The organism is Devosia sp. XGJD_8 (assembly GCF_046614475.1).
In the GTDB taxonomy this organism is placed as follows: Bacteria; Pseudomonadota; Alphaproteobacteria; order Rhizobiales; family Devosiaceae; genus Devosia.
In genome coordinates this window covers 2524287-2578130 of record NZ_JBKJHF010000001.1, presented here as the reverse complement: position 1 = coordinate 2578130, position 53844 = coordinate 2524287, and the positions used below count along the sequence as shown (strand labels likewise).

At 63.1% G+C, this 53844-nt stretch carries 62 protein-coding genes and 1 pseudogene (2 of these 63 running past the window's edge); 23 read left to right on the top strand and 40 right to left on the bottom strand.

Annotated features, from left to right (window positions below; genetic code table 11):
* On the top strand, positions 1-1005 hold the 3' portion of the coding sequence (gene alaS, locus ACLI1C_RS12360; protein ID WP_411398319.1) for an alanine--tRNA ligase. The gene continues 1644 nt to the left of window position 1, outside the view; only the last 1005 of its 2649 coding nucleotides appear in the window; its start codon lies beyond the left edge, outside the window; its stop codon occupies positions 1003-1005.
* A gap of 57 nt (positions 1006-1062) precedes the next feature.
* Here the strand turns inward: alaS and ACLI1C_RS12355 are convergent, their stop codons facing one another.
* The gene (locus ACLI1C_RS12355) at positions 1063-1947 is read right to left on the bottom strand and encodes a DMT family transporter (protein ID WP_411397217.1); all 885 of its coding nucleotides are present in this window, start codon (positions 1945-1947) and stop codon (positions 1063-1065) included.
* An 83-nt stretch (positions 1948-2030) separates the two neighbouring features.
* Positions 2031-2963, bottom strand: a complete 933-nt coding sequence (locus tag ACLI1C_RS12350) for a DMT family transporter (RefSeq protein ID WP_411397215.1) — start codon at positions 2961-2963, stop codon at positions 2031-2033.
* 245 nt (positions 2964-3208) lie between these two features.
* Between ACLI1C_RS12350 and ACLI1C_RS12345 the strand changes: the two genes are divergently transcribed.
* On the top strand, positions 3209-4183 hold the full coding sequence (locus tag ACLI1C_RS12345; RefSeq protein ID WP_411397214.1) for a FecR domain-containing protein: 975 nt from the start codon (positions 3209-3211) through the stop codon (positions 4181-4183).
* A gap of 13 nt (positions 4184-4196) precedes the next feature.
* On the opposite strand, the gene ACLI1C_RS12340 is transcribed toward ACLI1C_RS12345, so the two are convergent.
* Positions 4197-6512, bottom strand: a complete 2316-nt coding sequence (locus ACLI1C_RS12340) for a putative bifunctional diguanylate cyclase/phosphodiesterase (RefSeq protein ID WP_411397212.1) — start codon at positions 6510-6512, stop codon at positions 4197-4199.
* Between the two features lie 205 nt (positions 6513-6717).
* On the opposite strand from ACLI1C_RS12340, the gene ACLI1C_RS12335 reads away from it, so the two are divergent.
* Positions 6718-8412, top strand: coding sequence for a vWA domain-containing protein (locus tag ACLI1C_RS12335; RefSeq protein ID WP_411397211.1), 1695 nt, complete (start codon positions 6718-6720; stop codon positions 8410-8412).
* 57 nt (positions 8413-8469) lie between these two features.
* Here ACLI1C_RS12335 and ACLI1C_RS12330 read toward each other — a convergent pair whose 3' ends face one another.
* The 4 genes from ACLI1C_RS12330 to ACLI1C_RS12315 form a co-directional block, all read right to left on the bottom strand.
* Entirely contained in the window at positions 8470-9204 is a 735-nt protein-coding gene (locus ACLI1C_RS12330; protein ID WP_411397210.1) for a GIN domain-containing protein, read from the bottom strand.
* A gap of 187 nt (positions 9205-9391) precedes the next feature.
* The gene (locus tag ACLI1C_RS12325; RefSeq protein ID WP_411397208.1) at positions 9392-10603 is read right to left on the bottom strand and encodes an NADP-dependent isocitrate dehydrogenase; all 1212 of its coding nucleotides are present in this window, start codon (positions 10601-10603) and stop codon (positions 9392-9394) included.
* A 121-nt stretch (positions 10604-10724) separates the two neighbouring features.
* Entirely contained in the window at positions 10725-11060 is a 336-nt protein-coding gene (locus ACLI1C_RS12320) for a TfoX/Sxy family protein (protein WP_411397206.1), read from the bottom strand.
* Positions 11057-11500: a GFA family protein gene (locus ACLI1C_RS12315; protein ID WP_411397205.1), complete on the bottom strand. Its 444-nt coding sequence runs from the start codon at positions 11498-11500 to the stop codon at positions 11057-11059. The genes ACLI1C_RS12320 and ACLI1C_RS12315 overlap by 4 nt, the downstream gene beginning before the upstream one ends.
* 130 nt (positions 11501-11630) lie before the next feature.
* On the opposite strand from ACLI1C_RS12315, the gene ACLI1C_RS12310 reads away from it, so the two are divergent.
* From ACLI1C_RS12310 to ACLI1C_RS12285, 6 genes are all read left to right on the top strand, one after another.
* On the top strand, positions 11631-12212 hold the full coding sequence (locus ACLI1C_RS12310) for a GNAT family N-acetyltransferase (RefSeq protein ID WP_411397203.1): 582 nt from the start codon (positions 11631-11633) through the stop codon (positions 12210-12212).
* Positions 12213-12325: 113 nt separating this feature from the next.
* Entirely contained in the window at positions 12326-12946 is a 621-nt protein-coding gene (locus ACLI1C_RS12305; RefSeq protein ID WP_411397201.1) for a GNAT family N-acetyltransferase, read from the top strand.
* Positions 12947-13003: 57 nt separating this feature from the next.
* On the top strand, positions 13004-13804 hold the full coding sequence (locus ACLI1C_RS12300; protein WP_411397199.1) for an RNA methyltransferase: 801 nt from the start codon (positions 13004-13006) through the stop codon (positions 13802-13804).
* A gap of 106 nt (positions 13805-13910) precedes the next feature.
* Positions 13911-15179, top strand: coding sequence for an MFS transporter (locus tag ACLI1C_RS12295; RefSeq protein WP_411397197.1), 1269 nt, complete (start codon positions 13911-13913; stop codon positions 15177-15179).
* A gap of 206 nt (positions 15180-15385) precedes the next feature.
* Positions 15386-16003, top strand: a complete 618-nt coding sequence (rpsD, locus tag ACLI1C_RS12290; RefSeq protein WP_411397196.1) for a 30S ribosomal protein S4 — start codon at positions 15386-15388, stop codon at positions 16001-16003.
* 223 nt (positions 16004-16226) lie between these two features.
* Positions 16227-16649 carry a VOC family protein gene (locus tag ACLI1C_RS12285; RefSeq protein ID WP_411397195.1) on the top strand — a complete coding sequence of 141 codons (423 nt, stop codon included), beginning with the start codon at positions 16227-16229 and terminating at the stop codon, positions 16647-16649.
* Between the two features lie 195 nt (positions 16650-16844).
* Here ACLI1C_RS12285 and ACLI1C_RS12280 read toward each other — a convergent pair whose 3' ends face one another.
* Positions 16845-18242: an SbmA/BacA-like family transporter gene (locus tag ACLI1C_RS12280; protein WP_411397194.1), complete on the bottom strand. Its 1398-nt coding sequence runs from the start codon at positions 18240-18242 to the stop codon at positions 16845-16847.
* A 166-nt stretch (positions 18243-18408) separates the two neighbouring features.
* On the opposite strand from ACLI1C_RS12280, the gene ttcA reads away from it, so the two are divergent.
* Together ttcA and ACLI1C_RS12270 are read left to right on the top strand one after the other, a co-directional pair.
* Positions 18409-19278: a tRNA 2-thiocytidine(32) synthetase TtcA gene (gene ttcA, locus ACLI1C_RS12275; RefSeq protein WP_411397193.1), complete on the top strand. Its 870-nt coding sequence runs from the start codon at positions 18409-18411 to the stop codon at positions 19276-19278.
* A gap of 11 nt (positions 19279-19289) precedes the next feature.
* On the top strand, positions 19290-20093 hold the full coding sequence (locus ACLI1C_RS12270; protein WP_411398318.1) for an inositol monophosphatase family protein: 804 nt from the start codon (positions 19290-19292) through the stop codon (positions 20091-20093).
* Positions 20094-20268: 175 nt separating this feature from the next.
* Here the strand turns inward: ACLI1C_RS12270 and ACLI1C_RS12265 are convergent, their stop codons facing one another.
* A complete protein-coding gene (locus ACLI1C_RS12265; protein WP_411397191.1) occupies positions 20269-21471 on the bottom strand; it encodes a pyridoxal-phosphate-dependent aminotransferase family protein in 1203 nt (400 codons plus the stop codon).
* Positions 21472-21844: 373 nt separating this feature from the next.
* On the opposite strand from ACLI1C_RS12265, the gene ACLI1C_RS12260 reads away from it, so the two are divergent.
* The 3 genes from ACLI1C_RS12260 to ACLI1C_RS12250 are packed head-to-tail and all read left to right on the top strand — an operon-like array spanning position 21845 to position 23157.
* Positions 21845-22159: an ArsR/SmtB family transcription factor gene (locus ACLI1C_RS12260; protein WP_411397189.1), complete on the top strand. Its 315-nt coding sequence runs from the start codon at positions 21845-21847 to the stop codon at positions 22157-22159.
* Positions 22156-22497: an SRPBCC family protein gene (locus tag ACLI1C_RS12255; protein WP_411397188.1), complete on the top strand. Its 342-nt coding sequence runs from the start codon at positions 22156-22158 to the stop codon at positions 22495-22497. Before ACLI1C_RS12260 ends, ACLI1C_RS12255 begins: the two co-directional genes overlap by 4 nt.
* Positions 22498-22533: 36 nt before the next feature.
* Positions 22534-23157 (top strand): ATP-dependent Clp protease proteolytic subunit, encoded by a 624-nt coding sequence (locus tag ACLI1C_RS12250; protein ID WP_411397186.1) that lies wholly within the window; start codon positions 22534-22536, stop codon positions 23155-23157.
* A gap of 1 nt (position 23158) precedes the next feature.
* Here ACLI1C_RS12250 and ACLI1C_RS12245 read toward each other — a convergent pair whose 3' ends face one another.
* The 13 genes from ACLI1C_RS12245 to purC form a co-directional block, all read right to left on the bottom strand.
* On the bottom strand, positions 23159-24418 hold the full coding sequence (locus tag ACLI1C_RS12245; RefSeq protein ID WP_411397184.1) for a multidrug effflux MFS transporter: 1260 nt from the start codon (positions 24416-24418) through the stop codon (positions 23159-23161).
* Positions 24419-24542: 124 nt separating this feature from the next.
* Positions 24543-25760, bottom strand: a complete 1218-nt coding sequence (locus ACLI1C_RS12240) for an MFS transporter (protein WP_411397182.1) — start codon at positions 25758-25760, stop codon at positions 24543-24545.
* Between the two features lie 149 nt (positions 25761-25909).
* Complete coding sequence (gene grxD / locus ACLI1C_RS12235; protein WP_332688104.1) at positions 25910-26245, bottom strand: Grx4 family monothiol glutaredoxin; 336 nt, start codon at positions 26243-26245, stop codon at positions 25910-25912.
* Positions 26246-26344: 99 nt separating this feature from the next.
* Positions 26345-26971, bottom strand: a complete 627-nt coding sequence (locus tag ACLI1C_RS12230) for an HAD family hydrolase (protein ID WP_411397180.1) — start codon at positions 26969-26971, stop codon at positions 26345-26347.
* Entirely contained in the window at positions 26968-27363 is a 396-nt protein-coding gene (locus tag ACLI1C_RS12225) for an HIT family protein (protein WP_411397178.1), read from the bottom strand. The genes ACLI1C_RS12230 and ACLI1C_RS12225 overlap by 4 nt, the downstream gene beginning before the upstream one ends.
* Positions 27360-27680 (bottom strand): DUF6665 family protein, encoded by a 321-nt coding sequence (locus ACLI1C_RS12220; RefSeq protein ID WP_411397176.1) that lies wholly within the window; start codon positions 27678-27680, stop codon positions 27360-27362. The genes ACLI1C_RS12225 and ACLI1C_RS12220 overlap by 4 nt, the downstream gene beginning before the upstream one ends.
* A 7-nt stretch (positions 27681-27687) precedes the next feature.
* Positions 27688-27921 carry a BolA family protein gene (locus ACLI1C_RS12215; RefSeq protein ID WP_411397175.1) on the bottom strand — a complete coding sequence of 78 codons (234 nt, stop codon included), beginning with the start codon at positions 27919-27921 and terminating at the stop codon, positions 27688-27690.
* Between the two features lie 85 nt (positions 27922-28006).
* The gene (locus tag ACLI1C_RS12210) at positions 28007-28573 is read right to left on the bottom strand and encodes a hypothetical protein (protein ID WP_411397173.1); all 567 of its coding nucleotides are present in this window, start codon (positions 28571-28573) and stop codon (positions 28007-28009) included.
* A gap of 78 nt (positions 28574-28651) precedes the next feature.
* Positions 28652-30886, bottom strand: a complete 2235-nt coding sequence (gene purL / locus ACLI1C_RS12205; RefSeq protein WP_411397171.1) for a phosphoribosylformylglycinamidine synthase subunit PurL — start codon at positions 30884-30886, stop codon at positions 28652-28654.
* A 46-nt stretch (positions 30887-30932) separates the two neighbouring features.
* The gene (gene purQ / locus ACLI1C_RS12200) at positions 30933-31601 is read right to left on the bottom strand and encodes a phosphoribosylformylglycinamidine synthase subunit PurQ (protein WP_411397170.1); all 669 of its coding nucleotides are present in this window, start codon (positions 31599-31601) and stop codon (positions 30933-30935) included.
* Positions 31602-31701: 100 nt separating this feature from the next.
* Entirely contained in the window at positions 31702-32784 is a 1083-nt protein-coding gene (locus ACLI1C_RS12195; RefSeq protein ID WP_411397168.1) for an acyltransferase family protein, read from the bottom strand.
* Between the two features lie 331 nt (positions 32785-33115).
* Complete coding sequence (gene purS / locus ACLI1C_RS12190) at positions 33116-33358, bottom strand: phosphoribosylformylglycinamidine synthase subunit PurS (RefSeq protein WP_411397167.1); 243 nt, start codon at positions 33356-33358, stop codon at positions 33116-33118.
* Between the two features lie 19 nt (positions 33359-33377).
* On the bottom strand, positions 33378-34142 hold the full coding sequence (gene purC / locus ACLI1C_RS12185) for a phosphoribosylaminoimidazolesuccinocarboxamide synthase (RefSeq protein ID WP_332687566.1): 765 nt from the start codon (positions 34140-34142) through the stop codon (positions 33378-33380).
* A 223-nt stretch (positions 34143-34365) separates the two neighbouring features.
* Here purC and ACLI1C_RS12180 point away from each other — a divergent pair, with 223 nt between their 5' ends.
* The gene (locus ACLI1C_RS12180) at positions 34366-34689 is read left to right on the top strand and encodes a DUF1476 domain-containing protein (protein WP_411397164.1); all 324 of its coding nucleotides are present in this window, start codon (positions 34366-34368) and stop codon (positions 34687-34689) included.
* A 61-nt stretch (positions 34690-34750) separates the two neighbouring features.
* On the opposite strand, the gene ACLI1C_RS12175 is transcribed toward ACLI1C_RS12180, so the two are convergent.
* From ACLI1C_RS12175 to rpe, 5 genes are read right to left on the bottom strand one after another with little or no spacing between them, the layout of a single operon-like run.
* A complete protein-coding gene (locus tag ACLI1C_RS12175; RefSeq protein ID WP_411397162.1) occupies positions 34751-35161 on the bottom strand; it encodes a GNAT family N-acetyltransferase in 411 nt (136 codons plus the stop codon).
* Positions 35158-35709, bottom strand: coding sequence for an RBBP9/YdeN family alpha/beta hydrolase (locus tag ACLI1C_RS12170; RefSeq protein WP_411397161.1), 552 nt, complete (start codon positions 35707-35709; stop codon positions 35158-35160). The genes ACLI1C_RS12175 and ACLI1C_RS12170 overlap by 4 nt, the downstream gene beginning before the upstream one ends.
* Entirely contained in the window at positions 35706-36119 is a 414-nt protein-coding gene (locus tag ACLI1C_RS12165; RefSeq protein ID WP_411397160.1) for a GNAT family N-acetyltransferase, read from the bottom strand. Before ACLI1C_RS12165 ends, ACLI1C_RS12170 begins: the two co-directional genes overlap by 4 nt.
* Positions 36119-37453, bottom strand: coding sequence for an adenylosuccinate lyase (gene purB, locus ACLI1C_RS12160; protein WP_411397158.1), 1335 nt, complete (start codon positions 37451-37453; stop codon positions 36119-36121). Before purB ends, ACLI1C_RS12165 begins: the two co-directional genes overlap by 1 nt.
* 30 nt (positions 37454-37483) lie before the next feature.
* On the bottom strand, positions 37484-38164 hold the full coding sequence (rpe, locus tag ACLI1C_RS12155) for a ribulose-phosphate 3-epimerase (protein ID WP_411397156.1): 681 nt from the start codon (positions 38162-38164) through the stop codon (positions 37484-37486).
* Between the two features lie 217 nt (positions 38165-38381).
* Here rpe and ACLI1C_RS12150 point away from each other — a divergent pair, with 217 nt between their 5' ends.
* Positions 38382-39095: a cytochrome c biogenesis CcdA family protein gene (locus tag ACLI1C_RS12150; RefSeq protein WP_411398316.1), complete on the top strand. Its 714-nt coding sequence runs from the start codon at positions 38382-38384 to the stop codon at positions 39093-39095.
* Positions 39096-39108: 13 nt separating this feature from the next.
* Here the strand turns inward: ACLI1C_RS12150 and ACLI1C_RS12145 are convergent.
* Both ACLI1C_RS12145 and ACLI1C_RS12140 read right to left on the bottom strand, forming a co-directional pair.
* Positions 39109-39408, bottom strand: a pseudogene (locus ACLI1C_RS12145) (JAB domain-containing protein); the annotation flags it as partial.
* 81 nt (positions 39409-39489) lie between these two features.
* Positions 39490-40692 carry an integrase gene (locus ACLI1C_RS12140; protein WP_411397154.1) on the bottom strand — a complete coding sequence of 401 codons (1203 nt, stop codon included), beginning with the start codon at positions 40690-40692 and terminating at the stop codon, positions 39490-39492.
* A 349-nt stretch (positions 40693-41041) separates the two neighbouring features.
* Between ACLI1C_RS12140 and ACLI1C_RS12135 the strand changes: the two genes are divergently transcribed.
* Positions 41042-41335 (top strand): helix-turn-helix transcriptional regulator, encoded by a 294-nt coding sequence (locus ACLI1C_RS12135; protein ID WP_411397153.1) that lies wholly within the window; start codon positions 41042-41044, stop codon positions 41333-41335.
* 717 nt (positions 41336-42052) lie between these two features.
* Here ACLI1C_RS12135 and ACLI1C_RS12130 read toward each other — a convergent pair.
* A complete protein-coding gene (locus tag ACLI1C_RS12130) occupies positions 42053-42445 on the bottom strand; it encodes a hypothetical protein (RefSeq protein ID WP_411397151.1) in 393 nt (130 codons plus the stop codon).
* A 242-nt stretch (positions 42446-42687) separates the two neighbouring features.
* Here ACLI1C_RS12130 and ACLI1C_RS12125 point away from each other — a divergent pair, with 242 nt between their 5' ends.
* From ACLI1C_RS12125 to ACLI1C_RS12100, 6 genes are all read left to right on the top strand, one after another.
* Positions 42688-42897, top strand: a complete 210-nt coding sequence (locus tag ACLI1C_RS12125) for a hypothetical protein (protein WP_411397150.1) — start codon at positions 42688-42690, stop codon at positions 42895-42897.
* A gap of 648 nt (positions 42898-43545) precedes the next feature.
* Complete coding sequence (locus ACLI1C_RS12120; protein ID WP_411397149.1) at positions 43546-44427, top strand: SEC-C metal-binding domain-containing protein; 882 nt, start codon at positions 43546-43548, stop codon at positions 44425-44427.
* 99 nt (positions 44428-44526) lie between these two features.
* Complete coding sequence (locus tag ACLI1C_RS12115) at positions 44527-45003, top strand: CC0125/CC1285 family lipoprotein (RefSeq protein ID WP_411397147.1); 477 nt, start codon at positions 44527-44529, stop codon at positions 45001-45003.
* A gap of 2 nt (positions 45004-45005) precedes the next feature.
* Positions 45006-45272: an excalibur calcium-binding domain-containing protein gene (locus tag ACLI1C_RS12110; protein WP_411397145.1), complete on the top strand. Its 267-nt coding sequence runs from the start codon at positions 45006-45008 to the stop codon at positions 45270-45272.
* Between the two features lie 167 nt (positions 45273-45439).
* Positions 45440-45949, top strand: a complete 510-nt coding sequence (locus ACLI1C_RS12105) for a hypothetical protein (RefSeq protein ID WP_411397143.1) — start codon at positions 45440-45442, stop codon at positions 45947-45949.
* 421 nt (positions 45950-46370) lie between these two features.
* Complete coding sequence (locus ACLI1C_RS12100; RefSeq protein ID WP_411397142.1) at positions 46371-47231, top strand: hypothetical protein; 861 nt, start codon at positions 46371-46373, stop codon at positions 47229-47231.
* On the opposite strand, the gene ACLI1C_RS12095 is transcribed toward ACLI1C_RS12100, so the two are convergent.
* From ACLI1C_RS12095 to ACLI1C_RS12050, 10 genes are all read right to left on the bottom strand, one after another.
* Positions 47228-47473 (bottom strand): hypothetical protein, encoded by a 246-nt coding sequence (locus tag ACLI1C_RS12095; RefSeq protein WP_411397141.1) that lies wholly within the window; start codon positions 47471-47473, stop codon positions 47228-47230. The two genes, ACLI1C_RS12100 and ACLI1C_RS12095, sit on opposite strands and share 4 nt — an antisense overlap.
* 237 nt (positions 47474-47710) lie before the next feature.
* Positions 47711-48298, bottom strand: a complete 588-nt coding sequence (locus tag ACLI1C_RS12090) for a hypothetical protein (protein ID WP_411397140.1) — start codon at positions 48296-48298, stop codon at positions 47711-47713.
* 265 nt (positions 48299-48563) lie between these two features.
* Positions 48564-49127, bottom strand: coding sequence for an HK97 family phage prohead protease (locus tag ACLI1C_RS12085; protein WP_411397139.1), 564 nt, complete (start codon positions 49125-49127; stop codon positions 48564-48566).
* Entirely contained in the window at positions 49114-49311 is a 198-nt protein-coding gene (locus tag ACLI1C_RS12080; RefSeq protein ID WP_411397137.1) for a hypothetical protein, read from the bottom strand. Before ACLI1C_RS12080 ends, ACLI1C_RS12085 begins: the two co-directional genes overlap by 14 nt.
* Entirely contained in the window at positions 49304-49951 is a 648-nt protein-coding gene (locus ACLI1C_RS12075) for a hypothetical protein (protein ID WP_411397136.1), read from the bottom strand. The genes ACLI1C_RS12080 and ACLI1C_RS12075 overlap by 8 nt, the downstream gene beginning before the upstream one ends.
* Positions 49944-50507 carry a hypothetical protein gene (locus tag ACLI1C_RS12070; RefSeq protein WP_411397134.1) on the bottom strand — a complete coding sequence of 188 codons (564 nt, stop codon included), beginning with the start codon at positions 50505-50507 and terminating at the stop codon, positions 49944-49946. Before ACLI1C_RS12070 ends, ACLI1C_RS12075 begins: the two co-directional genes overlap by 8 nt.
* A 229-nt stretch (positions 50508-50736) precedes the next feature.
* Positions 50737-51537 (bottom strand): hypothetical protein, encoded by an 801-nt coding sequence (locus ACLI1C_RS12065; RefSeq protein WP_411397132.1) that lies wholly within the window; start codon positions 51535-51537, stop codon positions 50737-50739.
* A 312-nt stretch (positions 51538-51849) separates the two neighbouring features.
* A complete protein-coding gene (locus ACLI1C_RS12060; protein WP_411397130.1) occupies positions 51850-53268 on the bottom strand; it encodes a hypothetical protein in 1419 nt (472 codons plus the stop codon).
* A gap of 55 nt (positions 53269-53323) precedes the next feature.
* The gene (locus tag ACLI1C_RS12055) at positions 53324-53602 is read right to left on the bottom strand and encodes a hypothetical protein (protein ID WP_411397128.1); all 279 of its coding nucleotides are present in this window, start codon (positions 53600-53602) and stop codon (positions 53324-53326) included.
* On the bottom strand, positions 53599-53844 hold the 3' portion of the coding sequence (locus ACLI1C_RS12050) for a hypothetical protein (RefSeq protein ID WP_411397127.1). The gene runs 1014 nt beyond the window's last position; the window shows 246 of its 1260 coding nt (coding positions 1015-1260); its start codon lies beyond the right edge, outside the window — the gene reads right to left on this strand; the stop codon is at positions 53599-53601. The genes ACLI1C_RS12055 and ACLI1C_RS12050 overlap by 4 nt, the downstream gene beginning before the upstream one ends.

Genomic DNA, 53844 nt, shown 5'->3' with positions numbered 1-53844 from the left:
CTTGTCGTCGATCACGAGCGCCGCTCGTCGATCCGCGCCAACCATTCGGCGACCCATCTGCTGCATGAGGCGCTGCGCATCGTGCTGGGCGACCATGTCGCCCAGAAGGGCTCGATGGTGTCGCCCGATCGCCTGCGCTTCGATTTCGTCCACACCAAGCCGGTCAGTGACCAGGAAATGGCCGAGGTCGAGGACATTGCCAATGCCATCATCCTGCAGAACACCCCGGTGGAAACGCGGCTGATGGGCGTCGAGGAAGCCAAGGAATCGGGCGCTCGCGCGCTGTTCGGCGAAAAGTATGGCGACGAAGTCCGCGTCGTGGCCATGGGCGAGCCCACTGGCAATGGCCTGGGCTGGTCGGTGGAGCTGTGCGGCGGCACCCATGTGCGCCGCACCGGCGATATTGGCCTGGTCTCCATCGTGGCGGAAAGCGCCGTCGGCGCCGGTGTGCGCCGCATCGAGGCACTGACCGGCAAGTCGGCGCGGCATCGCGGCAATACCAATGTGGCCATCGTCAATGCCGCGGCGGGCCTGTTGCGCGCGGGCAGCCATGAAGTGCTCGATCGCATCGGCGCGCTGCAGGACAATCTCAAGAAGATCGAGCGCGAACTCACCGATGCCCGCAAGAAGCTGGCTCTGGGCGGGGGCAGCGGCGCCGGCGCCACCGCGGCGGCCGACGAGGCCGTCAACGGCGTGACCTATGTGGGCCGCACCGTCGAGGGCATTGCCGCCAAGGACGTCAAGGGCCTGGTCGACAGCGAGAAGAAGCGCATCGGCTCGGGTGTGGTCACCGTCGTGCTCAAGGGCGATGACGGCAAGGGCACGGTAGCCATCGGCGTCACGCAGGACCTGACTTCGCGCTATGCGGCGGGCGAGCTGATCAAGCTGGCCACGGCTGCCTTGGGCGGGCAGGGCGGCGGCGGCCGCCCCGACATGGCACAGGGCGGCGGGCCGGACGGCTCCAGGGCCGCCGAAGCCATCGCCGCGGTCCGCGCCGCGCTCTAGGCGATCGCCACAACAGCAAATCCCCGCCTCGGCGGGGATTTTTGTTTTGCAGGCTGGCTACAGCCCGGTGCGGTAGAAGAACAGCCGCGGCTTCCAGACGATCTTCATCTTTTCCGTCAGCACATTGGCTAGGCCCGCTGCGAGCACGATGACCAGGCCGGCAATGGCCAGCAGGTCCGGCACCTCGCCATAAAAGGCCGCGCCGAGCACGATGGCCCAGATGAGCTGGCTATACTGCACGGGCGCGACCAGATTGGCCGGCGTCACCTTGGTCGCCTGAATGATCAGCAGGCCGCCGACGCCGCCGAACAGGCCGATAATGAGGAAGATTCCCAGCTGCTCCCAGGTGGGCCAGACAAAGGTAGGCAGCATCAGCACGAAGTTGACGGCGAGCGAATAGAGCGCCAGCACGCCCACAATGCTCACGCGGCGCTCGGTCGGGGCGATGTGGCGCAGGATGACCGTGGTCGTCGCGCCGAAGAAGATGGCGGCAAAGGCCGCCAGATGGCCCATCTCGAGCGTGCGCATGCCTGGCCGCACCACCAGCAGCACGCCGAGAAACCCAACGAAGAGCAGCAGCCAGCGCAGTTTGCGGACGTGCTCCTTGAGCAACAGGACCGACAGCGCCGTCACGACAATCGGTGTCATGAAGGCGATGGCATAGACCTCGGCAAAGGCAATGTGGGTAAAGGCATACATGATGCAGGCCGTGCCGCAGATGGCGGTGACGCAGCGCAGCTGCAGCAGCCATTTGTGGCGCAGCTGAAACATCTCGCCCCAGCGCTCGTGGCGATTGGTGACGATCAGCGGGATCACCGAAAAGGCGGTGGTGAAGAAGGCCAGTTCGAACACCGAGATGCCGGTGCCGATCCCCTTGATCAATGCGTCGGCCATGGAAAAGCTGGCATAGGCCAGAAAGGCTAGAAAGACGCCGACCGGCATCGAAAGACCTGAAATATGAGGAAGACTCGGAAAAGCTGCCGTTACCATACAAGCGCCGATTGTCGGCGTCGACCATGACGAAGCTAGATTTCCGGGCCCTGCACTTCGGTAATGTCGGTGGGCGAGCTGGGCCGGCGGGCGCGGTATTCGGCGAAGCGCCCGGCAATGCGGGTGCGGGCGCCGTCGATGAACACATTGACCAGCCCCGACAGCACCACCACGGCCAGGCCGATATAGGCGACGAAATCGGGATATTCGAAGTAGAAGAATGCGCCCAGGCCGATGGCCCAGACGATCTGCACATACTGGATCGGCGCCACCTGGCTGGCCGGGGCATTGCGCGTGGCGGCGATCAGCAGGATATGCCCCATGCCCACCATGCTGCCGGAGGCGGCCAGCAGGCCGAATTGCTGCGCAGTCGGCATGATGAAGCTGGGCGCCATCAGCACGGCATTGATGATGATGACATAGAGCGCGGGCAGCACGATCAGGCTCACCCGCTTCTCGGTCGGCGCGATGACGCGGAGGATGGTGGTGGTGGAGGCGCCGAACACGGCACAGAGCAGGGCGGTCAGGTGCCCCAGTTCCAGCTCCCGGAAGCCGGGCCGCACCACCAGCATGACGCCGAGGAAACCCAGCGCCAGCATGGCCCAGCGGATGGCATCGACCTTTTCCTTGAGGAACAGCACCGACATGACGGTGATGAACAGCGGCATCATGAAGACCAGCGAATAGGTCTCGGCAAAGGGGATGGTGGTGAAGGACACGGTCACCAGGATCGCCGAGGCCACGCCGGTAAACGAGCGCAGATGCACGAGGAAGGGATGCTTGAGCCGGAAGCTGTCGCGCCAGCGCTCACCCTTCGGCTTGGCGAAGGCGGCCGGGATCAGGCCAAAGACGGCAATGAAGAAGCCGATTTCGAAAACGGATAGGTCCTGCCCGAAGCCCTTGATGATGGCATCGCCACAGGAATAGACCGAGTAGGCGACAACCGCATAAATCACGCCGACCGGCATGGCGAATCCAATGAAATCGAGTTGTGGGCAATGGCGCGACCATAGGTTGGCGCCGCGATTTGGTCGACACAAATAGCACGGTGCCCACCGCCCGCAGTGGAATTGCGAAAAATGGCGTCCCGCCGGTAGGGCCACGTTAGCCACTCGGGCAGGCCAGCGATCACAAATTGCGCCCGGCCCCGGGACGTTAACCCGGCAACAAGCGCCTGCGCCGCTAACTTGCCTCCAAACCAGGAGGTTTCCGAATGAACTTATCAGCGAGAACGCTGGCTGCAGCAGTAGTGGCATGGCTGGCCCTGGCGACCATGGCCACGGCCGACGACTGGATGGTGGACCGGCTGCGTGGACAGGCCATGGTGCAGGTCGATGGGCAGTGGCGGGATCTCGCGCGCGGCGACATTGTCGATGACTCCAGCCCGATCAAATCCCTCGATGGCAGCCGCGTGACCTTAGTTCGCGGCGTGGAGCGCATCGAGCTGAGCGGGGCAACCGAGATACGGATTTTCGACCGGGTCGGCGAGAAGATGACGACGGTCATGCAGGCCTATGGCGAGGTGACGATCGAGGCGGAGCGGCGCAACGTCCAGCATTTCTCGGTGCAGACGCCTTACCTGGCGGCCATCGTCAAGGGAACGCGGTTCACTGTCGTTTCCGATGACAGGCAATCCAATGTGGAAGTCTCGCGCGGCCTGGTACAGGTCCAGGACTACGTGCACGAGGTGGCAACCGATATCGCGCCCGGACAGACGGCAGTGGTGGCCGATGATGTCGCCCTGCAGGTGACCGGCCGCGGCGCCAAGGCCCCGATGGTGACGTTCGATGGCGTGCTCGTCTCCGATCCGGCGCCGGGTGAGCCGGGCAATGCCAGCAACAACGGTAATGGCCGTGGTGGTGCGGGCAACAGCGAGAACACGCCGGCTGCCAGCAAGAGCAATGGCACTGGTGGCGCGGGCAATAACGGCAAGGGTTCTGACGGCAACAACGGCAACGGTAACGGCGTCAGCGGCAATGGCGGCAGCGGCAACAATGGCAATGGCAATGGCGGGGGCGCCGCGAGCAATAACGGTAATGGTGGCGGTGGCAAGAGCGAAGATACCCCGGCCGGCAACAGCGGCAACCATGGCGGCAGCGGGAATGGCGGCGGTGCCGCTCACAACAATGGCAATGGGAGCGGTGGCGCCGGAAACAGCGAGAATCCGCCGGCTGCCGGGCGCCAATAGCGACCGGGTGTCGCTAGGAAGTACCCTGCTGGCCGGCTAGTCTTGCCCGCAGCTCCATCTGGCTTATCGGCCTTCCGAGCAGATAACCCTGCCCGAAATTGCAGCCCCAGCCGAGGAGCTGGCTTGCCTGCTCCTCGGTTTCGATCCCCTCGGCCACGGCAACCTTGCCCAGTCGCGTGCAGAGCTCGACGACAGTATGCAGCAGCGCATCGTCGGCGGGCTGCCGGCCCAGGCGCCGGACGAAGCTCTGGTCGATCTTGATCTTGTCGAAGGGCAGGGTGCTGAGATAGCTCAGCGCCGAATAGCCGGTTCCGAAATCGTCGAGCGACAGTTGCACACCGATCTGCTTGAGCCTGCTCAGCAGGGCCTGGGCGTCGTCGAGATGTTCGACCAGGGCGCCCTCGGTGATTTCCACATCCAGGCGATCGGGCGCCAGGCCGGATACGTCGAGCGCATGCGAGACATCACCCAGAATGTCGCTGAGGCGCAGCTGGGCAGGCGACACGTTGACGGCGACGCGGACCGGCATGGGCCAGCTTGCGCATTCGCGGCAGGCGGCAACCAGGGCCCAGCGTCCCAGCTCGACAATGTAGCCGGTCTCCTCGGCGAGGGGGATGAAGTCTGCCGGTGAAATGGCGCCGTGCTGGGGGTGATCCCAGCGCATCAGGGCCTCGGCCCCTATGATGGTGCGACTGCGCAGATCGATCTGCGGCTGATAGACGAGGCTGAGCTGGTTGGCAGCGATGGCTTCGCGCATCTCGAGGTCGATCTGGCGCCGCCGATCGATGGCCTGGCTCTGGGCGGGGTCGAAGCCGTTGCGCTCCAGCCCGCCCGCTTCGCCATGCAGGAGCGCAATGCGGGCGTTGCGCAGCAGGGACCGTTCGACATTGTCGCCGGTGGCATGCGCCATTGCGATGTCTATCGTGATGCCATGCCCCGCCACGCGCTGGGTTCCCGAGATGGCACGGCGAATGTCGTTGCACTTTGCCGCGGTTGCGGTGTCGTCCAGCGCCGTGTCGAAGCAGAGGGCAAAGACGTCCTGCGCTACATAGGCGAGCAGGGTGTGCGGCATGGCGGCCAGGCGCGTGCCGGTGTTGCGGAGCACCGCATCGGAAATGTCGGTGCCGAGCGTGCCGCGGACGTGGTCGAGGCGCCGGAGCTTGATCAGGATGATGGTGCCGACCGGGCCCAGACGCGGCAGGGCCTCGACTAGCCCGGTGCGCGATAGCGTCCCCGTCGTCTCGTCATGCGTTGCCAGGTATGCAAGGCGCCGTTGCGCCGCACGCCGCTGACGAATCTGGTCGCCCACTTCGTTGGAGAGGGCTGCGGCAAAAAGCACCGGCAGCCCCGCATGGAGCACTGCGGTGTCGATCATCATCGCGTTGCCCAGATAGGCGATGAGGCTGATGCCTTCCCAGGCCAGCATCGTCGCCAGGACGAGGCCGCCAATGCCCCAGATCGGGATCCGGCCCCCGAATGCGGCCAGCATCAAGGCGCACATGCCCAGGACAAGGGCCGAGGGCAGAAAGCCGAGCTCGCGCAGGGGGCGGTCGAGGATCAGGGTCTCGACGGCCAGTGCCTGGACGATCGGACCGGGTATGGTCCCGAAGCGCGGGACCTGAAAGAAGTCCCGCAATTCCACGGCGGTGGCGCCCACAATGACATTGCGGTCGCGGAAGGCGTCGGCAGCCACCCGACCTTCAATCACGTCGATGAAGGAGAAGCGCGCCAGGGCATTGGCGTTTATGCCATAGTCGATCCCGACATGGTCCACCTGCTCCACAACACGCCCCGAAAGCACATGGGCCAGCGCGGGAATGAAGCTGCCGTCGCTGGACAGTCCCGACAGGAACTGCCGCGCCAGCCCCAGCTCGTCGAGCAGGATATTCACGCTGGCTGCGCCGGCATGCTCCAGGAAGGCGGGCAGTGGCTCGGCGAGGACAGGGCCCTCAGGGGTCTGCTGCTGAAAGGCGCCCAGCCATGCATAGCCTCCGGCCCGGGCAAGGGCGTCGGCAAAAGGCTGGTCCTGGTCGGGCGTGCTGGCGCTGGAAAAATCGATGTCGAAGGCCATTTCGGCAGCGTCCATTGCCACAAGCCGATCCAGCAGCCGGGCATAGAGCGCCCGCGGCCACGGCCAGACCCCGATTTCGGCGAGGCTCTTGCTGTCGATCTCGACCAGAACGGTACGTCCGGAAGGCTCCAGTCCAGCCAGGCTGAAGCGGATATCCTGCAGGAGCTTGTCCTGCGATGCCAGGCCGCCGGCGGCGGTCATCGCGATCAGGCCCGCCAGAAGCGCAGCGATGAGTCCCAATCGAAACCAGCGATTCACCGTGAAGCCTCCGAACCGTGTTCAACCGACAGCATTAGGCTGCTTCGGTAAAGAGCGGATGAGCGGCCGCACCGGCTCGGGCGGATCATTCTCAACATGGGCTGAATAGAGCATTCATGCAGGTGTCATCCGCATGATGATTTGAATTGCGCGCGGTTGTGCAGTCCCCGATAAATTGGACTGACTTTGCTGGAGGGCAATATTCATGCGCATCATTCGTAATCTTGTGCTCGGCGCCATTGCGGCGCTGGGCCTGGCATTCCCGGCTGTGGCGGCCGAGCGCGCCATCATCGTGCTCGATGGGTCCGGTTCGATGTGGGCGCAGATCGAGGGCAAGGCGCGCATCACCATTGCACGCGAAACGCTAAGCTCGGTGCTGGCGACGCTGCCCGATGAACTCGAGCTTGGCTTCATGACCTATGGTCACCGCGAAAAGGGCAATTGCGCCGATATCGAAATGCTGGTCCAGCCCGCCACGGGCACCGGCGCGGCCATTGCCGCTGCGGCCGATGGCATCAATCCCAAGGGCATGACGCCAATTTCCGACGCGGTGCGGCTTGCCGCTGAGGACCTCGCCTTCACCGAACAGAAGGCCACGGTGATCCTGATCACCGATGGGCTGGAGACCTGCGAGGTCGACCCGTGTGCGTTGGCATCGGACCTTGAGGCCCAGGGCATCGACTTCACCACCCATGTGCTGGGCTTCGGCCTCTCGGACGAGGAGGGCCAGCAGGTGGCGTGCCTCGCCGAGAATACCGGCGGCAAGTATCTGTCGGCCAATGACGGCGCTGCGCTGGTCGATGCCCTGACGGCCACCGTTGCCGAAGTCGCCCAGGCCGCGCCTGAGCCCGAACCAGAGCCGGCCCCCGAGCCGGAGCCCGCAGCGCTCGACTATACCGTGGCGCCGACTGCCGCGCTTTCGGAGGGCGGCCCGGACATGACCGATGAGGGCAATGACCTGGTCTGGAGCTTCCACACCGTGGGCGCCGATGGCGCAGCGGGCGAATGGATCCGCACCGAATACCATGCCGGCGCGCAGATCGACATGGAGCCGGGCGACTATATCATGCGGGCCGAATGGGGCGCCGCCAGCGTCGACCAGCCGGTGACCGTGGTCGCCGGCGAAGTGATCGCGCCGCATTTCGTGCTCAATGCCGGCAAGCTCATCGTGCGGCCCTATCCGTCCGAGGGCCAGCCGGTGGATGACGGGGCCTCCGTCAATGTCGCCTATCCCGGCGGCGCGGACACGACCGGCTATGGCGAGAGCACCTTCCGCCTGCCGGCCGGCGAACAGACGCTGACCGTACGTCTGGGCGAGGGCGAGCATGTCGAGACCTTCACCCTTGCCGCCGGCGAGACCATCGAGAAGGACATCGTGCTCGGCGTGGGCCTCGCCGTGATCAATGCGAGCTATGTCGAGGGCCTGCCGGTCGAAGACGGCGGCATGGCCGTCAATATCGCCAAGGCGCAAAAGGCACTGGATGGCTCGCGCGAAGAGGTCAGCTATGGCTATGGACCGGGCAATGAGTTCGAGCTGCCGCCTGGCGACTATGTCGTCCGCATCAGCATGGACGAGGCCATGGTCGAGGTGCCGTTTACCGTCGAGGCCGGCCAGCGCATCGATGTGGAAGGCGTGCTCGGTGCCGGCGTGGTCGCCCTCACCATGCCGGGGGCAGACAGCTTCAAGCTCTTCGATGCCAAAGCTGATATCCAGGGCAACCGCACCGAGCGCGGCTATGGCTATGACGCGGACCACCAGACGACGCTGGCCGCCGGCGACTATCTCGTGCGCGTCCGCTATGACGACGACAGCGAGACGGAAACCGCCTTCACGGTGGTGGCGGGCGAGCGTCTGGAGCTGACGGTCGAAAAGGGCGAGGGCAAGTCCAAGACCAAATAGGCGAACGGCCGGTCACACAATGATCGAGGGCGCCCGTTGGGGCGCCCTTTTCATTTGTCAGTCGTCGAAACGCACGTCGCCGCCGCTCGATTCGTCCACGTCCCGGCTGGCCGGGTTGCCCGATACGTCGATGTCGCCGCCGCTCGAGGCTTCGGCGCGCAGGCTGGCCGTGGCGTGAACCGAAAGGCTGGCTCCGCTCGATGCGGCAGCGGTCACCGTCTCGGCGACAAGGTCCTCGGCGTCGATGCCGGCCCCGCTCGAGGCATCGGCATCAACCGTCTCGGCCGTGCCGGACAGCTCGATATCCGCGCCGCTGGAGGAGGCGATGGTCACCGCGCCCAGCACGGCGTCGGTCACCGAAATGTCGGCGCCGCTCGATGCATCGAGATCGAGCTCGCCCGCCGTGATGCCGGTCAGCTCGACATCGGCGCCCGAACTGGCGCTGGCCCCGGCCAAAGCGGGCAGGGTGATATCGATGGTGACGGCATTGCCGCTGTTGAGCAGCATGCCGACTAGGCCCCCGCTGATGATGAAATCGAGAAAGCTCTGCTCGAAGCGGGCCCGCAGCACGCCGTCCTCGACGGTCAGCCTGAGATTGTCGAGCGCGTCCTGGCTGCGCGATTGCGCATTGACGCTGAAGTCCTGGCCCAGCGCGACCCTGGCGTCGAGGCCGGTGGCAATGTCGACGCGGTCAAAGCCGGTGAGGTCGAAATCCTTGCTCTGGGCAAAGGCGGTGGTGCTCAGCAGCAGCCCGGCTGTGGCAGCCAGCGCGATCGCGGTGGTGTGGCGCATGTTCGGTTCCCTCCGTCACTCGTCCCTTGGAACACTGGATATGGGCGGCGCCCCGCCATGCTCAAGCGGCGTCGCCCCGCCAAATTTCTCCCCGCAAGGGTTGATAGTTACATGCATGATACCTAGGGGTGGAAAACAAAAAGGCCGGGTCGCTAGACCCGGCCTTCTCATTCAGATGCGAAATGGCTTATGCCATGGCCTTCTGCAGGTTCTGGTCGATGGCATCGAGGAAGCCCAGGGTGGAGAGCCACGGCTGGTCGGGGCCGACGAGCAGGCTGAGATCCTTGGTCATCTTGCCTTCTTCGATCGTGTCGACGGTGACCTTTTCGAGCGTCAGCGCGAACTTGGCCAGCGCCTCGTTGTCGTCGAGCTTGGCGCGGTGGGCGAGGCCACGGGTCCAGGCGAAGATCGAGGCAGTGGAATTGGTCGAGGTTTCCTTGCCCTGCTGGTGCTGGCGGTAGTGACGGGTCACCGTGCCGTGGGCGGCTTCGGCTTCGACGATCTTGCCGTCGGGCGTGGCCAGGACCGAGGTCATCAGGCCCAGCGAGCCGAAGCCCTGCGCCACGATGTCGGACTGCACGTCGCCGTCGTAGTTCTTGCAGGCCCAGACGTAACCGCCGGACCACTTGAGGGCCGAGGCGACCATGTCGTCGATCAGGCGGTGCTCGTACCAGATCTTCTTGGCTTCGAACTGTTCCTTGAACTCGGCGTCGTAGATCTCCTGGAAGATATCCTTGAAGCGGCCGTCATAGGCCTTGAGGATGGTGTTCTTGGTGGAGAGGTAGCAGGGCACGCCGCGGGCCAGCGCGTAGTTGAGACTCGAATAGGCAAAGTCGCGGATGGAATCGTCGAGGTTGTACATGGCCATCGCCACGCCGGCGCCGGGCGCCTGGTAGACTTCGTGCTCGATGACCTTGCCGTCTTCGCCGGTGAACTTGATGGTCAGCGTGCCCTTGCCGGGGAACAGGAAGTCGGTGGCGCGGTACTGGTCGCCAAAGGCATGGCGGCCGACGATGATCGGCTGGGTCCAGCCGGGCACCAGGCGCGGCACGTTCTTGCAGATGATCGGCTCGCGGAAGATCACGCCGCCCAGGATGTTGCGGATCGTGCCGTTGGGCGACTTCCACATCTTCTTGAGCTTGAATTCCTCGACGCGCTGCTCATCGGGCGTGATGGTGGCGCATTTGATGCCGACGCCATGCTTCTGGATGGCATGGGCGGCGTCGACCGTGATCTGGTCATTGGTGGCGTCGCGGCTTTCGACGCTGAGGTCGTAATATTCGATGGGCAGGTCGAGATAGGGGTGGATGAGCTTGTCCTTGATCGCCTGCCAGATGATCCGGGTCATCTCGTCGCCGTCGAGATCGACGACCGGGTTGGCGACTTTGATCTTGCTCATCGGAAATATCTCCCTGAAATCCGCATATTGGCCCACTCGGCCAGCTTCGGCTGCCCCTATAGCATCGGCAGGCAAAAGCGCAAAGTCCGGCTCGGCATGGGGCCTTGCCGGGAGCAGCAGGTCACTTGGCGGGAAGGGTCTCGACGAAGCAGCGGGCCAGCGCGATCCAGTCGAGCAGCGTCTCCTCGTCCTCCAGCACGTCGCCGGTGACTTCCACGAAGCCGGTCATGGTGCGGGCGCCCATGGTCATCGGCCGCGCGCCGGGGCGCTCGAGGCCGGCTTCATAGCCGTCCTTGCCGACCCGGACGAGCAGGCCGCCATCCTTCATCGGGCAGACCAGCATATTGCCATGCAGCATGAAGCAGCGGCCGCCGAACATCTTCTGCTCGCCAATGCCGGGCAGGGGCGCCAGCAGCGCGCGGATGCGGTCGGACAGTTCTTCCGAAGCCAGGCTCATTTTCTGCTGGCATCCCGATAGGCGTCGTGGCGGGGGAGGTGGTCGGCAATCAGGTCCCACTGCTGCTGGCTGCGGGCAAAGATCAGCTGATTGGGCGAGAACCAGTCATTGTGGCCGGCAAAGAGGCCCACCGGCAGGATGCGCAGTTCCGCGGCCCGCGAGCTTTGCGCCAGCAGCGTCGTGCCGCAACCGGGGCAGAAGTGACGGGTGAAGATCGCCCCCGAATCGGCTGGCCGTGCATAGCTTTTCGTTTCGCCGGTCACCGAGACCGCGCCGGCCGGCAGCAGCGCCACGCTGGAATGCCCGCTGCCGGAAACGCGCTGGCAGTTTTCGCAGGCGCATTGAAACATCGACACCACGCGGCCCTTTGCGGCGAGCATGACGGCGCCGCAATCGCAATGCGTGGTGAGATCGATGTCCGGGTGGTCTGAACTGGCCATGCCGCAAGGCTGGCATGGCGAGGCACCGGCGACAAGTGGGCGGATCAGCCGTGGGCCCGGACGGCCGGGGGCCGGCCCTTGCCTTTCACGCCTCAACTGGCAAGAGTGCCCGCCGCAAGCAGGGGGAGGCATGCCGCTTTATCCGGACTATCCGTTGCGCACCGAAAGGCTGGTCCTGCGCCCGTTCACGCGGGGCGATGTCGACGCGGTTTTCGCCTATCGCCGCCGCGAGGATGTGGCGCGATACCTATTCGACGTCGAGCTGAGCCGCGAGGAGTGTGCGCTTGCCGTGCAGCAGCGCATCAACCAGGTGGCGTTCGAGAAAGAGGGCGACAAGATCATTCTGGCGGTGGAGCTGGCCCGCAACGGCGCGCTGATCGGCGAAGTCTCGCTGATCTGGCGCAGCGTCGATGCCCGGCAGGCCGAAGCGGGTTGGATTTTCGATCCGGATTATCAGGGGCAGGGCTACGCCACGGAGGCGGCCAATGCCATGCTCGACCTGGCCTTTGGACCGGGCGATATCCACCGCGTCTCGGCCCGCTGTGATGTGCGCAACGACGCATCCTGGCGGCTCATGGAGCGGCTTGGCATGCGGCGGGAGGCGCATTTTCGCGAGCATGCCATCTTCAAAAGCCGCTGGGACGAGGAGTTTATCTACGCCATTCTGTGGCAGGAATGGCAGGCCCTGCGGGCTGAGCAAAAGCCCAAATAATGGGCAGTTCGCGGGTGCTCCAGGGGTAGAATTTTCCAAACGATGACAGGAACTTCCCTCCAAGGGGTGACGTTGTGGAGTTGGCAGTTACGCCAGCGGGGAGCACCAGAGCGATGTCATCATTATCTTTGCCGATTGCGACGGACAGGCTGAACCTGCGCACCTTCGAGCGCAGCGACGTGGAAGGGCTGAGCGCCTATCACGTGCTTCCCTCCATGCAGCGCTACGTTTTCAGCCGCACGCGCGACAAGGCAGAGGTTGCTGGTGCCCTCAATATCATGCGCGGCCATGTGAGCCTGCAGCGCCCCGGAGACACCCTGACGCTGGCCATGTGCCGCAAGGGCGATCATGCGCTGATCGGCCATGTGTCGCTGCACTGGTCCGACGCCACGGCCGGGCAGGGCGAGGTCCGCTTCTGCATCAATCCGTCCTTTGCCGGACAGGGCTATACCCGCGAGGCGCTTGGCGCGCTGTTCGACCTGGCCTTCGATCATTTCCGCATCCACAGGCTGTTTGCCCGTTGCGATGGCCGCAACCACCATTCCATCAAGCTCATGCAGCAGCTCGGCATGCGGCTTGAGGCCCATTATCGCGAACATGCCCTTTTCCAGGGCGAGTGGGACGAGGAACTGCATTTCGCCATTCTCGATCGCGAATGGCAGCGGTCGAGCAAGGTCAAGGACCTGCCCCCGCGTCATCGGGTCGACGCGCCGGCGCAACATCGCGTCGCCTGATTGCCCTGACCTGCCAAAACCGGTTATGAGCGCCTGATCTTCCTGGATTGGGCGCTTATGGCCGGAACCGACACATCCATCAAAATCGAGCTGCGGCCCGCGCCGGCCGTGATCCTGTGCGAACCGCAGCTGGGCGAGAATATCGGCACGGCGGCGCGCGCCATGGCCAATTTCGGCCTGTGGGACCTGCGCCTGGTGCGGCCGCGCGATGGCTGGCCCAATGAGAAGGCGGTGGCCGCCGCCTCGCGCGCCGATCATGTGATCAACCAGGTCCGCGTCTTCGATACGCTCGAAGCCGCCATTGCCGATCTGACCCTTGTGCTGGCGACCACCGCCCGCTCGCGCGACCTGCAGAAGGAAGTGATCGGGCCCGACGAAGCTGCCAGCCGCATGGCGGCGCAGGTGGCCTTGGGCAAGGGCGTTGGCCTGCTGTTCGGCCGCGAGAAGTGGGGCCTGCTCAACGAGGAAGTGGCGCTGGCCGATACCATCGTCACCCTGCCGGTCGAGCCGGCCTTCGCCTCGCTCAACATCGCCCAGGCCGTGCTGCTCATGGCCTATGAATGGCGCCGCCACAGCGAGTTGGGCACGCAACTGCCTTTTTCGGACGCCATGGCGGAAGTCGCCCCGCGCGAGGAGCTGATCGGCTTGTTCGGGCATCTCGAAGCCACCCTGGACGGCTCGGGCTTCTTCACCGCGCCCGACAAGCGGCCGACCGTGATCAACAACCTGCGCACCATGCTGGAGCGCGGCAAGTTCACCAGCCAGGAAATCCGCACCCTGCGCGGCGTCATCTCCTCCATCGACCGCCGCCACCAGCGCCCCAACCCCAACCGGCAGAAGCCACAGAAGGAAGAGTAGGCACCTTCACCGCTCCCTTCGGGGGGAGCTAAGAAAGTGTCAGCGGTGAACGCTTTCGCCCTATTCCGGCTTTGACGGCGCCGGGTCCGCGTGGCACTCCGGTTGCATGAGCACCGCAGCCCCCGCCGACAAGTCCCGCGTCGCCTTCACCTATAAGGGTTTCCGCTTTTTCTGGCTCACCACGCTGCTGGTAAGCTTTGCGGTGCAGATCATGTCGGTGTCCATTGCCTGGCAGATCTATGACGTCACCGGCAATGTGTTCCTGCTTGGTCTGGTGGGCCTCAGCCTCTTCCTGCCGGCGCTGATCCTGATCCTGCTGACCGGGCTCACCGCCGACCGCTTCAACCGCCGCGGCATCATGGCGGTGTGCCTGGGGGTCGAATTCCTCTGTGCGCTGGGCTTCCTCGCCTTCGTCAATGCCCAGGCGCATGAGGTCTGGCCGATCTTCGGCATTCTCGTCGTGCTGGGCACTGCCCGCGCCTTCTGGGGGCCGGCGGCGCAGTCGCTGGCGCCCAATCTGGTGCCGCCCGAGGCACTCTCCAATGCCATCACGGTCAATGCCTCGGCCTGGCAGTTTGCCGCCATCATGGGCCCGGCGGCCGGCGGCCTGCTCTATGGAATAGCCCCCATCGTCGCCTTCGGCACCGCCGCGGTGCTGCTGCTGATCGCGGCGGTCTGCGTGCTGCTGATTCCCCGGCCGGCGCGGCGCGAGTCGCATCAGGCGACCAGTCTCGAAACCATTTTCGGCGGCTTCCGCTACATCTTTTCCAACAAGGTGGTGCTGGGCGCCATTTCGCTGGACATGTTCGCGGTGCTGATGGGCGGGGCGGTGGCCCTGCTGCCGGTCTATACCAAGGATATCCTGCATGCCGGCCCGCAGGAGCTGGGCCTGCTGCGCGCGGCGCCGGGCATCGGGGCCATCGTCATGGCGCTGTGGCTGACGCGCTTTCCCATCCGCGACCATGCCGGCAAGATCCTGTTCCTCTTCGTGGGCCTGTTCGGCGCCTTCACGGTGATTTTCGGCCTTTCGACCACGGTGTGGATTTCCATTCCCGCCCTGGCGCTGGTAGGCGCCTCCGACATGGTCAGCGTCACCATCCGCGAGACCATCATGCAGCTCTGGACGCCCGAAGAGGTGCGCGGGCGGGTCAATGCGGTCAATTCGGTGTTCATCGGCGCCTCCAACGAGCTGGGCGAGTTCCGCGCCGGCACGGTGGCCCATTTCATCGGCCCGGTGGCGGCCGTGGCCATTGGCGGGGTGGGGGCCATCGTGGTCGCCGTCACCTGGAGCATCATCTTCCCCGGCCTGCGCAATCAGCGCACGCTGGACAAGAAGATGGTGGCCGACGGATCGAGCGATCCAGAGGCTGCTTGACGAAAGCGTCGCAATTGCCTAAGACGCGGCCACCTATCGGGGCCTTCGGGCCCGTAGGCGCACCCGGGATCTCCTGAATATTTGGGGTCTGTCGGCTTTCCGCGAGGAAAGCAGAGGAGGGCGCGATCCATTCAACCGGTCCCTTGGACGCATGGCCTTTTCCAAAGGTCTGCAACCTTTGGGGCCAAGCTACAGAAGGATACGCGATGTCGAAGCGTCATTCAGCCAAGTACAAGATCGATCGCCGTCTCGGCGAAAATATCTGGGGCCGTCCCAAGTCCCCGCTCAACGCCCGCGCCTATGGCCCCGGCCAGCATGGCCAGCGCCGCAAGGGCAAGCTGTCGGACTACGGTCTGCAGCTGCGCGCCAAGCAGAAGCTCAAGGGCTATTACGGCTCGGTCACCGAAAAGGCGTTCAAGCGCCTCTATACCGAAGCCGCCCGCGTCAAGGGTGACACCGGCGAGAACCTGATCGGCCTGCTCGAGAGCCGCCTGGACGCCGTGATCTACCGCGCCAAGTTCGTTGCCACCGTCTTTGCCGCCCGCCAGTTCGTGAGCCACGGCCACATCCTGGTTAACGGCAAGCGCGTCAACATCCCGTCCTACCAGGTCAAGGTCGGCGACAAGATCGAAGTGCGCGAGCGCTCCAAGCAGCTCACCGTGCTGATCGAAGCCACCCAGCTGGCCGAGCGCGACGTTCCCGATTATGTCGAAGTCGACCACAACAAGATGGTTGCCACCTTCGCCCGCGTTCCCTCGCTGTCGGACGTGCCCTATCCGGTCCAGATGGAACCGAACCTGGTCGTCGAATTCTACTCGCGCTAAGCGAAACGAATTGCAGAATTGGAAGGGCCGTTCTTCGGAGCGGCCCTTTTTCTTTGCGGTCGGCTTAGCGTCCGCTATAACCGGCCAGTCAGAAAAGGAGAGGTCGGTGCGGTTAGCCCGACCCCGCCGGGCGGTTGCTTCGGTGGTCCTGGCCTTCGCGAGCGATGAGTCCCATGGCCTTGAACGCCACGCAGCCTGCGGGGCGAATGAAAGGTCTTGGACCATGAAGCAATCAGTCTCCGTCATCACGCTCGGCGTCGCCGACTTGGCCCGCTCGAAACGATTCTACGCCGAGGGATTCGGCTGGGCGCCAGTCTTCGAGAACGCGGATATCGTCTTCTTCCAGATGAATGGTTTTGTCCTCGGCACGTTTCGCAAGGAAGCGCTGGACGAAGATATGAACCGAACGGGCTCGAGCGCTCCGGGCACCTATTCGCTGGCGCATAATGTGGCTCAGAGGGACGGCGTCGCGCCGGCCATGGCCCAATTGCTCGCGGCGGGCGGAACATTGCTGCGGGCCGCGGATGCGCCGCCGCATGGCGGTTTTCGAGGCTATATCGCCGATCCCGATGGCCATGCCTGGGAAATCGCCTGGAACCCGCACTGGCCGATCGATGAAGCGGGCCATGTCAGCTTCGGCATATAGGATGGCATGAGAAAGGGCCGCTCTTCGGAGCGGCCCTTTTGTTTTGTGCTGCAACCCCCACCCAACCTCCCCCTGGAAGGGGGAGGGCAAATCCGGGAGGTGGCACAATTCCCGCAAAGCCACCGCACCTCTCCTCCCCCTTGAGGGGGAGGCCGGGTGGGGGGGGAGTCGAGAATGCTGCGTCCGCGTTCGCGCCTAGATCGTCGCCTCGTGGCCGAGCTGTTCCTTGATCGGCTCCTGGTCGCGCGGGATGAAGCTCTCGAAGCGCTGGAGACGCATGTAGATCGACTGCAATTCGACGATGGTGGTCCAGGCGCGGGCGAAGAACTGGAACGAGCTCGCGACCTCGCCGAAGGCATTCTGCACCTGCTGGTAGATGCCCAGGGTCAGCGTGCCGGCCAGGATCGATGGCGACAGGGTCAGCAGCGGCACATAGCCGGCCACCTGCAGGTAGGCGTACCGCGCCAGGTTGAAGTAGGTGTAGTGGAAATACAGCCGGTAGTAGTTCCTCTGCACATTGGCGAACAGCTCGCGGAAGCTGGGCGGGTCGGCGCGGGTCGGATCGTCCTCGCCATAGACCAGTTCCTTGCGCAGGGCGGCTTCCACCTTCTGGTTTTCGAAGTTCAGCCCCGGCAGGCGGATGCCGACGATCCACAGCAGCGCCGTGCCGAAGGCCGAGATGATCAGGGCGATCCAGACCAGGCTCCCCGGAACGGCGCCGAAGACCGGCACCTCTGTCACGCTCTGCGACAGCGTCCACAGGATGGGCAGGAACACCACCAGCGTCAGCAGCGAGCTGAGGAAGCTGGTGCCAAGGTCCTCGACGATGGAGGCGAAGCGCTGGGTGTCTTCCTGGACGCGCTGGGAGGCGCCTTCCGTGCTGCGCAGCGAAGGCCAGTACTGCATGTAGTAGGACGTCATCGCCTTGCGCCAGCGGAACACGTAGTGCGAATTGTAGAAGGCCAGCAGCACCAGGAAGATGATGTTGGGCAGCAGCACCAGGAACAGGGTGAACACATAGGGCCAGTAGTCGTCCGGGCTCACCGAGCCGGGCTCGCTCAGCGCCTGCTGCAGGATATTGAAGAACTTGCCCTGCCAGTCGTTGAGGAAGGCGCTGAGCTGCACCTGGCTATAGGTGGCCAGGAACAGGATGGCGCTGCCGACCACGCTCCACCAATACCACTGGTTGCGCTTGTAGACGTACCAGAAGGCGCAAAAGGCAAAGGTGCAGAGGAAGATGTACCAGTATTCCCAGACACGGCCGCCATTGAGGAAATTGGGGTCCTCGGCCACGCAGTTGGCCGCCTGCGCGACGGCGGGCGTTGCCTCGGTCGTTGCTGCGGCGGGCGCATTGGGGTCGGTCAGCTGCGGTCCGCCCTCCGGCACGGGCAGGGCGTCTGCCTCCGGCGCCACCGGCGTCTCGCCGGGCGGGATATCGGCGGGCGAGCAGATGGCCGGCGTCAGGAACCTGTCGATGCTGATCACCGAGCGCACCGGGTCGCCGGCAAGCTGGTAGATGAGCGTCGTCAGCAGCATCCAGAGGATTGCTGAGCCGAAGAAGATCTTGGGGACGGGGAAAAAGGAACGAAACACCGCGAGACTCCTGGGTGCCGGGGAATGGCGTCATCTAACGGTTGCAATCGGACTAAAGCAAGAAAGGGAAGTTAACCATTGGTAAGGTTTGCACCGTCCGGTTTTCCTTCCCCTCTGCGGCCGGGGACGCTATCAGCTACGGCACGGACAGAAAGAGAGTTTCGGCATGAGTGAGGTCATGGAGGCGGCGCCCGGCGCGGCCGACGAGCCCGAGAGCGGCGGGCATCCGATCTATGCCCATGCCCCGCGCAGCGGCGAGTTCAACAAGCTGCGCAAGCGGCTGATCCGCAATACGCGCGAGGCGCTCGACAAGTTCGAGATGGTGCGGCCAGGCGAAAAATGGCTGGTGGCTCTTTCCGGCGGCAAGGACAGCTATTCCATGCTGGCCCTGCTGCTCGATCTCAAATGGCGGGGCCTGCTGCCGGTGGAGCTGCTGGTCTGCAATCTCGACCAGGGCCAGCCCAATTTCCCCAAGCATATCCTGCCCGAGTTCCTGGCAGGCCTGGGCATCCCCCATCGCATCGAATATCGCGACACCTATTCCATCGTCACCGAGAAGCTGCCGGCCGGGGCGACCTATTGCTCGCTGTGTTCGCGGCTGCGCCGGGGCAATCTCTACCGCATCGCGCGGGAGGAGGGCTGCACCGCCCTGGTGCTGGGTCACCATCGCGACGACAGCCTCGAAACCTTCTTCATGAACCTCTTCCATGGCGGCAAGCTCGCGGCCATGCCGCCGCGCCTGCTCAATGACGAGGGCGATATCGAGGTGCTGCGGCCGCTGATCTATTGCGGCGAGGATGACCTGCAGCGCTTTTCCGACGCCATGGCCTTTCCCATCATCCCCTGCGATCTCTGCGGCAGCCAGGATGGGCTGGAGCGCAATGCGATGAAGGCCATGCTGAGCGACATCGAAAAGCGCATGCCCGGCCGCAAGGATGTGATGATCCGCGCCCTGGGTAATATCAATGCCAGCCATATGCTGGATACCAGGCTGTTCGACTTCGCCGGTCTGTTCGACAAGAGGACGCAATCTTGAATTTTGACGTGATGGCCCTGGCCACGATCCTGCGCGATGCGGCGCAGGCCGAAGCCCTGCCGCGCTTTCGCCGGCTCGATGCCTCCATGGTGCAGGTCAAGACCGAGGCCATCGACCTCGTGACCGAGGCCGATGTGGCGACCGAGGAAGCCATCAAGGCGCGCCTCGCCACGGCGATGCCCGATGCCCTGTTCGTCGGCGAGGAATCGGTGGCCGCCGATCCGGCTTTGCTGCTGCGCCTGGCCGATGCGGATCTGGCCGTAGTGGTCGACCCCATCGATGGCACGGCCAATTACGCCGCCGGCCTGCCGCTTTTTGCCACCATGGCGGCCGTGGTCTCCAGGGGCGAGACCATTGCCGGCATCATCTATGATCCGATGGGCGATGACTGGGTCATGGCCGAAAAGGGGGGCGGCGCCTGGCTGCGCCGGCCGAGCGGAGAAGCCGTGCGGCTCAAGGTGGCCGCGCCGCTGCCCCTGCCGCAGATGGTGGGCATGGCCTCGGTCGCCTATATGCCGGCCGACAAGCGTCCCCAGGTGCTGCAGAATACCGACAAGCTGCGCCTGCTCTCCAACTTCCGCTGCGCCGGCCACGAATATCGCACCTTCGCCTCCGGCCACGGCCAGTTCGTCTGCTACAACAAGCTGATGCCCTGGGATCATCTGGCCGGCGTGCTGATCAGCCAGGAAGCCGGCGCCTTCGCCGCCCGGCTCGACGGCAGCCCCTATCTGCCCCGCCACGTCGATGGCGGCCTGCTGGTCGCGGTGGACAAGTCCAACTGGGACGAGCTGCGCCGGGAAGTCTTTACGTTCTGAGTTCGCCGGGCCAGCGAGCCACGACCTGTCCCCAACTCCGATCGTCACCCTCGGGCTCGACCCGAGGGCTCTGTACTTGACGATGTCACCGCACGCGCTCGCGCTCCAAAGTACAGACCCCTCGGGTCAAGCCCGAGGGTGACGCTTTGGGTGGGGGGAATGGTGCGGGTGGATCTCAATCCCCCACCAGCGCCCCGGCCGCCGCATCCAGCGCCCCTGGCCCATGCGCAATCCCCAGCGCCTGCATGCCCGCCTCCATCGTCGCCAGCACGCCCAGCGTCATATGGGCATTCACATGACCCATATGGCCGACGCGCAGGAAGTCCTGATAGGCCGGCTCGCTCGGCAGCGCCATGCCGAGGCCAATGCCCAGCGTGACGCCGGCCTCGGTCTCAAGCCAGCGCCGCAGCGCGCCGGCGCCGCCATTGGGGATCCGCGCCGCAGTCACCGACCAGCCGCGCGCGGCCGGGTCGGCCATGTTGAGCGCGATGCCGCTGTCCTTGCCACTCCAGGCGTCGAAGGCCGCCCAGACCGTCCGGGCCAGTTGCCGGTGACGTGCCCAGACCTGCTCCAGCCCCTCCTCGTCGAGGATCATGGTCAGTGCCTCGCGCAGGCCATAGAGGTGGTGCGTCGGCGCGGTGCCGCCGAAATATTGCCAGAACTCGGTGCCGGTGCCGCGGGGCTTCCAGTCCCAATAGGGTGTCACGAGGTCGGTGGCCTGTGACGCTTCCAGCGCCTTGTCGGAAAACCAGATGAAGCCCAGGCCCGGGGGCAGCATCAGCCCCTTCTGGCTGGCGCCGACAATGACGTCGACGCCCCAATCGTCCATGCGCAGCTCGTCGCAGCCCAGCGAGGCGATGGCGTCGACCGCCAGCAGGGCCGGGTGGCCGGTGCTGTCGATGGCGGCGCGGATGGCGGGAATGTCGTTGCGGGCGCTGGAGGCGGTGTCCACATGGGTCACCAGCACGGCGCGGATGGCGTGGTCCGTGTCGGCCCGCAGCGCATCGGCAATGCGCTCGGGGTCGGCCGGTGCGGCCTTGCCGAAATCGATGATGTCGACCGTCACGCCCATGCGCGTGAGGCCCTCGGCCCAGCCATGCCCGAAGCGCCCGGTGGCGGCGAGCAGCGCCCGGTCACCGCGCGAGAACATGTTGGCATTGGCTGCCTCCCAGGCGCCATGCCCATTGGCGATATAGATCGCCACATGCTGGTCGGTCTGGGCGACCCGCTTGAGATCGGGAATGAGCGCCCGCGTCATGTCGACGAGCTCGCCCTCATAGATATTGGGCGCCGTGCGGTGCATGGCATTGAGCACGCGTTCGGGCGAGACCGAGGGGCCGGGAATGGCAAGGTAGGAGCGGCCCGTGGCGAGGGGCATGACATGTTCCGATAGGTTGGTACGGCGGGGAGGGGCCGCCAGCCTATCAGTCATGACTCGGCGCAGCGGATCAAGCCACCCCCACCTAACCTCCCCCTCGCAGGGGGAGGAAACTGGCTGTTGGTTCTGGCGGGATCAGACCACAGACTGGATCGGCTCCTCCCCCTCCCAGGGGGAGGCTGGGTGGGGGTTCGTCCCAGAGCCATTCCGGTCATTCATTCACCGTTCAAACAGGTGACCGGATTGTGGCGACAGCCATCCCCCGACCGCCCCGCCGCGTCGACGTCCGAAACGGGGATAAGTCCCCAGCCCCAGCCGCCCCGAAAACTTATCCCCCTTGTCACGACTCATAAGTCTGTGCTTATGTGATGGCATGAGTGATGTCGATATCTTCAAAGTGCTGGCCGATCCGACCCGCCGCGCCATGCTGGAGCGGCTGGCGACGGCCGAGATGACGGCGACCGAATTGCGCGAGGGCTTTGCCATTTCCCAGCCGGCCATGAGCCAGCATCTGGCGGTGTTGCGCGGCGCGGGGCTGATCAGCGAGCGGCGGGCCGGGCGCTATGCCCACTACCGCGTGGAGCCGCAGGGCATGGCGCCGCTGCATGACTGGCTGGCCCGCCATCGCGCCTTCTGGCCCGGCCGCATCGACAATCTCAAGGACCTGCTCAAGGAGATGGACCAATGACCGACAGGGACGCACTGGTGTTCGAATGCGCGCTTGATGCGCCGCCCGAAAAGGTCTGGCGGGCGCTGACCATTCCCGAATATCTCGAGCGCTGGCTCAAGCCCGCCGCGACGGTCGACATGGCGGTGGTGACGGCGGAGGAAAACCGCAGCCTCACCTATCGCTGGCGCGAGGCCGGGCAGGGCGCCATTGTCGGCATGGAAGACAGCCTCGTCACCTTCGAGCTCACCCCCACCGGTGATGGCGGCACCTGGTTCAAGCTGACCCATGCGCCCTTGGCCGTGCCGGCCGCGGCCAATAGCAACGGGCCGCGCCAGACCATGGCCCTCGCAGCCTAAACCTGAATCATTTCAATGCTGAACGGAGGTTCGCCCATGCGCGACATGATGCAACTCGTCCCTATGGTCGTCGAACAGTCGAGCCGCGGCGAGCGAAGTTTTGATATCTATTCCCGCCTGCTGCGCGAGCGGATCATCTTCGTCAACGGCGAGATCGAAGACACTATGGCCTCGCTGGTGACGGCGCAATTGCTGTTCCTCGAGGCGGAGAATCCCAAGAAGGAGATCTATCTCTACATCAATTCGCCGGGGGGCGTCGTGACCTCGGCCATGGCCATGTATGACACGATGCAGTTCATCCAGGCGCCGGTGGGGACGCTCTGCATGGGCATGGCCATGTCGGCTGGTTCATTCCTGCTGATGGCCGGCGCGCCGGGCAGCCGCATCTGCCTGCCCAATGCCTCGATCATGCTGCACCAGCCCAGCGGCGGCTTCCAGGGCAAGGTCACCGACATCATGCTGCATGCCGAGGAGAGTCAGCGCCTCAAGCGGCGCATGCACAATCTCTATGCCAGGCATTGCGGCCGGACCTATGAAGAGGTCGAAAAGGCGCTGGAGCGGGACAATTTCATGACGCCCGACCAGGCCCGCGACTGGGGCCTGGTCGATCATGTCTATAGCGATCGCAGCCAGTTGCTGGGGCCGGCTGCGACCGCGTGAGCTAGTGCGCCGCGCTGGGCACGGCTTCGGCGTCGCCATGGGCATATTGCTCGCCGACGCCGAACAGCTTGCCATTCTCGGCGATGAGGATGAACACGAGCGACAGGATGCCCATGCTGAAATATCCCACGGCCGTCGGGATGGTCGTGCCGTCGAATAACTGTCCGATATAGCCCCCGATCAGCGCCCCGCCCACGGTCTGGATAAACCCAAACACCGCCGAAGCCGTCCCCGCCACCGCCCCCAACGGCTCCATGGAGAGCGAATTCATGTTCGAGGCGGCCCAGCCGAAGCTGAACATGATGATGGCGAGCAGGGAGAAGAACAGCCAGAGTGGCAGGAAACCGCTGAGGGCAAAAGCCAGCCAGATGCCGCTCACCACGGTGAAGGACACCATGGCGCCATGCGACAGCCGGCGCATGCCGAAGCGGCGGACGATCACCGAATTGGTGAAGGACGACACGGCCATCAGCCCGGCCATGGCCGCGAAGGCGACGGGGAAGTAGACGCCAAGCCCATAGATATCGACGTAGATCTGCTGTGATGAGCTGATGAAGCCGAACAGCGCGCCGAACAGGAACGTGCCGGCCAGGCCGTAGGAAAAGGCCACCCGATTGGTGCAGACGATGCGGAAGCCCTCGAAGACGCCGCTGAAGGTCAGCGGGCGACGCTTGTCGAGCGGCAGGCTCTCGGGCAGGCGGAAGAAGGTCCACAGCCAGAAAGCCGAGGCCAGCAGGGCCATGAACAGGAAGATCATCTGCCACGGGCCGGTCAGCAGCAGGACCTGGCCGATGCCGGGCGCAATGATCGGAATGGCCATGAAGACCATGAAGGTGAGCGACATGACCTCGGCCATTTCGCGGCCCGAATAGCGGTCGCGGACGGCCGAGGTGGCGATGACGCGCACGCTGGCAGCGCCCATGCCCTGCACGAAGCGCAGCACCAGCAGCATGGTGAAGCTCGGCGCGAAGATCGCGACAAAGGCGGCGATGACGTAAAGGCCCATGCCAGCCAGCAGCGGCGCGCGCCGGCCGAACCGGTCGGTCAGCGGGCCGAAGACCAGCTGGGCCACGCCCATGCCGATCATGTAGCTGGAAATGACGAACTGGCGCTCATTCTCGCTGGTCACGCCAAGCGCCTCGCCCATATAGGGCAGAGCCGGGAGCATGACATCGATGGCCAGGGCGTTGAGCGCCATGAGCGCCGCCATGAGGGCAATGAATTCAGGGCGCGAAAGCACCCGCGTGAAATGATCGGACATCAAAAGGACCTGGAATTGGGCCGCCGCGAAGTCATGGGCGCCGAAATATGGCCCCGACCATGAACCCGCATGGCGTCATTTGCAAGGCTTTATCGGCAAAAAACGATGGTTCCCGCCGATCGATTCAGGCCGGTTTGAGCGCGAAACTGGGGGCGCTGCGCTCGTTGATGGGCAGGTGAATGGCGGCCGAGCCCAGGCCCAGCAGGATGCCCAGATACCAGACCAGGCTATAGGATCCGGTCTGATCGTAGACATAGCCGCCCAGCCAGACGCCGACAAAGGAGCCGATCTGGTGGCTGAGAAAGGCGACGCCATAGAGCATGCCCATATAGCGCGCGCCGAAGAACAGGCTGACAAGGCCGGCGGTCAGCGGCACGGTGGACAGCCACAGCAGCCCCATCGAGGCGGCGAAGGCATAGGCGGTGATCTCGCTGACCGGGATAAGCAGGAACAGGCCGATGGAGATGGCGCGCAGGAAGTAGATGGTCGCCAGCAGCATCTGCTTGGGCAGGCGCCCGCCGAGATAGCCGGCCAGCAAAGAACCGACAATGTTGAACAGGCCGATCACCGCGATGGTCCAGCTGCCGACTTCCGGCGACAGGCCGCACTGCACCAGATAAGCGGGCATGTGGACGTTGATGAAGGCCAGGTGGAAGCCGCAGACGAAAAAGCCGATGACCAGCAGGCGATAGGATCCATGGCCCCAGGCCTTGGCCAGCGCCTCCATGAAGGGCAGGTCGGCATGGCCGGTCGTGTTCTCGGTACGGCCGCGCAGGGCGTAGCTGAGCGGGATGATCAGCAGCAGGGCCATGCCCAGATAGAGCAGGGCTGACTGCCAGCCGAAGGCATTGATGAAGCCCTGGCTGATTGGCGCGAAAGCGAACTGGCCAAAGGACGAGGCGGCGGTGGCGACACCAAAGATCAGCGAACGCTTCTCGGCCGGCACGGAGCGGCCAAAGGCGGCCATGACCACCGAGAAGGAGCAGATCGCGATGCCGACGCCGGTGATGATGCCGGCGGTGATCGTCAGGAGGCCGGTATCGGGCGAAAAGGCCATGCCGAAGACGCCGAGCGCATAGATGGCGGCGCCTGCCGCGATGGTCCGACCGGTGCCCACGCGGTCGGCAAAGGCGCCGGCGAAGGGCTGTGCAATGCCCCAGGCCAGGTTCTGGATGGCCATGGCCATGCCCCAGCCTTCGCGCGTCAGCCCCAGGTCGCCGGTCATCGGAAGGGTGAACAGGCCGAAGCTGGTGCGCACGCCATTGCCGATGGCTGCGATGATGCAGCCGGCAATGATCAGCACGAGCAGGGGAACCGCGGGGCGAAGGGCGGATGAAGTCATGGGTTGCATCCAGATGTGGACGTTCTATCTACGCCCGGGCTGGCATCACGCCTAGTGACAATACGGAATAGGCGGCATCAATCCGTGTGATGAGACAGCAAAAAGCCCGGCCGATCGACCGGGCTCCTGCAGGCATTTGCGGCGGGTAATCAGGCGGTCTGCTTGACCGCGATGCCGGCATTCTGCAGGTGCGTCTGCAACTCGCCGGCCTGGAACATCTCGCGGACGATATCGGCGCCGCCGACAAATTCTCCCTTCACATAGAGCTGGGGAATGGTCGGCCAGTTGGTATAGGCCTTGATGCCGTCGCGCAGCTCGGCGCTTTCGAGCACATTGGCGCTGCCATATTCAACGCCGAGATAGCTCAGAATCTGTACGACCTGGCCGGAAAAGCCGCATTGCGGAAAGTCCGGCGAGCCCTTCATGAACAGGAAGACGTCGTTATTCTTCACCTTGTCGTCGATGAAGGCGTTGATATCGGTCATGGGTGAAACCTCTCGATGGCCGGGGTCAAGATCCGGTTGCTGTTGCCTCTAAATAGGACAGGACATGGGCGCTGTCGAGGTGTCAGGTCTGCACGAATGCTAGAGCCGCGCTGCAATCCATGGATGGTTGGTGCAGTCGTCCACCGTTTCGAAGAGCACCGCCTCCCAGCCATGCTTGAGGGCGCCGTCGATAACCTTGGGCGAGTCGTCGAAGAAGAGGGGCGGCTCGGCTTGCGGCCCGATGCGCTGCTCGATGAAGTTGAAATAGCGGGGGTCCGGTTTCTGCAGCCCGACGCGGGCGGAATAGAAGATGTCCTCGAACAGCTCGGACAGGCCGAGATGTCCCCAAAGCCAGTTGGCCCGCAGGTGTTCCTGGTTGGTCGCCACGTAGAGCCGCGCCGCGCCGGACTGCTTGAGGCGCCGGACCACGTCGAGCAGAGGCTGGTTGAGAACACTGTCCTGCTGCAGCCAGTAATGGGCAAAGGCCATTGGCGAGCCGCGATAGCCAAAGGCGGGCAGGCGGCGCTCCAGCGCATCGATCAGGGCCATCTGTCCAACGATCACCTTCTTCATGAAGATGTCGAAGATGAACTCGCTGCGGAACCGTTCGGGGTCGATACCGGTATCGGCGAGCATGGTAGCATCCCAGGCCCGCACGCGCTGCGGATTGGCGTGGTAGCCATGCACCAGCACGCCATCGACATCGAAGAAGACGGCGCGCGTCATGCGTCGCGGTCCCAGTCGGGCGTGCGCATGATCCGCCGGATACCCACGCCTGCATTGGGCGCGTCCTTGAAGCGCGGGATGATATGCAGATGGGTGTGAAAGACATGCTGGCCGGCCACAGCGCCGACATTCCAGCCCAGCGTGAAGCCATCGGGCAGCAGTTCGGCGAAATGCTGCTTGGCCTGGGCCAGGATATCGCCGAAGGCCAGCCATTCCTCCGGCAGCATTTCGAAGGGCGTTTCGCTATGGCGGCGCGGGATGATCATGCCGGCGATGGGGACCATCGGATCGATACTGCCAAGCGCATAGAAGTGTGCATTGTCAAAGAGCGGCGTGTCCACCAGCAGGTTGTTCTCGAGACAGAACCGGCAGCCATGCTCAGCGTCGCTCATGGCCTTGGCTTGGCCATTGCGCCAAGCCCGACAAGCACTTCGGGGGGAATGCTCAGTTCCTGAATCACGTCATTGTGCCGGCGAAAGCCGACCAGTTCGCGCTGCACGAAATATTCCCAGACCACCTGGCGGGCCGTTGCCAGGCGCTCGTCACGGCCCGGTGCAGGGTCTGCCAGGGCCGCGATGGCATTGACCACCTTGCGCTCGGCGGCGCCGAGGGACGAGGCCCGTTCGGCGAGGATTTCATGTTCGAGTGCTGCGGTGCCGGCCTCGGGCCGCACCATGCGGATCAGCTCGAGCGAGTCGCGCAGGGACATGAGCGGATTAATCCGGCACGTTGGTCTGCAGCGCCAGGGCATGCAGCGCGCCGCCCATGTCGCCCTGCAGTGCCGCATAGACGAGCTGGTGCTGCTGCACGCGTGACTTGCCGCGGAACTGCTCGGAAATCACCGTGGCGGCGTAGTGATCGCCGTCGCCGGCAAGGTCGCGGATTTCAATCTGGGCATCGGGCAGAGCAGCCTTGATCCGGCGTTCGATTTCGCTGGCATCCATGGCCATGGCTTTGCTCCTGCTAACAGGCCGGCAAGTGGCCGGCGACTCCCATGATATGGCATGGGGGTGCCGTGCCTTCAATACGAGCCGGCTATTGCAGCGTCGTTAGCGGCTGCGCGTCCTGGCGGGTCGAGAAATTGGCGATGATGAAATCGACCAGCGGCCGGACGGTTTCGGCCATCTCGGTGGCGTAGAAACAATCCAGCGAGTAGCCGTTGCCGGCATCCACCGTCTCGGTATGCACCACGGTAAGGGGCACGCCCTGGGGCGAGTCAGTGCTGTTGCCTTCATACAGCAGGGCTGTGCTGCTCTGGTAGGCGGTCGTCGTCTTGTTGGTCAGCGCAAAGCCCGGGAAGGTCTCGGCCCAGCCCTGGCTGACGGCCGCATCGTCGAGGGCGGCAAGCGCGCCGTCCGCCGTCCAGGCGGTGTCCTCGACGGCCACCACGGTCAGCACGCATTGCAGCGGCGCGTCCGGGTGATTGATGGTTACGGGGCCGCCGACTTCGCCGCTCACCGACATGGCCTCCGGGTGGATCAGCGTATAGGGCTGATCGGGCAGGGGGGAGCCGGTCATGGTCACGTTCTGGGCGAAGGCGGCCACTGGCGCGAGGCTGAGAGAGAGGGCCATCAGGCAGCCAAGCAGTGGTCGAAAATGCATCTTAGTCTCCAGAAAATGACGCCGCCCCTGGGTGTCAAAGCACTCCAAAGAGCGGCGATCATAAGGCAACGTCGATGATTAGGCGGCTTCGTCAGCCATGTAGTTGGGGAACCAGCCCTCATGGGCGGCCTTGAGTTCGGCCACCGGCAGCGGGCGCGCGGCTCCGAGCACCAGATCGGTGCCGCCGGTCGTGCCGATCCAGGGCGCAAAAATGCCCAGGGCCTCGGCCTCGCGCCAGAGCGCAGCCAGGGCGTCGCCCTGCGGATCGAGATTGACGGTCATCAGGTAGCGACCCTGGTCCTCGCCGAAATATTGCAGGACCGGATCCTGGTCGGTGAGATCGGTCACCGTGGCGCCGATACCCGAGGCTACGGCCATTTCCGCGAGGCCCACGGCCAGGCCACCATCGCTGAGGTCGTGGCACGCCGTGGCGACGCCGGAGCGGATCAGCTTGCGCACGAAATCGCCGGTGCGCTTTTCATGGGCGAGGTCCACATGCGGTGCCGGGCCGTCCTTGCGGCCGAACAGGTCGCGCAGATAGATCGACTGGCCGAGATGTGTGCCCCGGCTGGGCGGGGCACCGATGAGCAGGATCACCTCGTTGGCGGCGGCAAAGCCGATGCGCGCCATCTGGTTCCAGTCGGGCAGCAGCCCCACGCCACCGATGGTGGGGGTGGGCAGGATGCCTTGGCCATTGGTCTCGTTGTAGAGCGACACATTGCCCGAAACGATCGGGAATTCCAGCGCCAGGCAGGCTTCGCCGATGCCCTTGATGGCATGGACCAGCTGACCCATGATTTCGGGGCGTTCGGGGTTGCCGAAGTTGAGATTGTCGGTTGCCGCCAGCGGTTCAGCGCCGGTCGCCGTCAGGTTGCGCCAGCACTCAGCCACGGCCTGCTTGCCGCCCTCATAGGGGTCGGCCTCGCAATAGCGCGGCGTCACGTCAGAGGAGAAGGCGAGGCCCTTGGTGGCGTGGCCCTCGACGCGGATCACGCCGGCATCGCCGCCGGGGCGCTGCAGGGAATTGCCCTGGATCAGCGTGTCGTATTGCTCATATACCCAGCGCCGCGACGCCGTCTGGTGTCCGCCCATCAGGGCGAGGAGGGCGTCGGCAATGTCCATCTGCGGCACGTCGCCGGCGGCCAGCGGCGCGGGGACCTTCGGCGCGGTCCAGGGGCGATCATATTCGGGGGCTTCGTCGCCCAATTCCTTGATCGGCAGGTTGGCCACCTCATCGCCTTGCCACTTCACGCGGAAGCGCAGGTCGTCGGTGGTCACGCCGACCGTGGCGAAGTCCAGTTCCCACTTCTCGAAGACGGCGCGGGCCTCGGCTTCCTTTTCGGGATGCAGCACCATGAGCATGCGCTCCTGGCTCTCGCTCAGCATCATCTCATAGGGCGTCATCTGCTCTTCGCGCACCGGCACCTTGTCGAGGTCGAGCTCGATGCCCAGGTCGCCCTTGGCGCCCATTTCGACGGCCGAACAGGTCAGGCCTGCGGCGCCCATGTCCTGGATGGCGATGACGGCACCGGTGGCCATCAGTTCGAGGCAGGCTTCGAGAAGCCGCTTTTCGGTGAAGGGGTCGCCGACCTGGACGGTCGGGCGCTTTTCCTCGATGTCGTCGCCGAATTCGGCCGAGGCCATGGTGGCGCCGCCGACGCCGTCGCGGCCGGTCTTGGCTCCCAGGTAAACCACCGGAAGCCCGACGCCTTCGGCCTTGGAATAGAAGATCTTGTCGGTATCGGCCAGGCCCGCGGCGAAGGCATTGACCAGGATATTGCCGTTATAGCGCTCGTCGAATTCGACTTCGCCACCGACAGTCGGCACGCCGAAGGCATTGCCATAGCCACCAATGCCGGCCACGACGCCGGAGACCAGGTGGCGGGTCTTTTCGTGATCGGGTGCGCCGAAGCGCAGCGCATTCATCGCGGCGACCGGGCGGGCACCCATGGTGAAGACGTCGCGCAATATGCCGCCCATGCCGGTGCCGGCACCCTGATAGGGCTCGATGAAGCTCGGATGGTTGTGCGATTCCATCTTGAAGACGATCGCCTGGCCGTCGCCGATATCGACCACGCCGGCATTCTCGCCCGGCCCCTGGATAACGCGCGGACCCTTGGTCGGCAGCGTCTTGAGCCACTTCTTGGACGACTTGTACGAGCAATGCTCGTTCCACATCGCCGAGAAGATACCGAGCTCGGTATAGGTCGGCTCACGCCCGATCAGGTCGAGGATCTTCTGGTATTCGTCCGGCTTGAGGCCATGGTCGGCAACCAGTTCGGGGGTGATGCGGATGTCGTTGGGGATGGTCATCAGGCAGCGTTTCCGTAGGGAGGCTCAGGCAGATATTGCATGACCATCAGGCGGCCTGGCCCAGCAGGCCGGTGAACAGCGCGCGCCCGTCGTCGCCGCCATGGGCCGCTTCGATCAGGTTTTCCGGGTGGGGCATCAGGCCCAGCACGTTCTTCTGCTCGTTGAAGATGCCGGCGATGTCGTGCAGGGAGCCGTTGGGATTGGTGCCTTCGGCATAGCGGAAGGCCACGCGGCCATCGCCTTCGAGGCGCTCCAGCGTGGCGCTGTCGGCAAAGTAGTTGCCATCGTGATGGGCCACCGGGCAGCGGAAGACCTCGCCCTTGGTATAGCCGCGGGTGAAGTCGGTATTGGCATTGACCACCTCGAGCTTGACCTCGCGGCAGACGAATTTGAGGCTCTTGTTGCGCATCAGCGCGCCGGGCAGCAGGCCCGCTTCGATCAGGATCTGGAAGCCGTTGCAGACGCCCAGAACCTTGACGCCTCTGGCAGCCCTCTCGCGCACCTTGTCCATGATGGGGGAGCGCGCGGCGATGGCGCCGCAGCGCAGATAGTCGCCATAGGAGAAGCCGCCGGGAATGACGATCAGGTCGACATCGGGCACGTCGGCATCCTGGTGCCAGACGATGGCCGGGGCGGTGCCGGAAACCTTGGTCAGCGCCGCGATCATGTCGCGGTCGCGATTGAGACCGGGGAAGACGATGACTGCGGATTTCATCGGCTGGTCCTCGCTATGGGGGGTGCGAGGCCCTTGTGATGAGTCTTGCGGGAAAAGGCAAGGGCCGGGAATGCATATCCCGGCCTGCCTGGTCGAATGGCTACTCAGCGGGGCTTGCCGCAGTCGCATCGGGGTTGGGGCGCGAGCCTCGCGTGCCCGGCAGGTGGGCCCAGGCGGGACGCTCGAACAGGAACTTGCCGAAGCCGATGTGCTGGACAATCCAGTAGAGTACCAGCGGCGAGACGATGGCGACGGCCATGGTGAGCAGGCTCAGCAGGGTCGGCTCGTCGAGGCCGAGCGCGATCAACACCGTGCGGGCAATGCCCATGGGCAGCACGAAGGCGACATAGATGATAAGCGACTTCGAGCCCATCCAGCGCAGCCAGTTCATCCAGGGCAGGCGGGTCAGCAGGGCCGCCGACACGCAGAGCGCCGCCGAACCGGCCAGGGCCAGCGCCAGATGCAGGCCGGGCAGGCCCGCATAGCCCATCACCGGGTGGATCGGGTGCATGGCAAAGCCGGGCGAGAAGACCAGGGCGCCATTGACCACGGCCCAGATGGCCAGGCCGAGCAGGGCAATAGCGGCGTGCTCGGCAGCCCAGTAGGCCAGGCGGAACAGCTGCGGCGCCAGCACATAGCCGGCATAGAAGAACACGAAATACTCGGCGAACTGGTCGACCAGGTAGCTGCCGGTATGGATGGGCGCCATCTGCAGGATGGCGGCGACGCCGAAAATGGCCCAGGCGGGAACGCGCAGGTCATGCAGCAGCTTGGTGGCGGCGCTGACTGCGGCCAGGAGGTAGATGAACCACAGCACGCCATAGGGCTGCACCACGGCCCAGGCGATCTGCTCCAGTGCGCCCACCGGGTTTGTGGCCAGCAGGCCGACCTTGAAGATGATGTGGATCAGCGCCCAGAGCGCGTAGAAGTAGAGGTAATGCACCACCCGGCGATCGGCATAGGCACGCCAGGGCCGGTCGATCACCTGCGACAGGAACAGGCCCGAAATCAGGAAGAATTCGGGCATGCGGAATGGGGTGGCAAAGGCGATGGCCCAGTGCAGGGCGCCCACCCCGCCGGTATCCTCCCCGACGCTCGAGGCGGCATACATCATCACGACGAGAAAGATGGACAGGCCCTTGGCCATGTCCACCCAGTCGAGACGCCCGGCATTGGCTGACATGTGAAACGCTCCCAGAAACTGGGAGCCAATCTACAGCCGGGCCCTCATCGCGCGGCTAACGCCTGCGTGAAGGTGCCGGAGAAAATGGAGGATTGGTAAGCATTTGCCTAAGGCGCCATGCACAGTTGCGGCCGGGGGCCGCGCTGTAGCACCCGCGGAGCGGGCAGCGCCGTAGACGCCCGTAAGGGCTGCCTAGACCGGAACGGACGCATAGGCCGCAAACAGCAGGCCCATGGTGGCAACGAACATGACCGAAAGCGAGATGGTTTTGAGCATGGCAGTATGGTCCTGCGCCACAAGACGGCGCGACTGGTGTTATCGCCCGAAGGCGTTAATTTGTGATTTCGACCGAGTAGTTTTCGATCACGGTATTGGCCAGCAGCTTTTCACACATGCTGTTGAGTTCGGAACGCGCGCTTGCCTCGTCGGTTCCGTCCAGGACCAGGTCAAAGACCTTCCCCTGTCGCACAGATGCAACACCACCAAAGCCCAGGCTCTTGAGCGAGCCTTCGATCGCCTGACCCTGGGGGTCGAGGACGCCGGCCTTGAGGGTGACGGTGACGCGCGCTTTCATGGCAATACCCTACGACGACTTACTGGACGAGGCGCGGACCGGTGGTCAGCGCATTGTCGGTTTCAACCAGGATGCCCAGGCGCTGGGCGACTTCGCGATAGTTCTCGATCAGGCCGCCAAGGTTCTCGCGGAAGCGGTCCTTGTCCATCTTGTTGCGGGTCTTGATGTCCCACAGGCGGCAGCTGTCGGGGCTGATCTCGTCGGCCAGCACGATGCGCATGAGGTCGCCCTCATAGAGGCGCCCGCATTCGATCTTGAAGTCCACCAGCTGGATGCCGACACCCATGAACAGGCCGGTCAGGAAGTCGTTGACGCGGATGGCCAGGCTCATGATGTCGTCGAGTTCGGCAGGGGTGGCCCAGCCGAAGGCGGTGATGTGCTCTTCGCTGACCATGGGGTCATGCAAAGCATCGTCCTTGTAGCAGAATTCGATGATCGAGCGGGGCAGCTGGGTGCCCGGCTCGAGGCCCAGGCGCTTGACCAGCGAACCGGCGGCATAGTTGCGCACGATGATTTCGAGCGGGATGATCTCGACTTCCTTGATCAACTGCTCGCGCATGTTGAGCCGCTTGATGAAGTGAGTCGGAATGCCCAGGCCGTTCAGCTTGGTGAAGACGAATTCCGAGATCCGGTTGTTCAGCACACCCTTGCCATCGATGATCTCGTGGCGCGCGCCGTCACCGGCGGTGGTGTCATCCTTGAAATACTGAACCAGAGTGCCCGGCTCAGGACCCTCAAACAGGATCTTGGCCTTGCCCTCGTAGATTTTGCGTCGGCGGTTCATGGGGAATCCGGACCGTTGGAAGGAGGGAGAATTTGGCCGCTTCATGCGCTAGAATCCTGCAAAAATGCAAGCTCTTTCGCAGCGCGGTGCCAGATGGCGGGCTGCCGGGCCGTGCATAAGGTCGCATCACGGCGCCAGCCGTTGATTTGAATTGCCGAACCGCCTATGTCGATTGGCAAGCGCCGGAGAGGCGGCAGGACACAACGCCAAGCGGGAGATTTGCATGAGCCAGTTCGAGGATCGGCAGAAGGGCCAGGAGGCCAAGTATGCCTTCGACGCCGAAAAGAAGTTCAAGGCGGAAGCGCGCCGTAACAAGCTGGTCGGTATCTGGGCCGCTGAGCTGATGAGCCTGACCGGCGACGAAGCCAAGGCCTACGCCGCCGAAGTGGTCGCCGCCGATTTCGAGGAAGCCGGCGATGCGGACGTGTTCCGCAAGGTTTCGGCCGATCTCAAGGCCAAGGGTCTCAACATCGGCGACGACGTGATTCGCCAGAAGATGGACCAACTCGTGCTGGTCGCCAACGAGCAGATCGCCGCCGAGGGCTGATCGCTCTCCCATTTCGACAGTTGCAAAGGAGCTGGCCCTGGCCGGCTCCTTTTTTTGCCCGTCAGTCGATCCGCAGAGCCATGCCGATCGAGGCGGGCATGACCGGCTCGAAGCCGTATTTGGCATAAAGAAACTGGGCGTCGCCATCGGCGATCAGGCTCACATAGGCGCTGGCCGGGGCATGGGTGCGCAAATGATCGACCAGCGCTGCGACGATGGTCTTGCCCAGACCCTGGCCCTGATGCGCCGGCTCCACGGCAATATCGACGATCTGGAAGGCCGTGCCGCCGTCGCCGATGATCCGCCCCATGCCGACAGTGTCGTCGTCATGCCGGATGGTGACGGCAAACCAGGTATTGGGCAGGCCCGCCTCGGCTGCCGCCTGGCTCTTTGCACTCAGGCCGGAAACGAGGCGCAGCCGGCGATAGTCCTCGACGCTCGGGGTGCCGACAAGCAGGACATAGTCGCTCATTTGAGCCGCTGCATCAGCCGCGTGAACATTAGCAGGCCCTCCGGCCAGGGCCCGTGACCCGAGGCGACGTTGATGTGGCCGGCTTCGCCCGCCTGATGGAAATCCGACCCCCAGCAGGTGGCGAATTCCACGGCGCGGTCGATGCTGCAGAGGGGATCATTGGTCGAGGCGACCAGGATCGAGGGAAAGGGCAGGGGGTCGCGCGGGATCGGGCGGAAGCCAAATGCCTCCTCGGGCGCATCGGCGCTCAGCTCGATATCGGGCGGGGAGACAAGGAATGCGCCCCGCACATTGTCCGGCAGTTGCGGCCCGGCATGCGCCACGGCGATGACCGAAAGCGAATGGGCGACCAGCACGACGGGCCGGGTGGTGAGCCGCGCGGCCTGGTCGATGGTGGCGACCCAGTCGTCGAGATCGGGTTCGTGCCAGTCAGCCTGCTCGACAATGGCGGCATTGCTCATGCGTTCGGCCCAGCGGGTCTGCCAGTGGCCGGGGCCGGAACTGCCCAGGCCGGGCAGGATCAGGATGTCGCATTCGGCCAGCTTCATGTGCGGTGCGTCCTGTCGCGATAGAATGCGGCACTGGTCTGGGTGAGCCCTATGGCCTTGTAGAAGCCCTCGGCCCCCGGCAGGGCCAAGAGGACAATGGTGCAGCCCGGGCCGAGGATTTCCGTCGCCTTGTCCATCAGGATCCGGCCGATGCCCTGACCCTGGCTGTTCTCGACCACCGCCATGTCGGCGCAGTAGCAGATCCAGTTCCAGTCGGTCATGCCGCGGAACAGGCCCACCAGCCGGCCGCTGTCGTCGCGCGCGGTGACGACGAGGTTGGAATTGTCCAGCATGGCCTGCACCCGCTCGGTATTGCCGAGCGGGCGGGTCGGGCCGAGCGCCGACTGGCCGACGCAGGCGACATATTCCTCAGCGGTCAGGCCGGTTTCCTGGGCGCAGATAATGCTCATCACGCCTCGCCAAACACGCGCTTGAAGATCGTGTCGACATGCTTGAGGTGATAGGCATCATCAAACATGGCGTCGATTTGTGTATCGCTCAGAGTCACTTCCGGGTCGGCCTTGAGGTTGGCTGCGAACTGGCCGGCGCGGTCGCCCTGCATGGCCCAGACCTTCATGGCATTGCGCTGCACGGCGGCGTAGCTGTCCTCACGGCTGTAGCCGGCCTGGGTCAGCGCCAGCAGCATGCGCTGGCTATTGTGCAGCCCGCCGAGCAGGTCGAGATTCTTCCGCATGTTCTCGGGGTAGACCACCAGCTTGTCGATGACGCCGGTGAGGCGGGCCAGGGCGAAGTCCAGCGTCACCGTGGCGTCGGGGCCGATCATGCGCTCGACCGAGGAGTGCGAAATGTCGCGCTCGTGCCAGAGAGCGACGTTTTCCAGCGCCGGGGTCACCATGCCGCGCACGAGACGCGCGAGGCCGGTGAGGTTTTCGGTCAGCACCGGATTGCGCTTGTGCGGCATGGCTGAGGAGCCCTTCTGGCCGGGGGAGAAGAACTCCTCGGCTTCGAGCACTTCGGTGCGCTGCAAGTGGCGGATTTCGACGGCCACGCGCTCAATGGAACTGGCGACGACGCCGAGCGTGGCAAAGAACATGGCGTGGCGATCGCGCGGAATCACCTGGGTCGAGACCGGCTCGATGGCCAGGCCCAGCTTTTCGGCGACATATTCCTCCACCTGCGGATCGATATTGGCGAAGCTGCCGATGGCGCCGGAAATGGCGCAGGTGGCAATCTCGGCCCGTGCCGCGACGAGGCGCGCCCGGTTGCGCGTGAACTCGGCATAGGCCTCGGCCAGCTTGACGCCAAAGGTCGTCGGCTCGGCATGGATGCCGTGGCTGCGGCCGATGGTGATGGTGTTCTTGTGCTCGAAGGCCCGGCGCTTGAGCGCGGCAAGCAGGGCGTCGCAATCGGCGATCAGGAGATCCGCGGCCCGCGCCATCTGAACCGAGAGCGTGGTGTCGAGAATGTCGGAAGAGGTCATGCCCTGGTGCACGAAGCGGGCATCGGGACCGACGATTTCGCTCAAGTGCGTCAGGAAGGCGATGACGTCATGCTTGGTGGTGCGCTCGATCTCGTCGATCCGCGCGACGTCGAAGCCATAGTCGCCCTTCTCTGCCTTGCGGGCATTCATCACGTCCCAGATGTTCTGGGCACTTTCCCTGGGCACCACGCCCAGTTCGGCGAGCTTGGTGGTGGCATGCGCCTCGATCTCGAACCAGATGGCAAAGCGGGTCTCGGCCGACCAGATGGAAACCATTTCGGGGCGAGAGTAACGCGGAATCATGGGCTTGGGCTTTCGGGTTCAGAGATCGATTCAGGCAAGACGGGTGGTCGCGGCCTGCCTTATGGCGGCTATGCGTGGCTGGTAGGTGGCAGCGTCGTTGCCGCCATAGACGGAGGATCCGGCCACGAACACATTGGCGCCGGCATCGGCCACGGACCGGGCATTGTCGGCGCTGATGCCGCCATCGACCTCGAGGTCGATGTCGCGACTGGCGATCAGCGCGCGCGCCTGGCGGATCTTGTTGAGCGATTCCGGGATGAAGCTCTGGCCGCCAAAGCCGGGATTGACCGACATGACCAGCAGCAGGTCGATATCGTCGATGACATGCTCCAGCGCCGAAACGGGCGTCGCCGGATTGATGGCGACACCGGCCTTCTTGCCCTCGGCCCTGATGGCCTGCAGCGTGCGATGCAGGTGCGGGCCGGCCTCGGCATGGACGGTGATGATATCGGCGCCGGCGCGGGCAAAGGCGGCCACATAGGGATCGACCGGCGCGATCATCAGATGCACGTCGAAGGGCAGGGTGGTGAACTTGCGCACCGAGGCCATGACCAGCGGCCCGAAGCTGATATTGGGCACGAAATGGCCGTCCATGACATCGACATGGATATAGTCGGCGCCAGCCTCCGCGATGGCGGTGATCTCCTCGCCCAGCCGCGAAAAATCGGCCGACAGGATGGACGGAGCGATGCGGATCGGACGTGCAGTCATGACGGCGGCACCTCAGCCGGGAGGGGATGAGGCTGCTATAGGGCGGGAAAGGGGGAGAGGGCAAGGGCGGAGGCGGGCAGCGCCGGCCCACTTGCGTATGGGCGAGGCCCTCACATGCGCGCGATGCGACACCGGGGTGCATTGCTTTGCCGGGCGGAGGCGCTAGAAACAGGCGCGCAACTGGAGCGTCGTCCACGTGGAATTCTCTTTGCCTTTGGTGTTTGGCGCGGGGGTGCTGAGCTTTCTCTCACCCTGCGTGCTGCCCCTGGTGCCGCCCTATCTCACCTATATGAGCGGGGCGAGTTTCGACCAGTTGCGGGCCGACGACAAAGGCGCGGCGGCGCTGCAGCGGCGCGTGGCCTTCACCTCGCTGTTCTTCATCCTCGGCTTTTCGGTGGTCTTCGTCACCCTGGGGGCCACGGCGACGGCCTTCGGGCAGACGTTCCGCCAGGCTCTGCCCATCCTCACGCCGGTGGCCGGCGTGCTGATCATCGCCATGGGCCTCCATTTCATCGGCGTCTATCGCATCGGCCTGCTCGACCGGCAGATGCGCCATAACGGGCCGGGCGTCGCCAGTGGCCCCTTGGGCGGGTTCCTGCTCGGGCTGGCCTTTGCCATCGGCTGGACGCCCTGTATCGGGCCGGTGCTGGCGGCGGTGCTGTCGGTGGCGGCGAGCCGCGACACGGCCTGGGAGGGCGCGGGCCTGCTCGGGCTCTATTCGCTGGGGCTGGGCGTGCCGTTCTTCCTGGCTGGCATTGCCATCGGGCCGTTCCTGGCCTTCTTCCAGGGCTTCAAGAAGCACCTGCATACGGTCGAGCGCGTCATGGGCGTGCTGCTGGTGATTACCGGCGTGCTGTTCCTCACCGGCAATTTCACTCGCCTGTCCTACTGGTTCCTCGAGACCTTCCCGGTTCTGGCCAATTTCGGCTGACCGGGCAGGTCTTTCAGAGCAGCTTGAGGCCGCGCAGCGAGGCGTGGCCGGATTTGCCGATGATGATGTGATCGTGCAGCGTGATGCCCAGGGGCTTGGCGATATCGGAGATTTCCCGCGTCATCCGCACATCGGCCGATGAGGGCGAGGGATCGCCCGAGGGGTGGTTGTGCACCAGGATCAGCGCGGTGGCGGAATGCTCGAGCGCCCGCTTGATGACTTCGCGCGGATAGACCGGGGTATGGTCGACGGTCCCGGTCTGCTGCACCTCGTCGGCGATCAGCCGGTTCTTCTTGTCGAGGAACAGGATGCGGACGTGTTTCTCGATTGGCTTTGTTGCCAACAAATCAACGCGTTACCGCAAACGTCCCCCAAGACGTCCCTTCGGCGTCCCTTAGTCGTTGTTCCCCGTCCGTTTCTCCAGCCGCATCCGGGCGACGCGGCTAGTTTGCTTGATGGTCCCGCGATTGTAGCGAGCACTGGTCTGCCGGTTTTTGTGTCCGGCGGATTTCATAACATCGGTCTCGGCAGCGCCGAGGTCGTAAGCCTCTGTGATTGCGCCGGCACGGGCGTCCATATTCTGAATAGTTTTTGGCACGCCAGCGGCATTCGCCACCAGGCGCCATCGCTGAGTGTAGTTGCGGTGCTTGAATGGCTCGCCAGTGGTTTCGGCTATGATCATCGGCCCGATGCGCTTCTCGGCGGGAACGCGGTCGATTTCCTCCAGAAGGGAAGGATGAAGCTTCAAGTCATGTTCGACGGGGATCCCGGTCTTCGTGTGGGTCTTGCGAAGGATCAAATCCGCATCGATGTCAGACCACAGAAGCCCGTTTGTCCATCTGGTGTCGCGGTGGCGGATTCCGCCTTCGCCCCCTGCTATCGGTTCCCATTCGCCGATTACGTCCTTCTGCCGCATGGTGAGTTCGAACTGAAGCACGGTTCCCAACGCGATGGAGTGCCAGCCCTGTTCGTGTGCCGCCTTGCGGATCGCCTCAACGTGGTCCGCCGTCATTATGGATGTGCGGGCCGGGGGCGTGGCAAAGCGAATTTTTGAGAGGATGGTGTCCGCCCGAAGGCAATCCTCAAAGCCTAAGGTTACGCCGTAGCTGATCAGTTGGCGGACAGTGTCCATAGCGTGTTTGGCCCGCCAGGGGCGGGGGCGCTCACCTGGCGGCGCAGGCTCGCCCCACTTGCGGTGCCAGCCTTTGAAGTCATTCCCAAGCAGTTTATTGATTTGCCGGGCTCCGACCGTCCCCTCGATTATCTTGAGGGACTTTGTGACGTTGATCGCGCTGTTCCACTTAAGTCCGCGATACGGCGAGTCCTCATCGGTCTGGTACAAGCGGGATAGGCTCTTAATCGTGCCGTCATAGGTTGTACTGGCCTTCTCCGCCCCAGCAGCCCAAGTCAGCATCTCCGCCTGCAGGACGTAGCAGCGCGCGGATAACTGCGCGCGCCCTTCTGGGGTGTCAGGCAGGTGGAGGCGGACGCTTGATGGTCGATAGCCGCGCGCCACCAGGTCAGACCTCGCCATCCAGTACAAGCGCTCCGACCCATCCTTGTTTCGCTTGCGCTTCAGCCCAGGGAAGTCGGTCAATTCCACGTCTCCGCACCGTCAGCTGTCGACGGCAGTACCCCGCCCCGACCAAGCCCGTGTCGGCGGTCCAAGAACGCCTTAACGGCTGGCCAGTAGCGGCACCCTGTTAGTGGATCAATACGGGGCAGACCTTCACGCTCTAGCACGGTGGCTAGGCCAGCCCAGCGGGCCAGGGCGCCGGTGCCAAGCACCCTCTGCGCAACAACAACTTCTGGGATGTACAGGGCACCATTGTCGTTAGCGGCTCTCATATACACCCTCCCTAGACGTGCGACTAAACGCGTGATATCCGACAAATGGTAGCATATGCCTTTTGGCTTATCAATCAAAATGGTGGATACGAGTCCAAATGACGGATGTTGCGAAGTTCGCCGCAGACAACCCAGAGCTCTTCGCGGCACAGGTGCGCGCGGCGCGGGGCCTTCTGAATTGGAGTCAAGCGTACCTGGCAGAGGGTATTGGCGTGGCTCGATCAACGATTGCCGACCTGGAGTCCAACAAGCGCGCGCCTCACCCAGCAACGCTGTTCGTGCTCATCCAAGAGCTCGCTGCAGCGGGGATTGAGTTCGGGGAGTTGGGGGTCAGTTTTGAGAAATACCCGCCGTCAGCTTATGTGCCGACCGGGATCAAGCAGAAGAAGTAACGCCCGGCCGGCGCGAGAAGGTTGGGTTGCACACCTCAAGGGTGGCCAACCGGGGGAACTGTTGGCGCCATTTAATCCCTCGAGACCACCACCTCGACTTCGCGCGGCTCCTCGCCAGGGACGAGCAGCATTGCGCGGCGGATGACGGGAACGCTGGTAAGCGGTGCTGGGGGAAGTTTTGACGCTTGGGTCATGCTTTTGATTTCCTGGTGTCACTCGCTTGATCGCGGCGACGGGTTCAATGTGGCACACCGTGCCGACGGTGGCAATGAGAAATGCATCTAACTACTTGATATAATTGAGCTTTTAAGCGTTTTCGCTTATTTCCGTGTCGTCGTTCAACGGAATAAGCGCTTATGCGCTTATATGAGCTCCGCGGAACTTGCCTAAGCGAGCAAGCACGTAAAGAATGGCAGGGCTCCGAGTCAGAAGCGCCCCCGAGGAACCCAAGGCCTCGGGGGCTTCTTTGTGTTAGGGTCGCAATCAGGGTCGCAGCGGCGGCTCTTTGAGGGGGCAAGATGAGGACACTAGGAGCGCTGGTCGCTGGATTTGTCAGCTATTTCGCAGCGTTGATCCTACTCGGTTTCGTCCATGGGTTCGTCACGGAAGGTTCGCGGTTGGGGATTTGGTTGGCCGTGTTTAACGCCTTGTCAGTCGTGGCGGCGATGCTGGTGGCAATATGGGTTGCACGGCCCCGGCACCCATGAAACTGGAAACTTAGCTAGCCAGCCGGCGCCGATACAACTCAGCCGATATCCCAGCCAGTAGGTTCCGCACCGGCATCGGCTGGGCGTCGGCCTTGATCTCGGTCTTGAACCGCTCGAACAGCAGCCAGTTCAGCCTCTGCAGGAAGGCCGTGTCTTCGGTCAGAATGCTATTCGGCGGCGGCATGATCAGGATGCGGGCGACGATGATGTCGATCTCTGTGTCGACATCCCGCGGGATCGGCGTGCAGATTTGGCGCCACCATGCCTCTGTGGCCTTGTCGGCCGCATCCTGTTTGTCAGCGCCATGACCATCCACAGAGAACCAGCCAGGCCACTGAACGGACCAGCGCCAGCGAGGGACGCCAACCTGATCCCCCAACGACAGCTTGCCGAGAAACTGCACTTCGGCCCTTCGCTCGGGGTGATCGTCCCCAGCCGGATAAGCAACGTAGCTACCTCGCTCTGCCCGCCATCTGAGCCGCGCTGGCACATCCACGATCGAACCTTCCGGACTCGTTTGTTCTCATTTCGTTCTATGGCGGGGCGGTTGGAGGAGTCCAGATGGGACTGTGATCAAATTATGATGTTTGGAGGATCGAGGGGCGATTGGAGCGTTATGCTGGCCAGCCACTACGAGGAACGCAAATGCCGCCGCGAAAAACCAAGCCCGGTCCAAAAGTGGGCGACACGCTGGTTATAGGCCTGACCATCCTGAAGGTATGGGATGATGGGCGGATCACCGTCGAAATGCCTAATGGCAATAGGGAGACATTTCCGCTCGATCGTGCCGACGTCCGGGCCATCGAAGCAGACAAGATACTAGTGCCGAAGGTCTGGGATAATCCTGGGCGGTGACCGCCAATCCTCTATCATGCTGGCCGGCCGTTCGCTTTCCGAGCAGCGACGCGCGACAGGCCGCGCACCTGCTCCAGCAACATGCTTCCGGTGATCTGCATGAACTGGTTCTGCGCGACCCTCGGCGTCAGGCCTTCAGTGCCCCACGAGTGCGACGGCGCAGCTGTGCGGCTGAGAGACACCCTGCCCCAGAAGATATCGGCGCCCGCCGGCACCGCGCCCAGGACGATCTGGTTTTCCCATTCCTGTGGCTGCGCTCCGACGCATGACGCATTGCGGAACGTGTAGGCATAGGTGCACAGCTTTGCGTAAACGTCTGCTCCGAGGTCAGGAACTGCACCAGCGTGTCGCCCGTGGACAGGACGAGCCGGTCATCCTTCTCAATGACCAGTTGGCCGCCTACGTAGCCGAGAAACCCGTTCATGGTGCCCGCACCTGGATGGACGCGCCACCTGTGAATGTGCCGTTATAGGCCGCCGGCGGTGAGGCATGTTCTTTGGAGTTGGCCATGGGGCCTCCTAATGAATTAACCCCGCTCGATGGCGGGGCGTGGGGGTAGGTAGTTCCGATGGGGGTAGCGGCGGCACCTTGCGGAGCCCCGCGATACCGTCCTATTTTAAGAGGCGGCGCTCCGATGGGGACCATAGCTTGACCTTGATCCTGACGGCCATCACGCCCGACTTCGCGGTCATGGCAAGCGATCGGCGACTCTCAACATCGCAGGGAGTCGTCACTGACGAGAGTGGCAAGGCAGGGGTCATTCATACGGACGACGGAACCGCCATATACGCCTTCACAGGACTAGCAGAGCTGGGATCGTTCCGCGCCAAGGAGTGGATACAACAGGCACTAATGGAGGCCTCTGACGGCACGCTAAACGAAACCCTCTACGGGTTTGCCGGGATCGCTCAGAAGAAGTTCGCCAACCTCGCCTATTACGGCCAGGGTATCACTTTGGCAGTTGCTGGCTTTTCCGACGTGGTTGGCCCGTTCATGGGGACGGTCAGCAACCTTGAGGACGTCGCTGGCTCTTTCCTTCCTCGTCCGACCAAGGAATTTCAGACCAGAATCCGGATATCGCCCAACTTAAGCACTGTGGACTTCAGCGGTGTGATGGCCAATGGCATCAATCAGACTGAGTATCTTGTAGAGCTGCATGAGCTTAACGCATTGATACTGGCGGAAAGCCCACATTATGCGGTCGAGCAAAAAGCCGCCCACTTGGTACGGAAGCTGGCGGACGATCCGCGAACTGGAGGGACCGTCGGTAAGAATCTCATGGTTTCCACGTTACACCGGCCGCCACCTGGGCGGCTGCCGGTTCCATCCGCAACTTACATGCCCTTTGGCGAGGCTGACCGGATACACATGTTAGATACCGTCAATCTCCGAACGACCGGGCCGAAGATCGCCTTTCGAGACATCGAAATGGTCTTTGATGAGGGGCAGCGTATTGGGCCGAAGCTGGGACGGAACGATAAATGTCACTGTGGTAGCGGAAACAAGTTCAAGCACTGTCATGGACGGTGAAAAGCGCGGAGCGGCCAAGCGATTAACGATCGATAAACATTTGACCTTGCGCTACTAAACGTCGCGATCCATTCTCCCTCCATTGTTTGGGGGACTACCATGTTTAAGAAGACTGCGATCGCGCTTGCCGCGACATCAATGCTTGCTGCGGCGACTATTTTGTCGGGTTGCGCTACCACCTACAGCGAAATGGGCGCTATGGGCGGCGTCATGGCCGCGCCCGTGACCAACGACGTTTATCGCATCTCAGCCCGTGGCAACGGATACACCGACGCCACTACTATTCAAGACTATGTTCTGTTGAAAGCATCAGAGACTACTATCGCCGCCGGCAAGACCCATTTTGAGGTCATCAATAATCGCGATGCGACGAGCAACGTCACACAGCAAACCGCAGGTACTTTCGGGCGTGGCCTTTTTGGGGGTGTCTCGTATAGCCCTGGTTTCAACTACGAGATCGTGAAGCCCGGCGAGGACCTGATGATCAGAGTGTCAAACGCCTCTGGGCCGAACTCCTACAACGCGCAAGAAGTGTTCAACAATATCAATCCTCGAGTTAAGCGGCCTAAGGGCTGACCATGCGCTTTTGGCCGCTACTGGCGGCTGCAATCATCGTGCTGGAGTTCTTGCCAGCGCCGGCACTGGCCATCGAGCAGAGCGCGGCCAACCCGTCGATCTACAAAGTCGACGTCGCCCAAGTGAGTTGCCAGCCGCGCCGAACGTGCGGCCAGATTGGCTCTTGCGAAGAGGCAGTTTGGTATCTCTACAATTGCTCCTGGGGCGGTCGGCTGGACGGCGATAGCGATGGCGCGCCCTGTGAACAGCTTTGCGGGAGCAACAATTGAGAAGCCCGATCCTTTTAGTTGGCGCGATCTTGGCTGGGCTTCAGTTGCCCGCACTAGCCCAGGGCCTTCCGAACGGTCCTTTCGCTGACGAGAACGCTTACAATGCGGCACTGGCGCAGGTTACCGCTACTGTAAGCGGCACAGATACGGTTGGCGTGGTGCGATCCGTGGAACTTCTGATAGACGATCAAGTCGAAGGCGGGTGTTGGACCAACGCCAGCGCCATTGCTGCGAGGGTGCGCGCGGAACTAGAAAAATTCGGAATCGCTGTCTACCAGGAGCCGCTTGCCCTGCGAACGGTCTTTGCGCCGCTCTTACAGATCAACGGTCTGGGATACCGCGCCGGAGGCGAGGTGTGTGTTGTGTCCGCCTCTATGGAGGTCGTCTATTGGGGCACAACCAGACTAGGGGATCTCGGCTACACCGGCCGCGCGTTCGAATTTGAGAACCCGGTCCTGCTCTGGAGCCAGAATTCGGTGTTTTCCAACTCCATCAGAGTGGACGATCAGCTCATGAACCAAGCGCAGGAGTGGGTAGACACTCTTATCGGTGACATAGCAAAGGCTCGGAGGTCAGAAGAGGTAGAGGCTGTGCTGAGTACCTGGCCGAGCGCCAAGGCGATGACAGCTGCGCAGTTCGAAGAACTCCTCAAGGAGTACTCACAGCGGTCGGATTAGCGAGAAATTTCGACAAGGATGCCATTCCGGCTCCGAGGCATATGGGTGGTCATGCCACGGTCGCCGTTAAAGCGCGCGACAACGTGGTCGAGTTTGGTCATGGGGCTTCTTGGAAAGAGAAAGCCCGCCGGCGAGGGGCCGGAGAACAAAGGATCAACGGGGCTGTGGATTTCGCTTTTGGTATTGTTTTGGAGTCCGAATCCACCGAGCAATAGCGAAGCGGTTCCGCATTTGAGATTTTCTCAATGACGGAGTCCGCCGATGGCCAGACGCAAAGCCAAACCTCCACAACAGAAGCCACCTCTATTGCCGCCTTGGCTTGCCACGGCTCTCGCATTCGCTATCCCTAAGCTAATAGGTGGCGTGCTCTACAAGGTCGGCGCGGGGCTGGTCGTGCTGTTGGGGCTGCCGTGGGGGTGAAATGCATAACTTGAAAGTTGCCCGTCGCACGCAAGACCGCGGTGCGCTGGTCGCGCTCGGGATGATCCTTGGCGCAGTCGTTCTGGTTACGGCCATCGGGCTCCTCCAACGGTTGGTGGTGGAGCTGTCTATACCGACTCAGGCTGTTGACTTGGCAGCACGAGGTCCAAAGGAGGGGTATTGGTGGCCTGAGTTCTCCGTCAGAGACACTTATGCACAATGGGCGATGACGGCGGTCGCGTTGGTCGCGTTGGGGATTAGCGTAGTCGGTGTCGTGTTGGTACGCTTTACCTTCATTGAAACTCGGAGAACCGCCGAGGCCGCTATTTCAAGCAATGAGACTGCGAGACGACTTGGCGAAGCGCAAGTTCGGGCCTACGTCTCGTGGGATAGCGCCAACCGCGGTACGTTTCACTCCACGGAAAGCGCGGACATCTGGGGCTTCATTATCACCCCCATAATAAAGAACACGGGGCAATCCCCGGCTACCATACGGTTGCTGTATGTCGATATGCCGTTAGTGCCAGTTGAACAGCCCATCCCAGATGTGCGCTTCGACAAGACCGGCGCTGAGGTGGGTCATGAGCTGGGCTCTGGCAACCTCTTCAATATGTCTGATAGGTATATTTCGATCGAAGATGCACGCTCGGTGCATTTGCGGCAACAAAGATGCTTCTTGATGGGCTACGGAGAATACAGGGACGTGTTTTGGCAGTCTGACGCGGACACTAGGGTCCTACGCTTCTGCTTCGAAGTCACCTTTCATACTCCGCCTGACCACCAACCAATTGACCAAGCATTGAATGGCCTACGACTGCACTCTGTTCCAGACTACGTGATCGAGCCGCTAGGAACAGACTAGCGGAAATACTCCTCCGCTGGGTCATCGCTTTCCGGCTCGGCCACAACGGCATGCTGCGCTGTCGCCGGCGTGGCGCCCATCTGACCCAAGGTCATGCGCAGCAGATTCATGCCTGGCAACCCCAGTGCGCCATCAGCGAGTTTGACCTGCAGGATAGCGGCGATACCGGTGATGCCTCTGTGAGACTTGTTTAGCCACGGCATGCGCTTGGCTACGTCGCGCCAGACGGCGCGCTGTGGCACAGTGAGCCACTCGGGCGGTGGACCTAGCGGGTCAGTGACTAACGGCTCTGTGCGGGCGCTGTAGCGCGCCGGATCCTTGGCATACGCACCGGTCAAGCGTGCTTGTGCGATCGACTTTCTAGGTCGTGGCATGGGTTTTACCCCCATCGTTGAATTGCGGGAGAGTGCGCGTTAGGGGGCGAACGGTAACCAAAAGCCGTTTGGGCCAGAGAGTTGGAGGCCCCCTATGGGTGCGGCTTAGTCGGTGGTCGATTCCTCGGGGGAACCAATAGCCTCCACTGCCTTAAGCCAAATTTGCGCTGTCTCAGAGTTCGACAAGACGCGAACCTCATACGGGATATCGGCCGCATCAAAGGCAGCCCTCAAGGCCGCACCGTCAGGATTCTCCGGTACTGCCAGCAATACAGCACTGTTCCAGTCCTCCGGCTCGACTGGTGTCGTATCAGTGAAAACCTTCCAACCGCTGTCCGAAAACGCTGCCTCTAGCTGGCCCGCAATAACGGGCTCCCCTCCTTCTACGAAGGATTTCATTATCTCAATTTGGGACGGGATCTCACGCAAGCTCGATTCAAGTGTGGTGACCTGCTGCGCGGAGAGCGTGTCTTCCACCTTCTTGAGCCGCTCTTCCATCTGCTTGGTGAGCGTTGTCAGTTCGCCGTCTTTGAGGCGCATCAGGCTCTCTAGGTTGGCTACTTCCTGACCGCGCCACGCATGGCCGCCGGCGCCGCCCAATGCCAAACCCAGAAACAGAAGAACAAGAAATGCGAGCGGGGCGCCCTTCAAGGTTCCCCACTCTTTCTGGATGTGTTCGAGAATGCCGCCCATGGACAATTCATAGCAGGCCTCTTTCCGAGTTTTCAAATTCCGAATTTTGCGGATGAGCATTTTGTGCGATGGGGCCGGTGGGCATTTGGCGTCGGCATCACGTCCGAGGCACCCCCGCCCACGCCTTCACACCACCGCGACCGGCATTGAACGCGAGCCTTGGCGACCCATCTAAGCATCAAGCCGGTGCGCGAGCCCTCCGCAGCGCTGGCGTGAGAAAGGCCCCGCGCGTTCATTCGCTGCGGGGCCTTTTACTATTTGTCTGCTAGCTGATCCCGCGGATCTTCTGCTCCAATTCGGCTTTCATTCGAACCCGACGCGCCGCGCCAGTCTGGCGCGCATGCTCCAATGAGCGCAGCGCCACGCTGGTGTCGTCGTAGGCCGGGAACGCTGTAAGGGTCACCTCAAACAAGGCTATCTCTTCGAGCGTGCGTTCAGGCAAATCATCGGTTTCCAGCCAAGACTCCCTTAAGACCAAAAATCCAAAGCTACAGCCTTTCACATCCCGCCTGCCGACGGTGCCTAGGGCCGTTTGGCCGTCCGGGGTGGTCGCGTCCACGTCGAGGGTGAACGCCAACCCTTGCCTGTCCTCTCGCAGCGTGAGCGTGCCGCTGGACTTTCGGCCCAGCACGCGAGCATGGTCGTGGCCAATCAACGCCACAACGTCGCGGTCGCGAAGTGAACGGGTGAAGGCGCCGGGCGCAATGCGTTCGACAAATGCCCCAGCAATGATGGCAGGCGAGTTGAAGCGCGCGGCGTACCCAGACAGCATGGTGCCATTGGCCGTTGGGCTATCCTGGCTGCGGGTCTCCAGCTTAGCGGATTCCAAGTTTGCGCTCCGCTGCTCGGAGCCTGGCTTCGCGATCTTGAAGGGTAGCCGGCTTGTTACGTTTTGTGAGCGTCTTGGCGAAAGTGACGGCATCGAAATCAGGGATCTCGATGGCCCGGCCGTTGAGGGTCACCTTGCCATTCGGCGTGCCGCGGCGCGCGGTGGCGCGTTCGACTCTAGCCATTTGATGCCTCCTCGATTTCTTTGTCGGTGACGAAGCCACTGGCGATGGCTTCCTGGATGAACCGATCCGCAGCGGTATCGCGGTCCCAAGGTTCGCCAAGAGCGCGGCGCAGGCTGGTGGGCTGTGCGAGGTGGCTGACCCAGCGCACGTCCCCGTCGCTAAGTTCGCCGGTGATGCGCAGCATCTCACGGTGCGCGGCGAGTGCCGGCGCAAGGGCCAGCGCAGTACGTCGAATGGAGGCCTCGTATCCGTCGCGGACAGCTTCACAAACCAGCTTTGAGGCCTCGGTGTGAGCCGGGGACTGCTTCAACTTCAGAATTGCGATCGCCGCCTCAATGTCGGCGAGCTCGACTCGGAGTTTGTCCAGGTGTTCGGCAATGTCGGCGGCGCTGGGCTGGACTTCAAACGACGGGGCATCAGCCCCAAGCACGTCGCCGAGAAGCGCTGCAGCGCGCTCGCCACGGCCGCGGCTAGCGTGGTCAATCATGCCTGCAGGGATGCGGCCACGCTGAACCTTGTGAATCTCGCGCTCGATTTCGGCGCGCCGGGCCTCGAGTTCACGCAGGCGGTTGATGATCGCCCCATATTCCTGGCTGGCTTCGGTAAGGGATGGGATCTGAAGAGGCTTGGTCTTACGCATGGTTGCGGGCTCCTGAGACTAAGGCTTGGACGACACGAAAAAGCGCGCGACCGTGGATTGTGGTGGAACGACGGACCGCGTCGCCTTGCCAGTGGCTAGGCAGTGCAGTGGGTTTGATGAAGACCATGGTGTGTTGGTCGGCTGGGTCGAAGATGCGAACTTCCGGCCAGGTGGAGACGACTTCGAAGGCCATCCGACGGTTAGCGTTGGCATCCGCATCGTCTGCGGCCATAGAAGCAAACACTTGCTCCAGATAGTGGCGCGCCGTGTAACCGGCGGGACGAATGGATTCGGGCATCACTTGAGGGTCGACGCCGTGCAGAAACAGGCTGCCATAGGTCTCGACTGCATCGGGCGCGTCCTTGACCGGCGCGTCTGCTGCAAGGGCCAAGACGATGGATGCCAGGTGCTCGATGCGCACGACTGGATGATCTCGGCCATTGGACGCCGGCAGCAAACCGACTTCTCGCAGGCGCCTAGCACGCTGTTCAACATACGGTTTGGGTAGGTGCAGTTCCCGCGCCAAGATGGCGACGGTTTCGGCGATGGTCGCCATTGTTATGTCCTTTCGGGGATGGGTGGCGGAGCGCGGCGCGGCAGCCCACCAATTGAACGCCGCGCTCGACGCCTACCGGCCGTTACCGGCCGGACGCTGTCGTAGGCGCTGACCACATGGTCTTGGACGAAAAGAAAAGGCCCCGTCCGAAGACAGGGCCTGAAGCAACAAGCGAGGCGGGGGTCAGCCTCCCGCGTGCTACTCATACTTGTATATTACCACGTTCGGATCAGGCGGCATCGACGCTATGCCAGACACCATTGGCCGCGGCGAGCGGATGGACGCGATGCGACGTGCGCCACAAGGGATCTGGCTTTGTGACTTCCCGCTTCCAGCGGATGTCGGGCATCTCGGCGAACTGCCACGCAGGAGTACCGACCAACGGCCAGACCAGAGCGGTCTGGGTGCCGTCCGTCTCCATGCGATCGAGTTTTAGGAAAAAGTCGGCAAGGTGTTGCAGCGATAGCCGAAGCAAACCCTTACCTATGGCGCGAGCCGAAGCGGCATCCTTCGTGCCTTCCGTCTCCCCAATCATCTGGAGCGTCCAGTTGCGCATGATGCCCGCCACCAGCACGGGGTAGCTGGAGCCAAGCACGGATGCTGCTAGTGCCACTTCTTGCTTGGAATTGACGTCATTGGCGGCCGGAGGCAGGTCGCGGAAAACATTGAAGCCGGCGTTGTCGACTACTTCAAAGGCCTTGCTGGTGCCAGGGTCGGACCACTCGTTGTTGTCGTCGAGTTCAAGCTCGCCATCATTCTCACCGAGTGGCACGATCGTAGCGATTTCTGAGATGCTGGTGATTTCCCAAGCCAGTTCGCGCCAGTCTGATGCGGCCGAGTCTTCGCCCTGTTCGCCCGAGACCACGTCATGCATCTTCTTGAAGCGCTGCGCAGCGGCCCAGCGCGTTCGGTTCTGCATCTCGTTGATGCCTAGCTCACCGCGGGAATATAGCTCGCGCAGTGGCCAGGCTGTGGCGCCGCGCTTCTGGTTGTCGTTGGCAGCTTTGGGCGGATTCGTATTATTCGGCATTGGGTGACCCCCATGAATATTCGAGCGATGCGGAATTGCATCGGCCGGCAGTCAGTGATGTCGGAAACGGAGCTCTTCGCCCTCTACACAAAACAATAAATGGATTCAGCGGGCCGCAATACTGCAGTTGCCTGCGGATTACTGCTCCGCGCAGCCTTGCGGAGCACCGAATCCTGCAGAATCCCTCGCGCGCGTGTTGCGCGCACGCGTGAGCGCGCGCTGCGCGCGAGTCCTAAAAACTGTATTTGGATACGCGCTGGTGGAGATGGCCGGTAACGGTCTGGACGGATGTGAGAGATCGGAATGCCCCCCTCAGGGGGAGCCAAACACCTTGATCATCCAGTCGATTGCGGCCACGGCCTGGGGCGACTTCAGCACATTAACCGCATAGTTTCTTACCGCGGAATTTGTAACCACGTAGGCCAACATTGCTATGCCAATACCCGTACCAACGTTCGAATAAAGTCCATCCATTATCGTGCGAGCGGCGTGAGCAACTTCTCTGACTCCCGCGGCAGCGAGTCTCTTCGCCGTATCAAAGGCTGCGCCTATCAAGGCTGCAAAAAAGTTGCGCCGGACCTGGTTTACCAAGTCAATCTCAGGCACGAGAAGATCAACGACCATGCCCTTCGGATCAATCAACCCGTCTGGTGACACTTCCGCCACCACATCTGGGGATGCGATATTTGCGGTTACGGCCAGCTCGATAAGTGAGTTCCCTGACTTGAACTCCTCCGTGGCAGGTTTGATGTTTTGAGGCGAAACCCGCCACAGGTCCCGCTGCTTCAATCCGGGGTCTGTTGCGGCGAGATTGTTGAACTCATCACAAATCCCGCCGACCAGTTCGGCGATCGCGGGGTCCAGTGTCGACGGGTGACCGTCGGGTTGATCGACAACCAGCAAATGCGCCCGGTGTAGTCGCCGAACCTTATTGCCTGCACGCCAAAGCCGAAAAACCCTAGCTTCCGACATATCCTCTGGTAAGGCGCTGGCGAGCGTCACCAATGAGTCTCCGGCGTCACCGAGAAGATTAGCGCTGCCCGCGATCAGTGAATTGACTTCGCTTCGCAAGGAATCGTATGCCTCGCGCTGGTCGGGCCCGTCGGACAGTGTCTCCAGCACTTGGCGTGCCTCGATTGAGATACCTTTGCTGCTGACGTGGAAAACCGTAGCAGAGCGCATCTGCGCAGGTGCAGCCGCACCCTCAGGTGGCGCAATAACTGCTTGAGGGGTCGGCTTGATCACAGCCTCAGTGGGCAGCGGACGAAGTGTATCCGCATCGAGTGATGAGATCACCAATTCAATAGCTTCTTCCACGCTATCCGCGGGCCGATCGGGGTTCGGTTCGGCCGCCTGCTGCAGCGACGGTAGTACGGCAACGCCCCGACGAATGAGGTCTTCTCGAACGGTATCTGATACCGGAGCAAAGACCGGTGGCGCCTTGAAAGACCCTGAGCCATCGTCGGGGACGCGAGTGGCATCGATAGGCGCCGGCTCGAGCCTTCGACCCATGACCACCGCTTCACTTGACTCTTGCTCAACCTGGCGAATCTGGTCTTCCAACTGCAGGCGGTGTTGGGTGATGTCGCGGGCCGGCAGCATGGGCCGAATTTTGCGAAGTTCTCCGACTAGCGCTGTACGCGCCTTTTCATAGAGCGCTCGGCGAGACGCTCCATTATTCTCCGGCAATGCAGCAACGCCTCGACGCAGCAGTTCTTTGTAGTCGGCCATGTCACCAAGTTACATGCCTGGCTCTCCACTGGAAAGGGTGGCCGGCGGGGGGTCTTCATCGCCAGTTGTTGTGCTTTATGTCACTGCCGTTCACTGGCCGGTACACCGACCCGCGGATTACCGGAGACATCTCGCCGTCCTCCACAGTTGCGAGGCAGATGAAGCTCAACTCATCTTCGCCGTGGTCGACGATGCCCACAACCCGCAGCGGGGCATCATCGTCATCGACCGCATCGAAGTCCGCAATGCGCATGATGCGCCGACTACTCTCGGCCTTTTCCAGCGCTTCAGCAACGCCAGCGCGGACAGCCTCGTAGGTGTCTTCCGAGTTCATGCTGCGGACTCCAGGGCGTCATTGTCCTTGGCGGGCAGCGGGGCATAGGTGATGGTGAGATCCTCATGGATGGTGCAGAGGAATGGGCGATCGTGAAGCTCATCCGTGTCCTCGATACAATCAAGCCCGACGGCCTCAGCGATGCTGTCGATCATCCTTCTGCCGCGCTCCCGTGATGGCGCGTACTGGTCTGAATGAATGAGGAACTCGTGCCACGTGTCCGCGGGCCATTGGTCACCACG

Excerpts from the sequence above, each read along its gene's own strand:
- ACLI1C_RS12060 (WP_411397130.1), bottom strand. The coding sequence starts at position 53,268 with ATGGCCGACTACAAAGAACTGCTGCGTCGAGGCGTTGCTGCATTGCCG.
- ACLI1C_RS12055 (WP_411397128.1), bottom strand. The coding sequence starts at position 53,602 with ATGAACTCGGAAGACACCTACGAGGCTGTCCGCGCTGGCGTTGCTGAA.
- ACLI1C_RS12285 (WP_411397195.1), top strand. The coding sequence starts at position 16,227 with ATGAAGCAATCAGTCTCCGTCATCACGCTCGGCGTCGCCGACTTGGCC.
- ttcA (WP_411397193.1), top strand. The coding sequence starts at position 18,409 with ATGAGTGAGGTCATGGAGGCGGCGCCCGGCGCGGCCGACGAGCCCGAG.
- purQ (WP_411397170.1), bottom strand. The coding sequence starts at position 31,601 with ATGAAATCCGCAGTCATCGTCTTCCCCGGTCTCAATCGCGACCGCGAC.
- ACLI1C_RS12165 (WP_411397160.1), bottom strand. The coding sequence starts at position 36,119 with ATGAGCATTATCTGCGCCCAGGAAACCGGCCTGACCGCTGAGGAATAT.
- ACLI1C_RS12265 (WP_411397191.1), bottom strand. The coding sequence starts at position 21,471 with ATGCCCCTCGCCACGGGCCGCTCCTACCTTGCCATTCCCGGCCCCTCG.
- ACLI1C_RS12175 (WP_411397162.1), bottom strand. The coding sequence starts at position 35,161 with ATGAGCGACTATGTCCTGCTTGTCGGCACCCCGAGCGTCGAGGACTAT.
- ACLI1C_RS12270 (WP_411398318.1), top strand. The coding sequence starts at position 19,290 with ATGGCCCTGGCCACGATCCTGCGCGATGCGGCGCAGGCCGAAGCCCTG.
- ACLI1C_RS12220 (WP_411397176.1), bottom strand. The coding sequence starts at position 27,680 with ATGTCCCTGCGCGACTCGCTCGAGCTGATCCGCATGGTGCGGCCCGAG.
- ACLI1C_RS12195 (WP_411397168.1), bottom strand. The coding sequence starts at position 32,784 with ATGTCAGCCAATGCCGGGCGTCTCGACTGGGTGGACATGGCCAAGGGC.
- ACLI1C_RS12325 (WP_411397208.1), bottom strand. The coding sequence starts at position 10,603 with ATGAGCAAGATCAAAGTCGCCAACCCGGTCGTCGATCTCGACGGCGAC.
- ACLI1C_RS12115 (WP_411397147.1), top strand. The coding sequence starts at position 44,527 with ATGTTTAAGAAGACTGCGATCGCGCTTGCCGCGACATCAATGCTTGCT.
- ACLI1C_RS12350 (WP_411397215.1), bottom strand. The coding sequence starts at position 2,963 with ATGCCGGTCGGCGTGATTTATGCGGTTGTCGCCTACTCGGTCTATTCC.
- ACLI1C_RS12255 (WP_411397188.1), top strand. The coding sequence starts at position 22,156 with ATGACCGACAGGGACGCACTGGTGTTCGAATGCGCGCTTGATGCGCCG.
- ACLI1C_RS12070 (WP_411397134.1), bottom strand. The coding sequence starts at position 50,507 with ATGGCGACCATCGCCGAAACCGTCGCCATCTTGGCGCGGGAACTGCAC.
- ACLI1C_RS12225 (WP_411397178.1), bottom strand. The coding sequence starts at position 27,363 with ATGAGCGACGCTGAGCATGGCTGCCGGTTCTGTCTCGAGAACAACCTG.
- ACLI1C_RS12170 (WP_411397161.1), bottom strand. The coding sequence starts at position 35,709 with ATGAAGCTGGCCGAATGCGACATCCTGATCCTGCCCGGCCTGGGCAGT.
- ACLI1C_RS12245 (WP_411397184.1), bottom strand. The coding sequence starts at position 24,418 with ATGTCCGATCATTTCACGCGGGTGCTTTCGCGCCCTGAATTCATTGCC.
- grxD (WP_332688104.1), bottom strand. The coding sequence starts at position 26,245 with ATGACCGATATCAACGCCTTCATCGACGACAAGGTGAAGAATAACGAC.
- ACLI1C_RS12355 (WP_411397217.1), bottom strand. The coding sequence starts at position 1,947 with ATGCCGGTCGGCGTCTTTCTAGCCTTTCTGGCCTATGCCAGCTTTTCC.
- ACLI1C_RS12315 (WP_411397205.1), bottom strand. The coding sequence starts at position 11,500 with ATGGCCAGTTCAGACCACCCGGACATCGATCTCACCACGCATTGCGAT.
- ACLI1C_RS12125 (WP_411397150.1), top strand. The coding sequence starts at position 42,688 with ATGCCGCCGCGAAAAACCAAGCCCGGTCCAAAAGTGGGCGACACGCTG.
- ACLI1C_RS12320 (WP_411397206.1), bottom strand. The coding sequence starts at position 11,060 with ATGAGCCTGGCTTCGGAAGAACTGTCCGACCGCATCCGCGCGCTGCTG.
- ACLI1C_RS12090 (WP_411397140.1), bottom strand. The coding sequence starts at position 48,298 with ATGGGCGGCATTCTCGAACACATCCAGAAAGAGTGGGGAACCTTGAAG.
- ACLI1C_RS12180 (WP_411397164.1), top strand. The coding sequence starts at position 34,366 with ATGAGCCAGTTCGAGGATCGGCAGAAGGGCCAGGAGGCCAAGTATGCC.
- ACLI1C_RS12135 (WP_411397153.1), top strand. The coding sequence starts at position 41,042 with ATGACGGATGTTGCGAAGTTCGCCGCAGACAACCCAGAGCTCTTCGCG.
- ACLI1C_RS12300 (WP_411397199.1), top strand. The coding sequence starts at position 13,004 with ATGGCCGGAACCGACACATCCATCAAAATCGAGCTGCGGCCCGCGCCG.
- ACLI1C_RS12240 (WP_411397182.1), bottom strand. The coding sequence starts at position 25,760 with ATGACTTCATCCGCCCTTCGCCCCGCGGTTCCCCTGCTCGTGCTGATC.
- purB (WP_411397158.1), bottom strand. The coding sequence starts at position 37,453 with ATGATTCCGCGTTACTCTCGCCCCGAAATGGTTTCCATCTGGTCGGCC.
- ACLI1C_RS12100 (WP_411397142.1), top strand. The coding sequence starts at position 46,371 with ATGCATAACTTGAAAGTTGCCCGTCGCACGCAAGACCGCGGTGCGCTG.
- ACLI1C_RS12075 (WP_411397136.1), bottom strand. The coding sequence starts at position 49,951 with ATGCGTAAGACCAAGCCTCTTCAGATCCCATCCCTTACCGAAGCCAGC.
- ACLI1C_RS12080 (WP_411397137.1), bottom strand. The coding sequence starts at position 49,311 with ATGGCTAGAGTCGAACGCGCCACCGCGCGCCGCGGCACGCCGAATGGC.
- ACLI1C_RS12305 (WP_411397201.1), top strand. The coding sequence starts at position 12,326 with ATGTCATCATTATCTTTGCCGATTGCGACGGACAGGCTGAACCTGCGC.
- ACLI1C_RS12065 (WP_411397132.1), bottom strand. The coding sequence starts at position 51,537 with ATGCCGAATAATACGAATCCGCCCAAAGCTGCCAACGACAACCAGAAG.
- ACLI1C_RS12250 (WP_411397186.1), top strand. The coding sequence starts at position 22,534 with ATGCGCGACATGATGCAACTCGTCCCTATGGTCGTCGAACAGTCGAGC.
- ACLI1C_RS12210 (WP_411397173.1), bottom strand. The coding sequence starts at position 28,573 with ATGCATTTTCGACCACTGCTTGGCTGCCTGATGGCCCTCTCTCTCAGC.
- purS (WP_411397167.1), bottom strand. The coding sequence starts at position 33,358 with ATGAAAGCGCGCGTCACCGTCACCCTCAAGGCCGGCGTCCTCGACCCC.
- ACLI1C_RS12260 (WP_411397189.1), top strand. The coding sequence starts at position 21,845 with ATGAGTGATGTCGATATCTTCAAAGTGCTGGCCGATCCGACCCGCCGC.
- ACLI1C_RS12230 (WP_411397180.1), bottom strand. The coding sequence starts at position 26,971 with ATGACGCGCGCCGTCTTCTTCGATGTCGATGGCGTGCTGGTGCATGGC.
- rpsD (WP_411397196.1), top strand. The coding sequence starts at position 15,386 with ATGTCGAAGCGTCATTCAGCCAAGTACAAGATCGATCGCCGTCTCGGC.
- ACLI1C_RS12215 (WP_411397175.1), bottom strand. The coding sequence starts at position 27,921 with ATGGCCATGGATGCCAGCGAAATCGAACGCCGGATCAAGGCTGCTCTG.
- purC (WP_332687566.1), bottom strand. The coding sequence starts at position 34,142 with ATGAACCGCCGACGCAAAATCTACGAGGGCAAGGCCAAGATCCTGTTT.
- ACLI1C_RS12330 (WP_411397210.1), bottom strand. The coding sequence starts at position 9,204 with ATGCGCCACACCACCGCGATCGCGCTGGCTGCCACAGCCGGGCTGCTG.
- ACLI1C_RS12110 (WP_411397145.1), top strand. The coding sequence starts at position 45,006 with ATGCGCTTTTGGCCGCTACTGGCGGCTGCAATCATCGTGCTGGAGTTC.
- ACLI1C_RS12295 (WP_411397197.1), top strand. The coding sequence starts at position 13,911 with ATGAGCACCGCAGCCCCCGCCGACAAGTCCCGCGTCGCCTTCACCTAT.
- ACLI1C_RS12345 (WP_411397214.1), top strand. The coding sequence starts at position 3,209 with ATGAACTTATCAGCGAGAACGCTGGCTGCAGCAGTAGTGGCATGGCTG.
- purL (WP_411397171.1), bottom strand. The coding sequence starts at position 30,886 with ATGACCATCCCCAACGACATCCGCATCACCCCCGAACTGGTTGCCGAC.
- ACLI1C_RS12310 (WP_411397203.1), top strand. The coding sequence starts at position 11,631 with ATGCCGCTTTATCCGGACTATCCGTTGCGCACCGAAAGGCTGGTCCTG.
- rpe (WP_411397156.1), bottom strand. The coding sequence starts at position 38,164 with ATGACTGCACGTCCGATCCGCATCGCTCCGTCCATCCTGTCGGCCGAT.
- ACLI1C_RS12335 (WP_411397211.1), top strand. The coding sequence starts at position 6,718 with ATGCGCATCATTCGTAATCTTGTGCTCGGCGCCATTGCGGCGCTGGGC.